The sequence below is a fragment of the Pseudomonas sp. NBRC 111132 genome, assembly GCF_001320565.1.
In the GTDB taxonomy this organism is placed as follows: Bacteria; Pseudomonadota; Gammaproteobacteria; order Pseudomonadales; family Pseudomonadaceae; genus Aquipseudomonas; species Aquipseudomonas putida_P.
On record NZ_BCBI01000003.1, the window covers coordinates 1 to 56,537 of the forward strand.

The 56,537-nt window shown below is 62.3% G+C and carries 52 protein-coding genes (1 of these 52 running past the window's edge); 27 read left to right on the forward strand and 25 right to left on the reverse strand.

Annotation, left to right across the window (positions count from 1 at the left end; genetic code table 11):
* The coding region (locus APH35_RS02055; RefSeq protein ID WP_060514128.1) for a cyclase family protein at positions 1-670 on the forward strand (670 nt) is incomplete at its 5' end.
* A 51-nt stretch (positions 671-721) separates the two neighbouring features.
* Here APH35_RS02055 and APH35_RS02060 read toward each other — a convergent pair.
* The 3 genes from APH35_RS02060 to APH35_RS02070 all read right to left on the reverse strand — a co-directional run bounded on the left by APH35_RS02060 (position 722) and on the right by APH35_RS02070 (position 3,441).
* A complete protein-coding gene (locus APH35_RS02060) occupies positions 722-1,498 on the reverse strand; it encodes an SDR family oxidoreductase (RefSeq protein ID WP_012271676.1) in 777 nt (258 codons plus the stop codon).
* Positions 1,499-1,671: 173 nt separating this feature from the next.
* Positions 1,672-2,592, reverse strand: coding sequence for a LysR family transcriptional regulator (locus APH35_RS02065; protein WP_060514129.1), 921 nt, complete (start codon positions 2,590-2,592; stop codon positions 1,672-1,674).
* 126 nt (positions 2,593-2,718) lie between these two features.
* Positions 2,719-3,441 (reverse strand): hypothetical protein, encoded by a 723-nt coding sequence (locus tag APH35_RS02070; RefSeq protein WP_060492811.1) that lies wholly within the window; start codon positions 3,439-3,441, stop codon positions 2,719-2,721.
* 275 nt (positions 3,442-3,716) lie between these two features.
* On the opposite strand from APH35_RS02070, the gene APH35_RS02075 reads away from it, so the two are divergent.
* On the forward strand, positions 3,717-4,340 hold the full coding sequence (locus tag APH35_RS02075) for a glutathione S-transferase family protein (RefSeq protein ID WP_012271673.1): 624 nt from the start codon (positions 3,717-3,719) through the stop codon (positions 4,338-4,340).
* A gap of 171 nt (positions 4,341-4,511) precedes the next feature.
* On the opposite strand, the gene APH35_RS02080 is transcribed toward APH35_RS02075, so the two are convergent.
* Positions 4,512-5,687, reverse strand: a complete 1,176-nt coding sequence (locus APH35_RS02080) for an MFS transporter (protein ID WP_012271672.1) — start codon at positions 5,685-5,687, stop codon at positions 4,512-4,514.
* A gap of 94 nt (positions 5,688-5,781) precedes the next feature.
* On the opposite strand from APH35_RS02080, the gene APH35_RS02085 reads away from it, so the two are divergent.
* Both APH35_RS02085 and APH35_RS02090 read left to right on the forward strand, forming a co-directional pair.
* Complete coding sequence (locus APH35_RS02085) at positions 5,782-6,672, forward strand: LysR family transcriptional regulator (RefSeq protein WP_012271671.1); 891 nt, start codon at positions 5,782-5,784, stop codon at positions 6,670-6,672.
* 37 nt (positions 6,673-6,709) lie between these two features.
* On the forward strand, positions 6,710-7,201 hold the full coding sequence (locus APH35_RS02090; protein ID WP_012271670.1) for a DUF1543 domain-containing protein: 492 nt from the start codon (positions 6,710-6,712) through the stop codon (positions 7,199-7,201).
* A 49-nt stretch (positions 7,202-7,250) separates the two neighbouring features.
* Here APH35_RS02090 and APH35_RS02095 read toward each other — a convergent pair whose 3' ends face one another.
* Complete coding sequence (locus APH35_RS02095; RefSeq protein WP_060514130.1) at positions 7,251-7,736, reverse strand: hypothetical protein; 486 nt, start codon at positions 7,734-7,736, stop codon at positions 7,251-7,253.
* A 383-nt stretch (positions 7,737-8,119) separates the two neighbouring features.
* Here APH35_RS02095 and APH35_RS02100 point away from each other — a divergent pair, with 383 nt between their 5' ends.
* From APH35_RS02100 to APH35_RS02110, 3 genes are all read left to right on the forward strand, one after another.
* Positions 8,120-8,365, forward strand: a complete 246-nt coding sequence (locus APH35_RS02100) for a hypothetical protein (RefSeq protein WP_041166458.1) — start codon at positions 8,120-8,122, stop codon at positions 8,363-8,365.
* 58 nt (positions 8,366-8,423) lie between these two features.
* On the forward strand, positions 8,424-9,431 hold the full coding sequence (locus APH35_RS02105) for a 5'-nucleotidase (protein WP_012271667.1): 1,008 nt from the start codon (positions 8,424-8,426) through the stop codon (positions 9,429-9,431).
* Positions 9,432-9,506: 75 nt separating this feature from the next.
* Positions 9,507-10,595 (forward strand): hypothetical protein, encoded by a 1,089-nt coding sequence (locus APH35_RS02110; protein WP_060514131.1) that lies wholly within the window; start codon positions 9,507-9,509, stop codon positions 10,593-10,595.
* A 22-nt stretch (positions 10,596-10,617) separates the two neighbouring features.
* Here APH35_RS02110 and APH35_RS28950 read toward each other — a convergent pair whose 3' ends face one another.
* Positions 10,618-10,779 (reverse strand): hypothetical protein, encoded by a 162-nt coding sequence (locus tag APH35_RS28950; protein ID WP_176729454.1) that lies wholly within the window; start codon positions 10,777-10,779, stop codon positions 10,618-10,620.
* Between the two features lie 208 nt (positions 10,780-10,987).
* Between APH35_RS28950 and APH35_RS02115 the strand changes: the two genes are divergently transcribed.
* Both APH35_RS02115 and APH35_RS02120 read left to right on the forward strand, forming a co-directional pair.
* Complete coding sequence (locus tag APH35_RS02115) at positions 10,988-12,265, forward strand: bifunctional O-acetylhomoserine aminocarboxypropyltransferase/cysteine synthase (protein ID WP_012271664.1); 1,278 nt, start codon at positions 10,988-10,990, stop codon at positions 12,263-12,265.
* Between the two features lie 64 nt (positions 12,266-12,329).
* Positions 12,330-13,094 (forward strand): hypothetical protein, encoded by a 765-nt coding sequence (locus tag APH35_RS02120; RefSeq protein WP_012271663.1) that lies wholly within the window; start codon positions 12,330-12,332, stop codon positions 13,092-13,094.
* Positions 13,095-13,111: 17 nt separating this feature from the next.
* Here APH35_RS02120 and APH35_RS02125 read toward each other — a convergent pair whose 3' ends face one another.
* Together APH35_RS02125 and APH35_RS02130 are read right to left on the reverse strand one after the other, a co-directional pair.
* Entirely contained in the window at positions 13,112-13,627 is a 516-nt protein-coding gene (locus APH35_RS02125) for a thioredoxin family protein (protein WP_041166457.1), read from the reverse strand.
* A 10-nt stretch (positions 13,628-13,637) separates the two neighbouring features.
* The gene (locus APH35_RS02130) at positions 13,638-13,913 is read right to left on the reverse strand and encodes a DUF2790 domain-containing protein (RefSeq protein WP_012271661.1); all 276 of its coding nucleotides are present in this window, start codon (positions 13,911-13,913) and stop codon (positions 13,638-13,640) included.
* Between the two features lie 221 nt (positions 13,914-14,134).
* Between APH35_RS02130 and APH35_RS02135 the strand changes: the two genes are divergently transcribed.
* The 3 genes from APH35_RS02135 to APH35_RS02145 all read left to right on the forward strand — a co-directional run bounded on the left by APH35_RS02135 (position 14,135) and on the right by APH35_RS02145 (position 16,749).
* Positions 14,135-14,875, forward strand: coding sequence for a response regulator (locus tag APH35_RS02135; protein ID WP_012271660.1), 741 nt, complete (start codon positions 14,135-14,137; stop codon positions 14,873-14,875).
* On the forward strand, positions 14,872-16,158 hold the full coding sequence (locus tag APH35_RS02140) for a sensor histidine kinase (protein ID WP_012271659.1): 1,287 nt from the start codon (positions 14,872-14,874) through the stop codon (positions 16,156-16,158). The genes APH35_RS02135 and APH35_RS02140 overlap by 4 nt, the downstream gene beginning before the upstream one ends.
* Positions 16,159-16,266: 108 nt before the next feature.
* On the forward strand, positions 16,267-16,749 hold the full coding sequence (locus APH35_RS02145) for an HvfX family Cu-binding RiPP maturation protein (RefSeq protein WP_012271658.1): 483 nt from the start codon (positions 16,267-16,269) through the stop codon (positions 16,747-16,749).
* A 32-nt stretch (positions 16,750-16,781) separates the two neighbouring features.
* Here APH35_RS02145 and APH35_RS02150 read toward each other — a convergent pair whose 3' ends face one another.
* The 7 genes from APH35_RS02150 to APH35_RS02180 all read right to left on the reverse strand — a co-directional run bounded on the left by APH35_RS02150 (position 16,782) and on the right by APH35_RS02180 (position 27,966).
* Positions 16,782-17,477, reverse strand: coding sequence for an HvfC family RiPP maturation protein (locus tag APH35_RS02150; protein WP_060514132.1), 696 nt, complete (start codon positions 17,475-17,477; stop codon positions 16,782-16,784).
* The gene (locus APH35_RS02155) at positions 17,470-18,303 is read right to left on the reverse strand and encodes an HvfB family MNIO-type RiPP peptide maturase (RefSeq protein ID WP_060514133.1); all 834 of its coding nucleotides are present in this window, start codon (positions 18,301-18,303) and stop codon (positions 17,470-17,472) included. Before APH35_RS02155 ends, APH35_RS02150 begins: the two co-directional genes overlap by 8 nt.
* Positions 18,304-18,376: 73 nt before the next feature.
* Positions 18,377-18,817, reverse strand: a complete 441-nt coding sequence (locus APH35_RS02160; RefSeq protein WP_060492817.1) for an HvfA family oxazolone/thioamide-modified RiPP metallophore — start codon at positions 18,815-18,817, stop codon at positions 18,377-18,379.
* A gap of 174 nt (positions 18,818-18,991) precedes the next feature.
* Positions 18,992-19,543: a DUF4174 domain-containing protein gene (locus APH35_RS02165; RefSeq protein ID WP_012271655.1), complete on the reverse strand. Its 552-nt coding sequence runs from the start codon at positions 19,541-19,543 to the stop codon at positions 18,992-18,994.
* 229 nt (positions 19,544-19,772) lie between these two features.
* On the reverse strand, positions 19,773-24,269 hold the full coding sequence (locus tag APH35_RS02170; RefSeq protein WP_060514134.1) for an NEL-type E3 ubiquitin ligase domain-containing protein: 4,497 nt from the start codon (positions 24,267-24,269) through the stop codon (positions 19,773-19,775).
* A 79-nt stretch (positions 24,270-24,348) separates the two neighbouring features.
* Positions 24,349-26,709 carry a DNA polymerase II gene (locus APH35_RS02175; RefSeq protein ID WP_060514135.1) on the reverse strand — a complete coding sequence of 787 codons (2,361 nt, stop codon included), beginning with the start codon at positions 26,707-26,709 and terminating at the stop codon, positions 24,349-24,351.
* A gap of 66 nt (positions 26,710-26,775) precedes the next feature.
* Positions 26,776-27,966 (reverse strand): MFS transporter, encoded by a 1,191-nt coding sequence (locus APH35_RS02180; protein WP_060514136.1) that lies wholly within the window; start codon positions 27,964-27,966, stop codon positions 26,776-26,778.
* Positions 27,967-28,085: 119 nt separating this feature from the next.
* On the opposite strand from APH35_RS02180, the gene APH35_RS02185 reads away from it, so the two are divergent.
* Complete coding sequence (locus APH35_RS02185; RefSeq protein ID WP_060514165.1) at positions 28,086-28,982, forward strand: LysR family transcriptional regulator; 897 nt, start codon at positions 28,086-28,088, stop codon at positions 28,980-28,982.
* On the opposite strand, the gene APH35_RS02190 is transcribed toward APH35_RS02185, so the two are convergent.
* Positions 28,963-29,883 carry a LysR substrate-binding domain-containing protein gene (locus APH35_RS02190; protein ID WP_012271650.1) on the reverse strand — a complete coding sequence of 307 codons (921 nt, stop codon included), beginning with the start codon at positions 29,881-29,883 and terminating at the stop codon, positions 28,963-28,965. The two genes, APH35_RS02185 and APH35_RS02190, sit on opposite strands and share 20 nt — an antisense overlap.
* Positions 29,884-30,043: 160 nt before the next feature.
* On the opposite strand from APH35_RS02190, the gene APH35_RS02195 reads away from it, so the two are divergent.
* The 8 genes from APH35_RS02195 to APH35_RS02230 all read left to right on the forward strand — a co-directional run bounded on the left by APH35_RS02195 (position 30,044) and on the right by APH35_RS02230 (position 35,661).
* Entirely contained in the window at positions 30,044-30,832 is a 789-nt protein-coding gene (locus tag APH35_RS02195; RefSeq protein WP_060492821.1) for a YqcI/YcgG family protein, read from the forward strand.
* A gap of 2 nt (positions 30,833-30,834) precedes the next feature.
* On the forward strand, positions 30,835-31,461 hold the full coding sequence (locus APH35_RS02200; protein ID WP_060492822.1) for a LysE family translocator: 627 nt from the start codon (positions 30,835-30,837) through the stop codon (positions 31,459-31,461).
* 38 nt (positions 31,462-31,499) lie between these two features.
* On the forward strand, positions 31,500-32,582 hold the full coding sequence (locus APH35_RS02205) for a hypothetical protein (RefSeq protein WP_012271647.1): 1,083 nt from the start codon (positions 31,500-31,502) through the stop codon (positions 32,580-32,582).
* A gap of 138 nt (positions 32,583-32,720) precedes the next feature.
* Complete coding sequence (locus APH35_RS02210; RefSeq protein WP_041166456.1) at positions 32,721-33,416, forward strand: hypothetical protein; 696 nt, start codon at positions 32,721-32,723, stop codon at positions 33,414-33,416.
* 111 nt (positions 33,417-33,527) lie between these two features.
* Positions 33,528-34,220, forward strand: a complete 693-nt coding sequence (locus APH35_RS02215; RefSeq protein ID WP_012271645.1) for an AzlC family ABC transporter permease — start codon at positions 33,528-33,530, stop codon at positions 34,218-34,220.
* Complete coding sequence (locus APH35_RS02220) at positions 34,217-34,531, forward strand: AzlD domain-containing protein (RefSeq protein ID WP_012271644.1); 315 nt, start codon at positions 34,217-34,219, stop codon at positions 34,529-34,531. The genes APH35_RS02215 and APH35_RS02220 overlap by 4 nt, the downstream gene beginning before the upstream one ends.
* Positions 34,528-35,361: an AraC family transcriptional regulator gene (locus APH35_RS02225; protein ID WP_060514137.1), complete on the forward strand. Its 834-nt coding sequence runs from the start codon at positions 34,528-34,530 to the stop codon at positions 35,359-35,361. The genes APH35_RS02220 and APH35_RS02225 overlap by 4 nt, the downstream gene beginning before the upstream one ends.
* 72 nt (positions 35,362-35,433) lie before the next feature.
* Positions 35,434-35,661, forward strand: a complete 228-nt coding sequence (locus APH35_RS02230) for a hypothetical protein (protein WP_012271642.1) — start codon at positions 35,434-35,436, stop codon at positions 35,659-35,661.
* 47 nt (positions 35,662-35,708) lie between these two features.
* On the opposite strand, the gene APH35_RS02235 is transcribed toward APH35_RS02230, so the two are convergent.
* The 5 genes from APH35_RS02235 to APH35_RS02255 form a co-directional block, all read right to left on the reverse strand.
* On the reverse strand, positions 35,709-36,191 hold the full coding sequence (locus APH35_RS02235) for a copper chaperone PCu(A)C (protein ID WP_012271641.1): 483 nt from the start codon (positions 36,189-36,191) through the stop codon (positions 35,709-35,711).
* Positions 36,192-36,800, reverse strand: coding sequence for an SCO family protein (locus APH35_RS02240; protein ID WP_003250418.1), 609 nt, complete (start codon positions 36,798-36,800; stop codon positions 36,192-36,194).
* A gap of 207 nt (positions 36,801-37,007) precedes the next feature.
* Positions 37,008-37,592, reverse strand: coding sequence for a Fe-S biogenesis protein NfuA (nfuA, locus tag APH35_RS02245; protein ID WP_012271640.1), 585 nt, complete (start codon positions 37,590-37,592; stop codon positions 37,008-37,010).
* Between the two features lie 58 nt (positions 37,593-37,650).
* Positions 37,651-38,685 (reverse strand): acyltransferase family protein, encoded by a 1,035-nt coding sequence (locus tag APH35_RS02250; protein WP_012271639.1) that lies wholly within the window; start codon positions 38,683-38,685, stop codon positions 37,651-37,653.
* 107 nt (positions 38,686-38,792) lie between these two features.
* Positions 38,793-41,093, reverse strand: a complete 2,301-nt coding sequence (locus APH35_RS02255; protein WP_012271638.1) for a fatty acid cis/trans isomerase — start codon at positions 41,091-41,093, stop codon at positions 38,793-38,795.
* Positions 41,094-41,276: 183 nt separating this feature from the next.
* On the opposite strand from APH35_RS02255, the gene metH reads away from it, so the two are divergent.
* On the forward strand, positions 41,277-44,984 hold the full coding sequence (metH, locus tag APH35_RS02260; RefSeq protein WP_012271637.1) for a methionine synthase: 3,708 nt from the start codon (positions 41,277-41,279) through the stop codon (positions 44,982-44,984).
* Positions 44,985-45,154: 170 nt separating this feature from the next.
* Complete coding sequence (locus APH35_RS02265) at positions 45,155-45,373, forward strand: DUF2970 domain-containing protein (RefSeq protein WP_012271636.1); 219 nt, start codon at positions 45,155-45,157, stop codon at positions 45,371-45,373.
* A gap of 268 nt (positions 45,374-45,641) precedes the next feature.
* On the opposite strand, the gene APH35_RS02270 is transcribed toward APH35_RS02265, so the two are convergent.
* Positions 45,642-46,718, reverse strand: coding sequence for an ABC transporter substrate-binding protein (locus APH35_RS02270; RefSeq protein ID WP_060514138.1), 1,077 nt, complete (start codon positions 46,716-46,718; stop codon positions 45,642-45,644).
* A 213-nt stretch (positions 46,719-46,931) separates the two neighbouring features.
* Here APH35_RS02270 and APH35_RS02275 point away from each other — a divergent pair, with 213 nt between their 5' ends.
* Positions 46,932-48,584: a nitrite/sulfite reductase gene (locus APH35_RS02275; protein ID WP_012271634.1), complete on the forward strand. Its 1,653-nt coding sequence runs from the start codon at positions 46,932-46,934 to the stop codon at positions 48,582-48,584.
* Positions 48,568-49,062: a DUF934 domain-containing protein gene (locus APH35_RS02280; protein WP_012271633.1), complete on the forward strand. Its 495-nt coding sequence runs from the start codon at positions 48,568-48,570 to the stop codon at positions 49,060-49,062. The genes APH35_RS02275 and APH35_RS02280 overlap by 17 nt, the downstream gene beginning before the upstream one ends.
* A 46-nt stretch (positions 49,063-49,108) precedes the next feature.
* On the opposite strand, the gene APH35_RS02285 is transcribed toward APH35_RS02280, so the two are convergent.
* Positions 49,109-53,290: an NEL-type E3 ubiquitin ligase domain-containing protein gene (locus APH35_RS02285; RefSeq protein WP_060514166.1), complete on the reverse strand. Its 4,182-nt coding sequence runs from the start codon at positions 53,288-53,290 to the stop codon at positions 49,109-49,111.
* A 204-nt stretch (positions 53,291-53,494) separates the two neighbouring features.
* Here APH35_RS02285 and dkgB point away from each other — a divergent pair, with 204 nt between their 5' ends.
* A complete protein-coding gene (dkgB, locus tag APH35_RS02290; RefSeq protein WP_060492828.1) occupies positions 53,495-54,298 on the forward strand; it encodes a 2,5-didehydrogluconate reductase DkgB in 804 nt (267 codons plus the stop codon).
* Positions 54,299-54,378: 80 nt separating this feature from the next.
* Here dkgB and APH35_RS02295 read toward each other — a convergent pair whose 3' ends face one another.
* The gene (locus tag APH35_RS02295) at positions 54,379-54,852 is read right to left on the reverse strand and encodes a hypothetical protein (protein ID WP_060514139.1); all 474 of its coding nucleotides are present in this window, start codon (positions 54,850-54,852) and stop codon (positions 54,379-54,381) included.
* A gap of 200 nt (positions 54,853-55,052) precedes the next feature.
* Here APH35_RS02295 and APH35_RS02300 point away from each other — a divergent pair, with 200 nt between their 5' ends.
* Positions 55,053-55,517, forward strand: coding sequence for a nuclear transport factor 2 family protein (locus tag APH35_RS02300; RefSeq protein WP_012271629.1), 465 nt, complete (start codon positions 55,053-55,055; stop codon positions 55,515-55,517).
* Here APH35_RS02300 and APH35_RS02305 read toward each other — a convergent pair whose 3' ends face one another.
* Positions 55,518-56,537, reverse strand: the 3' portion of a protein-coding gene (locus APH35_RS02305; protein WP_060514140.1) for an ATP-binding protein. The gene runs 336 nt beyond the window's last position; only the last 1,020 of its 1,356 coding nucleotides appear in the window; the start codon falls outside the window, past its right edge; the stop codon is at positions 55,518-55,520.

Below are 56,537 nucleotides of genomic sequence, written 5' to 3' on the forward strand. Positions count from 1 at the left end.
CGGCCAGACCCTCGGCCGCAACAAGTTCAGCTTCAACGATGAACTGGTCAACGGCTGGACCGGCGTTGGCACCCAGCTCAACGGCATCGGTCATATCGGCATCGACAACGTCTACTACAACGGCAACAAGGCTGCGGATTTCGTCACCGTCGAAGGCGTGACCAAGCTCGGCGTGGAGAAAGTACCGCCCATGGTCACGCGTGGTGTGGTGCTGGACATGACGGCCTACTTCGGCAAGGCCATCGTACCGGGTGGCACCGCGTTTACCGTCGCAGACATCAAGGCGGTGCTGAAGAAAGAAGGCATTACCCTGCGCAAGGGTGATGTGGTGCTGTTCAACACCGGCTGGCTGGAGTTGGTCGGCAAGGATAACCAGCAGTTCCTCGCCACCGAGCCAGGCATCGACCTACCGGCTGCCGAATGGCTGGCGGATCAGGGCATCGTCGCCTTCGGTGGCGATACCTGGGCCTCCGAGGTATACCCCAACCCGACCGGTGAAGAGTTCCCGGTCAACCAATTCATGCTGGCCAAGCGTGGCATTTACAACCTGGAATTGATCGACACGCGCGCGCTGGTGAAAGACAAGGCGTTCGAGTTCCTGTTCGTGCTGGGCCAGCCGCTGTACAAGGGCTCGACTCAAGTCAATATCAACCCGGTGGCGATTCACTGATCACCGGGCTGATTCAATCTGAATATTGGGGCTGCTTTACAGCCCCAGCTTTCAGAACGTACCCGGATACGCCCCGCCATCAATCAGCAGGTTCTGCCCGGTGATGTATCCGGCCTGCGCGCTGCACAGAAACGCGCAATAAGCACCGAACTCCCCGGCATCACCAAAGCGTGCCGCCGGAATGGCCTTGCGCCGCGCCTGGGCAGTGGCTTGCACATCACCGCCTGCCGCCTTCAACGTCTTTTGCAGACGCGCCGTGTCGAACGCCCCGGGCAGCAGGTTGTTCAGCGTCACGTTGCTGCCCGCCAGGCGCTGCTGCCGGGCCAGTCCGGCGATGAAGCCGGTCAGGCCACTGCGGGCGCCATTGGACAGGCCCAGTATGTCGATCGGTGCCTTCACTGCGCCTGAAGTGATATTCACCACCCGGCCGAACCCCCGCTCGGCCATGCCATCGACCACCGCTTTGATCAGCTCGATGGGGGTGAGCATGTTGGCGTCCAACGCCTTCAGCCAGTCTTCACGCCCCCAGTCACGGAAGTCCCCCGGTGGCGGGCCACCGGCGTTGTTGACCAGAATATCGACCTGCGGGCAGGCCGCCAGCAGCGCCTGACGTACCTCGGCATCGGCTACATCACCGGCTACGGTACGCACCTCGATGCCCGGATTAGCCGCGCGCAACTCATTGGCGGTCTGCTGCAAGGTGGCGTCGGTACGGGCATTGATGACCAGGTTGACGCCCTCTTTGCCAAGCGCCTCGGCGCAGCCTTTGCCCAGGCCCTGGCTGGCCGCGCAGACGATGGCCCAGCGGCCGGTAATACCTAGATCCATTGGGTTGCTCCTAGATGTAATGCAGTTACAGGGTTGCAGGCAGGCCGTGCCGGTACAATCTAGAACGCCGGTCACGGCCACCGATAATGAAAAGAGCTGATCTACCAATAACCATTGCTTATCCCCACCAGCGCTGCAACAACGGGTCGGGGGTGGATAGGCACTGTGGCGCGTCAACCAGCTACCAACTCCTCTACCAGCAACCGCGCCGCTGGCGACAATGGCGCCGCTACCCGGTGCACGATGCCGAACGGCTCGCTCAACGCCCGCAGCTGCACCGCCAGCGACACCAGCAACCCACGCTGTTCGGCGAAGGCCGCCACTGCACTGGGGATGACCGCCACCAGGCTCGGATCATCTTCCAGCAGCATGAAGATGGCGAAGGTGGAGAAGGTTTCCAGCGGATAGCGTGGCACTTGCACTCCGGCCTCGCTCAACTCGCGCTCCAGCGCCTGGCGCATGGGCATGTTGGCCGGGTAGACAACCCAACGGTACTGGCTCAGCTCGCCGATCTCCAGGGCCATCGCCCCAGCCAGTGGGTGTTGTGGGTGCGCGACCACCGCCAGTGGCTCATGAGCCAGTTCGACAAAGGCATATTCCGCAGCGTTACGGCCCAGGCCCGGTCGACAGATGGCCAGGTCGAGCCGCCCCTCATCCAGCTGAGCGAGCAGATTGGCGCTGGTGTTCTCGGCGATCTCCACGGCCAACTGTGGCTGTTTGCGGCGCAAGCGCCCCAAGGCGCTGACCAGCGCCGGCATAGCGCCCATGATGCAGCCCACCGCCAGCCGCCCACCCTGGCCTTGTACGATGCCCAGCACTTCTTCGCGCAAATGCCCCAGGTCGCTATGAATCAGCCGCGCATAGCGCACCACGCAACGGCCCACATCGTTGGCCACCAAACCACTAGGCAAGCGCTGGAACAACGGTACGCCCAGCACTTCTTCCACCTCGCGCAAGGCCTTTGTGGCACCGGGTTGGGAGATGGCCATGGCTTCGGCCGCCTTGTGCAGCGAACCGCAACGGTCCAGCTCGATCAACAGACGCAACTGGCGTAGGCGCAGGCGAGAAAAAATGGAGTCCAGGGAAGGGATCATCAGGCAGGCTCGGCATGGCTCTTGTAATGCCGAGCACTATAAAGGGTGGTCAATGGGGCAGCGTTGCGTTTGCAGCAAATAACCTTTGATTGCAGCACACGCATGCCCGCATTTTTCTGCAGGCGCTTACCGCGTAGTACGTCGTGCCAGGCAGGCGTAGCCCAACCCCAGCACGGTGGCCGCCAGCGCCCCCAGCAACACCATCAGCTCGCGGCTGTAGCGGGCCACCAAGGCCGGGAAGCCGATGACCTCGTGGTACACCTGCACATTGGCGGCACCGTTGGCGTGGCTGATGCTGACCCCGCCCTGGCGGATCTGTGAATAGTCTGCGTCGAAATACACCCACACCTTGCACGTACCGCCTGGCTCTATGGCCGGGATCTCCACCTGGGCGGTTGCGGTTTCCAGCAGCGTGTCGTTGCCGGCAGCATCGCGCACCTGCACCAGGCCCTTGGCTGGCAGGCGGATTTTCACCTGGCGTACCTGCGCGTCACCACTGTTGCGCAGCTCGATGAGCAAGCCGGTGCGGTGGTCGACCAGCCCGGCTTCGAACGGCTTGGCGAACAGTTGGGCATACGGTGCCTGAGCCATTTCGATCAGCCGCTCGACCTGGTCATGGCTCAGTTCGCCCTGTTCGATGTTGTTGATGCGCCCCTGCAATTGTTCGTACTTGAGCTGTTCGCTGGCCTTGCTGATACGCTCGCTGAACTGGCTGGGGTAAGTGAGGTAGGCATAGGTCAGTGACGCCTCCAAGCGCGGGTTGCCCCTGAGCAACGCGTAGGCGGCCAACAGGACCACCAGGCCAATCAGCACGGCGACGAGAAGCTTCCCCACCTTGTCCCAGCTCAATGCATACTTCCTTCTGTCGTGTTACAGACGTTCAAAACCGCCCAAGGGTGCCAACTTCACGCCCCCCAGGCAAGCCTGACCGGGCTTGGTGGGTTGCGGGCGTGCGGAGACTAGGGTGCTCCGGCTACCTCCACAATAGCCAAGGGGGTGAAAAGGGTTACTTTCGGAAATGGACTACAAGAACATTACGAAGGGCGGTTCCGTCGCTGTTCGGCCCCTTGACCACTGCACGGCAGTGGCGGACGATCAACCTCCCCTACACAAGGACGAACACCATGCTACGGATACTGGGCAGAGCCTCTTCCATCAACGTGCGGAAAGTTTTGTGGGCCTGTGCCGAGTTCGAGGTCGCGTTCGAGCGTGAGGATTGGGGGTCAGGCTTTCAGCCCACCGACAACGCCGAGTTCCTGGCACTGAACCCCAATGCCATGGTCCCGGTGATCCAGGATGGCGACTTTACGCTGTGGGAGTCCAACAGCATCATCCGCTACCTGGCCAACCGCTACGGCGCCACCGCGTTCTATCCAAGCGAAGCGCAGGCGCGGGCCCGGATCGACCAGTGGATCGACTGGCAGGCCTCGGACCTGAACCGTTCGTGGAGCTACGCGTTCATGTCGCTGGTCAGGCATTCACCCGCCCACCAAGACCCACAGGCGCTTGCGGCCGGTTGCGCGGAGTGGTCGCGTTACATGCACATCCTCGACCGTCAGCTGGCCGGCACCGGTGCCTATGTGGCCGGCAGCCAGTTCACTCTGGCCGACATCCCTATCGGCCTGTCGGTCAATCGCTGGTTCGAAACGCCATTCGAGCACCCGCACTTGCCGGCAGTGCGCGACTACTACGAACGCCTGAGCGAGCGCCCGGCCTATCACCTGCATGGCCGCAATGGTACGCCGTAACGCCAACAACGACTTTTATCGGCGGGCGGGGTGGGTGTGTACAGGGGCGGTAGCTGCTTTGCAGCCCATCGCGACACAAGGCCGCTTCCACAGAGACCGCGCAGCACCTGGAGCTTGCGCTGCACTTGTGGAAGCGACCTTGTGTCGCGGTAGGGGCGCGAACTCAGCGTGCTACAGCGCCACCTGCCCCGCTGCAGCCACTACTCGCCCACGCCAGGCAAACAGCAGCACCATCACCAACCCCAACGCCGCCATCGCCGCGCCCGCCAGGGAAATCGCCGGGTAACCCAGCCCCGCATTGATCACCGCGCCACCCAGTGCCGCGCCAATCGCGTTACCCAGGTTGAACGCGCCAATGTTGACTGCCGATGCCAGGTTGGGCGCATCTTTGGCCGCTTCCATCACCCGCATCTGCAGGGGTGGAACCAGGGCAAAGCTCGCTGCTCCCCAGACCAGGATCGCCAGAGCCGTCGGCAGCGGCCAGTCCAGCACCAGCGGGAACACCAGCAACACGGCAATCAAAACGGCCAACGACAGGATCAACGTGCGATCGATCGAGCGATCCGCCGCCTTGCCGCCCCACACGTTGCCCAGGGTCAGGCCGACACCGAACAACACCAGCATGGCCGTCACGAAGGTGGTGGACGCCGCCGCTTCGCTTTGCAGGATCGGCGCAATGTAGGTGAACACCGTGAACATCGCACTGGAACCCACCACGGTCAGCAACAACGCCGCCAGCACCGGCCCACGGCCTAGCACGCGGATTTCGGCCAGGGCCCCATCCCCCTTGGGCGCGGCCACATTGGGCAGCGCGTACCAGAGCGTGGTCATCGCCACCAGGCCAAGCCCGGCTATACCCCAGAACGCCGTGCGCCAGCCCAGCATTTCACCAAACCAGGTCGCCAACGGCACTCCGCCGATGGTAGCCAGGGTCAAGCCCATGAACATGGCTGCCACGGCCCCAGCGCGCTTCTCGGGCGGCACCACGCTGGCCGCGACGATCGAGCCGATGCCGAAGAAAGCACCGTGGTTGAGCGAGGTGACCACGCGGGCCACCAGCAAGCTGGCGTAGTCACTGGCCAGGGCCGACATCAAATTACCCAGGGTGAAAATGGCCATCAGCCCGATCAACAGGTAACGCCGTGGGATCTTCACCGTGGCCAGGGTCATCAAAGGCGCGCCGATCAGCACGCCAATGGCATAGGCACTGACCAGCAGCCCGGCAGCAGGAATGGAAACACCAAGGTCGGTGGCGATACTGGGCAACATGCCCATGGGGGCGAACTCCGTGACACCGATGCCAAAGGCACCGATGGCGAGTGCGACGAGAGGTGGATTGATACGCATGGCAAGCTCCTTATCTATGCCGCGAATGCTACGATCTGTTTCAAAGTCGCACTAGACTGCTTTTTTGCGAACCACCTTTGCTTGTGAGGCACAAATGGACTTCAGTGGCAGATCTGGAGAGATGGAGGTTTTTGCCAGGGTGGCACACGAGGGCAGCCTATCGGCTGCCGCGCGGGCACTGAACCTGACGCCTTCCGCGGTCAGCCGCATCCTCGCCCGCACCGAACAGCGCCTGGGCACTCGCCTGCTGCTGCGCACCACCCGGGCGATCACCCTCACCCCCGAGGGTGAGGCGTACTTGCGCGGCGCGCGGCGGGTGCTGGCGGACATGCTCGAAGTCGAAGAGGCCATCACTGACCAGGGCGTGCCACGCGGGCGCTTGCGGGTCAGCGCTGCGCTGGGCCATGCCCGGCTGACCGTCGTGCCGCTATTGGCAGCCTTCAGCGCGCGCTACCCGCAGGTGCTGGTCGACCTGACCCTCAGCGACGAGGTAGCCGACATTCTCGGCGGCCAGGCCGACGTGGCGCTGCGTTTCGGGCACCTTCCGGACAGCTCGTTGAGCGCCCGTACCATTGGCGAAACCGGCCAGGTGGTAGTTGCCTCACCTGACTACCTGCAACGCTGCGGCACCCCGCTTGAGCCTGAAGACCTGGCCCGGCACAACTGCCTGCGCTTCAACTTCCGCCGCGCCGCCCCCGACTGGCCGTTTCGTCGCGACGGGCAAACGTTCTCGTTGAGGGTGGCGGGAAATATCGAATGCAGCAGCGGTGAAGCCTTGGCGCAACTGGCCAGGCTGGGTGCCGGCATCGCGCGGATCGGCACCTTCACCGTGGTCGATGACCTGGCCAGCGGGCGGCTGGTGCCGTTGCTCGAGGCATACAACCCTGACGACCGCGAGCCGATCCATGCAGTGTTCGTCGGTGGCCCGGCGATGCCCGCGCGAGTGCGGGTTTTTGTGGACTTTCTGATACAGCACCTGTCCTAATGCCGCACGCTTACATCAACCCTGCAAAGGATCGCCCATGCTTTACGTCGTCATGCTCGGAGGCCGCCACCCCGGCGCCAAGATTGAAGTCCACGACGTGGTATTCGCCCAGGCCGATACCTTCGAACAGGCCTACCCGCAGCTGCGCAAGGCGTGGTTCGGTAGCCCGCAAGGCTTGCACATCGATTCGTGGTTGGAAGTGCACGGCGTAGACGGCCAGCGCATTGAACTGCGCCCGGGCTCACCCGCACGCGGCGCTCTGCGCCTGTATTTCATCAACCTCGGCGGGTATGAACGCGATGTGTTCGGCGAGGCGCACCGCTTCCTGCTGGTTGCCGCCCACAACAAGGCTGCAGCCAAGGCCCTGGGCAAGCAGCGGATGCAAGCGCATTGGCTGAAGCCGCACACCGATGCCCTGCTCGATGTCGATGACTGCCTGGCGATCGATCAGGTGGACGGGCAGTTTGTGCACCTGGTCGAAGGGCCGCATGAGCCGCTGGTGGTACGCAGCGACTACATCCTGATCTGACGGCAATAGAACGCCAGGGCCAAGCCACCCTGCGCGATGCCGGTCCGCGTTAACCGAGCAGGTGCAGCCCCAGCGTAAAGACCGCCACGGCCAAGGCCAGCAACGACACGGCGTGCCGTTCCAGATACGCTGGCCATCCAGGCGCTGACTGCTGTTCGCATTCACATTGACGCTCAGCCAGGCTTGCTAGCCGTGACTCCACGCTGTCCACACGGTCTGCCTGAGCGCTGGTTGCCAGTGCGAGCTTCTTCAACGCAGTGGTCATTGTGGTGGACAGGCCTTCCCGGGCCAGGTTGCTGGCTGCCAGTTGCTGCTGATGCTGCTCAAGGCTCTTGCGAATCGCCCCTTCCTTCTGCACCCGGGCCAGGGTACTTGCCACCAGCTTCTTGTTCAGCACCTCGATACTGGCCAGCAACGCGCCTTGCTCGGTGGCCTGCCGGGTCAAAGCGTCTGCCTCAATAGTGTTCTCGATCACCCTGTCCACATCCGCCTCGCTGGAAGGCGTCAGAGTGCTGTGTTCGTGTGGCTGGTTCATCAATCTATCCGGATACTGCGATAAAGCGGGGGAAGCTATCAAAATGGCATCACCGGATCCACTGATGAGTTATGGAATTGAGAAATTGGCCAGGTATCTGACAAGGCTGACCAAGCCAGATATGTAAAGTAGCCAGTCACATCTTGGTGAAGGCGTGCACCGTCTGCTCACGGCACCCTCAATGCTGGCAAAGCCTTGTCCACCGTGGCATCGCTTGCACTGAGTGATATCAAATTGCCTGCCGCTGCGTCATGACGCGCCAGGGCGAGTCCCGCTGAACCTGCACCATTCTCTTACCTGTATAAGTCATCACTATCGACATGTAATTATTGGCGACATATCTTTTTGCTTACCAGCTGATGATCACTCCCGAGGAACGTTACATGGAAGCAATCGAAATCGCCCTGCTGGGTGTCTGCGGCATTACTCTGCTGCTGGTGTGTCTCCAACTTGTCCGCCAAGGCGAGATATGGAGCCTGCTGCAAAGCGACCGTGAACTGGAACACACCGCACGTATCCACAGGCAGGAGAACAGCACGCTGCACGCGGCTCTGCGCACGGAGCGCGAACATGTGAGCCAGCTGCAACACCAGATTCAAGTACTGCTCGGGCTGGCGCCGGAGGCCTGAGGGCTTTCGACGCAGCGTGCGCGTACACTCGCTTTCAGGCCACTTGCAGGAGCAACTCATGCCCTACCCTATTGAAGAAAAACTGGTCATCGGCGTTGCCTCGAGTGCGCTGTTCGACCTCACTGTCTCGGACGACATCTACAAGTCCGAAGGTGTCGAGGCCTATCGCCAACACCAGGAGCAAAACCTGGACGAGCCGTTTCCCCGAGGTGTGGCGTTCCCTTTCATTCGCCGCTTCCTGAGCATCAATCAAGCCTTCCCCGAGCAATTGCCAGTGGAGGTGGTACTGCTCTCGCGCAACTCGCCCGAAACCGGCCTGCGGGTGTTTCGCTCGATCAACCATTATCAGCTGGACATCACCCGCGCGGCGTTCATGTCGGGCCGCTCGCCTTACGAATACATCCCGGCATTCAATGCCTCGCTGTTCCTCAGTGCCAATGAGGAAGACGTGCAAAAAGCCATCGACGCCAACTACCCGGCCGGGCGCGTGCTGCCTACACGCATCTACGACGATGAAATCGACACAGAGCTGCGAGTGGCCTTCGACTTCGATGGCGTGATCGCCGACGACGAGGCCGAGAGCGTGTACAAGCGCAACGACAACCTGGACGACTTTCAGGAACATGAGCGCGTGCACAAGGGCACCCCGCATTCGCCTGGGCCGTTGGCGGACCTGTACCGCAAGCTTTCGCTGATACGCATGCTCGAAGATCGCAAGCTGGCCGAGGACCCGACGTACAAGCGAATTTTGCGCATTGCCATCGTCACGGCGCGCAATGCACCTTCCCATGAGCGGGTGGTGACCACCTTGAAGGATTGGGGCGTGTCGCCAGATGAGTGCTTCTTTCTGGGTGGGATGGAGAAACCCAGGGTGCTGTCGATCCTCAAACCGCATGTGTTCTTCGACGACCAGCGCACGCATTTGCAATCGCCAGCGGGGAATCTGCCGATGGTGCATGTGCCGTTCGGCGTGGCGAACAAGAACGCTACGCTGCAGCGTTCCCAGGCTGCCGTGCCACCCGCCGAAACGGTGCAAGCTGAACACCTACAGCACGATAGCCAGTAGCCATCAATTTACCGGCAACGTAAACTGCCCGTGCTGTGCTGCGCAGCCCTCTCTACCGCCACGGAGCCCCTAGGCATGGATCGCGACGCCCTCGTTCAACAGGTTCAGTTGAACATCCTGAAACGCTACGACGTCTTGCTTGATTGCAGCGAATTCGACGACAGCACACTGAACAAGTTAAGCAAACGCTTGCCCAAGGCGAATGGCGAGCACGCGACCTTCGCACGCTGGTGCGAACATGTGTTGGGAGACTATCGGCCAGCAGTGGCACGCTTCGAGTACGCAGTTGCAGGGCAGACGCGTATCGACACACTGCGCCTGGGCATGCGTGAAGGCCTGTCGACCCAGGAAAGGGCACTGACAGCACAGGTTGAAGAACTGAAGAAACAGATCAACGCGCTGCAGGCCAAACAATCGGCGCTACCCACTCACGTTCAACCTGCCGTGGACATCGAACAGGTGCGTTGGGAGCACGCCTGGCAGTATTTCTATGCAGGCCGGCGTGACGTATTGCGCAACTTGCTGGCTGATGTGCGGGATGTCGAAGGGCACATTTTCAACGCTCAAGGTGAGCGCAACCGCAATTATCGCGAAGTGCTCGACGAAGGCATCCGTTACATGCTTGAGGGTCTGCAACGCCTGGGTTTCATCATCGACGTCACATTGACCACCGCCAGGGAACATGGCTTCATGCCTCAGTACTTCGATTACTACCGTACGCCTGAGCGCGACGATCGATTCGACCATTTGCTCAGCTTCGAAATACCGGAGATGCCGACCGATATCCTGGTTCCGCTACCCGAGGAGGTCAGCGACAAGTCGATCTGCCACGTCTCGCTGTACCGTGGCAGTGCAGCACGGGCTACACCTGAAGAAGTAGAGCACTTGGGGGCATTTCTGCACAGGATGTTCGCTGCGCTCGCCAAGTCGGCCGACCACGTACCACGCGCAGGGCTGCGAGAGCATCTGCTGCTCGCCCTGATGCTGTCCTGGAGCGCCCCCGGGGTAAGCCTGGACGATATGCACTACAGCTCGGTGTACTCACACTCTGACGAGGCGTGGGTAACGCCGAATGCGCAGCCGGCCGACCAGCCCATCGAAATGAGCCCACTGAAGGTTTTCAAGCTGCTGGCCAACGCGGTGGCAGCGCACAGCAATAATTGACCGCTCTGTGCAGGGGGGCAGCTTAGCGTGGGCCGCCGCCTTGGTGGCCGCCAAAGCCACCGCCACCGCCGTGGCCACCACCATGCCCCCCACCACCACCCGGCGGCATGAACATCCAGCAACCCGACAAGGCGGATACCAGCGCCGCCACCAGGGCTGCGCGGAAAAGGTGTTTCAACTTCATAGCAACGCTCCACTAGGCTAGATCCGCTGCCCGCCGTTGGCCGGCTTGGCAGCGGGCGGATTCTAGAGCGGCGGCATGATGGCCCGGGGAAACTTTGCCTATCTTTACAGTCGGCGCAGGCGCACGGGCACAACCACGACGTCCTTGACCCACGCCCGCCCGCCGACGCATGCTCGAACGCTTCCACCCACGCTCAAGGAACGATTGCATGAAGCTGGAAACGCTTGCCATCCATGCGGGCTTCAGCCCCGACCCGACCACCCGGGCGGTGGCCGTACCGATCTACCAGACCACCTCCTTCGCCTTCGACGACACCCAGCACGGCGCCGACCTGTTCGACCTGAAGGTGGCCGGCAATATCTACTCGCGCATCATGAACCCGACCAACGATGTGCTGGAGCAGCGCATGGCTGCCCTCGAAGGCGGGGTGGGCGCGCTGGCGGTGGCGTCGGGTATGGCGGCCATCACCTACGCCATCCAGACCGTCGCCGAAGCCGGTGACAATATCGTCTCGGTGGCCAAGCTGTACGGCGGTACCTACAACCTGCTGGCCCACACCCTGCCACGCATGGGCATCCACACCCGTTTCGCCGCCCATGACGACATCGCCGCCCTCGAAGCGTTGATCGACGCACGCACCAAGGCGGTGTTCTGCGAGTCCATTGGCAACCCCGCTGGCAACATTGTCGATATTGCCGCGCTGGCCGAGGCCGCCCACCGTCACGGTGTGCCGCTGATCGTCGACAACACCGTGGCCACCCCAGTCCTGTGCCGACCGTTCGAGCACGGCGCGGACATCGTCGTGCACTCGCTGACCAAGTACATTGGCGGCCACGGCACCAGTATCGGCGGCATCGTCATCGACGCTGGCAAGTTCCCCTGGGCCGACAACAAAGAACGGTTCGCCTTGCTCAACACCCCCGATCCGTCCTACCACGGCGTCACCTACACCGAAGCCTTCGGCCCTGCCGCTTTCATCGGCCGCTGCCGCGTGGTGCCGTTGCGCAACACGGGCGCCGCGCTGTCACCGTTCAACGCCTTCCTGATCCTGCAAGGCCTGGAAACCCTGGCCCTGCGCATGGAACGCCACACCGAAAATGCGCTGAAGGTCGCCCAGTACCTTCAGGCCCACGAACAGGTGGCCTGGGTGAAATACGCCGGGCTACCCGACCACCCCGAGCATGAACTGGCCCGGCGCTATACCGGCGGCAAACCGGCATCAATCCTGTCGTTCGGCATCAAGGGCGGGCAGGCGGCCGGCGCACGCTTCATCGATGCGCTGCAGTTGGTGGTGCGCCTGGTGAACATCGGCGACGCCAAGTCTCTGGCCTGCCACCCCGCCTCCACCACCCACCGCCAGCTCAACGACGAGGAGCTGGAGAAGGCCGGCGTGCCACGGGACATGGTGCGCCTGTCGATCGGCATCGAGCACAGCGACGACATCATCGCCGACCTGGCCCAGGCCCTGGAGGCCAGCCGCGCCTGACGCATCCGCGCCCCACCCAATGCCGACGGCGGGCGCGCCTTCAATTAGCCTGGATACACCCGCAATGACCCTGTTTTACCTGAAACTGACGGTCACTCCTTTGTTGATGTGGGCCATCTCGCTTGCTTCCCGGCGCTGGGGCGGCCTGCTGGGTGGGCTGCTGTCCGGCCTGCCGATCACCTCGGCGTTGGTGATCACCTTTCTCTGCCTGGAACAGGGCCCGGCCTTTGCCTTGGGGGCGATACCCGGTGCACTGGGTGGCCTGGCAGCGGTGCAGACCACCTACACCTTCTATTTGTTGGCCACCCGCCGCCTCGGCATCGCTGCGTCCGTCCTGCTGGCGTTGCTGTGCTATGGCCTGGCCGCCTATGCGTTTACCCACTGGGGCAGCCTGTACCTGTCGATTGCCGTGGCGCTGGCGCTGATCTGCGTGTTGATCGACGCCAGCGGCCGCGAGCCCACGCCGGATACCCTGGCCCGCCCCCGGCACCGCTACTGGGAGATCCCCCTGCGCATGGTGTCTGCCACTTGCCTGCTGATGGTCATCACCCGCCTGGCCAGTTGGCTGGGCCCGGCGACCAGCGGCATGCTGGCGCCGATCCCGGTGATTGCCTGGCCGCTGGTGGTGTTCGCCCATGTGCAGGGCGGGCGGGCCGCAATGGCGGCGATGGTGCGGGGCAATGCGATCGGCGCAGTGGGGGTCATTGCGTTTTATCTGGTGTTGGCGGGGCTGCTCGAAACCTTGGGCATGGCCATCACGATCAGCCTGGCCATGCTCTGCGCCGTGGTGCTGACTGTCGGGTTGGCCACTGTGCTGCGGCGGCGCTGACTGGCCATGCAGGCCGATCACCCTTTTTCATCCAGCAAAGCCTGTATCACCTGTTCCTGCCCGCCATAATCCCCTTCGCCAAAGTGCACATGGCGCACCTGCCCCTTGCGGTCGACAAAGTAATGGGCCGGCCAGAACTGGTTGCCCCAGGCATTCCACACGTTGTAGTCGTTATCCACCGCCACCGGGTAGGCAATCCCCAGGCTGGCCACCTTGCCCCGCAAGGTGGCGACATCATGCTCGTAGTCGTACTCTGGCGTGTGCACCCCAACCACCACCAGCCCCTGGTCGGCATAGCGCCGCGCCCATTCGTTGACATGCGGCAGGCTGCGCTGGCAGTTGATGCAGTCCCAGGTCCAGAAATCCACCAGCACTACCTTACCCTTGAGCGCCGGGCCATCCAGTGGCACCGAGTTGATCCACTGGCTGGCGCCCGACAGCGACGGCATGGCGCCGTAGCTGTCGCGTGCCATCAGGTGCCCGGCCAGGCCCAGCCCCGTCAGCGCCAGGGCAACACCACCCACCTTCAACATCAGGCGGCGATCAATTGTCATGGCAACCGCCGGTGGCGTAGGTACGGTACTGCACGCTCTGCGGCTGACCATGGGAGTCAAGGTAGTCCATGCGGGTGTTCACCAGCCCACAGGCATTGCTCTGATCATCCTGCACCGACAGCACTTTCTTCACATCCAGGTGCTCGCCGTAGCGGTACTGCATGGCCCCGCCATCGTGCATCGGGGTAGCGGCGGCCTGGGCAGCGATGGCACCGAAGCTGAGCACGGCGAACAGGCTGGCGCTGGCGAAAGTCTTGACGTTCATGGCATCTCTCCTGAGTAACACTTGGGTGTGGGGAGTGTTGTTCCCCGGTCGAGAGCCATTTCACGCCTGCCAGGTATCCCGTATGTGTCGCCCAACACGGTGATGTGCTTTCTGCTGTATCTGTACCCATGCCAGATACACTGCAATACAAACCCCCGCAGGCAAGCGCGAACGCGCTCGGTACACTGCGCCCATCCCCTCTTTGCACAGGAACGCAGCGCATGGAACACGTCGATCACATCCTGATCGTCGACGACGACCGCGAAATCCGCGAACTGGTCGGCAACTACCTGAAGAAGAACGGCCTGCGTACCAGCATCGTCGCCGACGGCCGGCAGATGCGCGCCTTTCTCGAAGCCAACAGCGTCGACCTGATCGTGCTCGACATCATGATGCCCGGCGACGATGGCCTGCTGCTGTGCCGTGAACTGCGTGCCGGCAAGCACCGCAACACCCCGGTATTGATGCTGACCGCCCGCAACGACGAAACCGACCGGATCATCGGCCTGGAAATGGGCGCCGACGATTACCTGACCAAGCCGTTCTCGGCCCGCGAACTGCTCGCCCGTATCAACGCCGTGCTACGCCGCACGCGCATGCTGCCGCCCAACCTGACCATCAGCGAAAGCAGCCGCCTGCTTGCTTTCGGCCAGTGGCGCCTGGACACCACCGCCCGCCACCTGCTCGACAGCGAAGGTACCCTGGTGGCCCTGAGCGGCGCCGAATACCGCCTGTTGCGGGTGTTCCTCGACCACCCGCAGCGGGTGCTCAGCCGTGAACAACTGCTTAACCTGACCCAAGGCCGCGAGGCCGACATCTTTGACCGCTCCATCGACTTGCTGGTCAGCCGCCTGCGCCAACGACTGGGCGACGATGCCCGCGAGCCCAGCTGTATCAAGACCGTGCGCAGCGAGGGCTATGTGTTCTCGCTGCCGGTGCAATTGCTCGAGTCGCTGTCATGAAATGGCCTCGTACCCTGGCCTCGCGCCTGGCACTGATCTTCTTCACCGGCCTGGTGCTGGCCTACGGCCTGTCGTTCGGCCTGCAGGCCTACGAGCGCTATATCAGTAGCCGCTCGATGATGCTCAACAACCTGGAGCAGGACGTGGCCACTTCGGTCGCCATCCTCGACCGCCTTCCCGCAGCCGAACGTGCTGCCTGGCTGCCACGCCTGGAACGGCGCACCTATCGCTACCGCCTCGACCAGGGCCAGACAGGCGAAGCAATGACCAGCAGCGACCCGCCGATGGCCGCCGAGTCGATCGTCAAGGCCATTGGCAGCGACTATCGCCTGACCTTCCAGGAAATCCCCGGACCGAATGCGCACTTCCAGGCACACCTGAACCTGGCCGACGGTGCGCCACTGACCATCGACGTGACCCCGTCGCCGGTGCCGGTGGCACGCTGGCTACCCGTGGTACTGCTGATTCAGCTGGCTGTGCTGTTGCTGTGTACCTGGCTGGCAGTGCACCTGGCCATCGGCCCGCTCACCCGACTGGCCCGGGCGGTGGACAACCTCGACCCGGACCGCCCCGGTGTGCAACTGGATGAAAGCGGCCCCCGCGAGGTGCGCTACGCGGCGGTGGCCTTCAACGCCCTGCAGGCGCGCATCGCTGCCCACCTCAAGGAACGCATGCAGTTGCTGGCGGCCATTTCCCACGACCTGCAAACGCCGATCACCCGCATGAAGCTGCGCGTCGAGGTGATGGACGAGGGGGTGGAAAAGGACAAGTTGTGGAGCGACCTAGGCGAAATGGAGCACCTGGTGCGCGAAGGCGTGGCGTATGCCCGCAGCATGGATACCAGCACCGAAGCCCCTTGCAGGGTCAACCTTGATGCCTTCCTCGACAGCCTGGTATTCGACTATCAGGACAGCGGCGCCCAGGTGGCGCGCCACGGCAGCACCGGCAGCCTGCTGGAAACCCGCCCGCATGCCCTGCGCCGAGTGCTGGTGAACCTGGTGGATAACGCGCTCAAGTTTGCCGGTGCTGCCGAACTGGAAGTGTGCCGCGAGGGCGGCATGACCGTGATCCGTGTGCTCGACAACGGGCCTGGGATACCCAGTGGCGAACTGGATGAAGTGCTAAAGCCGTTCTACCGGGTGGAGGGTTCGCGTAATCGCAGCACGGGTGGCACCGGTTTGGGGCTGGCCATTGCCCACCAGCTGATCCAGGCCATGGGGGGGCGACTGACCCTAAGCAACCGCGAAAGTGGCGGGCTGTGCGCACGGATCGAGCTCAACTGAAAGGCGCGCACCTACAATCCGATACACAACCCCCGCACCGCCGACACACTGCAGACACCCCACAACCACACACTCCCGGTCACACAACTAGCCCCGGGAGCCACCTTGATGAAAGCCATTACCCTGACCACCTTCGACCACATCGGCAGCTGGAGCGCCGACCTGCCGTTACGGCTGTTCCTGGCTTGGGAGTTTTTTGAATCCGGCTGGGAGAAGTTCAATGGCAGCAACTGGTTCGCCGACCTGCAAACCCGCTTCCCATTCCCCTTCAACCTGCTACCAGTCGAGCTGAACTGGCAGCTGTCGATGTGGGCGGAGCTGGTGCTGCCGTTGCTGCTGTTGTTGGGCCTGGGTACCCGGCTGGCTTCCTTTGGCTTGATGGTCGTGACCGTAGTAGCGATTGCGGCGGTGCATTGGCCGGCGCACTGGTCAGGTTTGGCTGAGCTGGCGCAGGGGTATGCGATTACCGACCAGGGCTTTGGCAATTACAAATTGCCGCTGATCTACTTGGTTGCATTGCTGCCTCTGCTGCTCAAGGGCGCCGGGCGCTTGAGCCTGGATCATTGGCTCAGGATGCGGTTCAGCAAGTAGTATCGCGGGGGCGTTTTGCGCCCCCAATGCCGTCAAACCGTGCCGACAATGATGCCCGCTTCGCGCATCCCCTGGAGCAACGCCAGCCCCTGCTCCAGATCCCCACCCAACGCCTGCAACCGCTCCCGTCCACGCCCCTGCTCCACCAGCAACCGATACGCCATCGGTGCCAACCGCGCAAAGCGCACCTGCAACCCCGCATCGCGATAAACCAGCAGCAAGGTCGGCGCCTCTGGCGCAACCGTTGGCTGGTAATCGGCGCTGATGCGCTCAACCGGCCACCGGTAGGCCAGCACCCGCGCCACGCAAGACAACAGCGGCTCGCCATCCAGCAGGTCACCCGCAGGATCATGCAGCGGGTCCTCGGCATCGCTCAGGTACAGCTGCGTCTCGATCCACTCGTAATGCGCCAGTTCCAACTGCCAGGGCGCATCCGGCTGCACGCCTTGCAAGTAATCGACGAACGCCTCTGCAATCTCGGTGAACAACGGTGTCTGGCTACGGTAGTTGGCATAGAAATCACGCACCCACACATGCCAACGTTGCTCGCCCAGGGCCTGGCGCATGACAGGAAAGCTGCCGGCCAGCAAGCCTTCGATGGCGCCATAGAATAACTCCCGGTAAATCTTCAGGCGCCGTGCTTGCGCGCCAGGTGGCGGAGCATTGCGCAGCGGGTCGCGCAGGTGGCGAGCCAAGGCGTATTGCTGTTCGCGCAAGGTCTCATTCATGCCTCTGCCCTCCCCAGCTACGCTGCAGGTCACGGATACGTGCTGTCTCCTCCAGCAGCTGTGCCAGTGGGGGGAGGTTGAAGTCACGTTCGAGCACGGTCGGCTGCACCCCAAAGCGTTCACAGGCGAACGCGTACAGTGCCCAGACATCTTCCTTGACCGGCGCCCCATGGGTGTCGACCTTGAGGTCCGGGGCCTCATCGTAATGACCGGCAATGTGCATGCAGGTCACCCGCGCCCGGGGCAAGCCTTCAAGGAATTCCCGGGCGTCATAGCCGTGATTGCAGGCATTGACGAATACATTGTTGACGTCCAGCAGCAGGTCACAGTCGGCTTCATCGAGTACTGCACGAATAAATTCAAGTTCACTCATCGCAGCGTAAGGGGCGGCGTAGTAGCTGATGTTCTCGACAGCTATACGCCGTTCCAGGTGCGTCTGCGCCCGGCGTATGCGCGCCGCCACATGGTGCACCGCTTCATCGGTGAACGGGATGGGCATCAAGTCGTACAGGTGCCCGTCATCACTGCAGTAGCTCAGGTGTTCGCTATACAAGCGCACTTGGTGGCGATCGAGAAACTGCCGGATCTGGTCGAGGAACTGCCAGTCCAGCGGCGCACTCCCCCCCAACGACAACGACAACCCATGGCAGGTGATGGGAAAACGCTCCGCCAACTCGGCCAACCCCTTACCGTAGGCACCGCCCACGGCAATCCAGTTTTCCGGCGCGCATTCGAGAAAGTCCACTGCACCCGGCGCCATGGCGAGCAGTTCCGGCAACAGGCCACGGCGCAAGCCCAACCCAGTATTCAACAGTGCGGGAAGCATAAACAGGTCTCCAACAGGCACAACGCCCCGCCTGACCAGCAGGAGGGGCGTTGCATCACATCAAGGGATAAGGTCAGGACTTATTGTTCAAGTGGCTGAACAGCCCTTCAGGCATGGCCTTGCCGTTGGCCTGGTAAATCGCCTTCAGGTGATCCGCTGCTTCCTGTTCGGAGATGAAGCCATCATGGTTACTGTCGATCTTGTCGAAGTCGCCCGCACGGTCCTTGGCCACCGCCACGAACTCTTCGCGCGAGACCTTGCCATCGTGGTCCCTGTCGGTCTTGGCGAACGAGGCGTCACCGCACTTGCCTTCGCCGCATTTGCCTTCGCTCTGGGTGACCTTGCCGCTGGCGCCGCATTTGCCTTCACCACACTTGCCCTCGCCGGCCACCTTGGCCGATGCCAGCTGGTAACCCTGGGCCAACGGTTCGACGGCAAACGCGCTGCTGCTCAGTGCCATGCTGCCGATCAGGGCGGCGCCGAGCAGGCCGAGGGTAGTTTTTGCTTGAGTCATGATGTAGCTCCACAGTGGTTGGAAAGTGGAGCCATTAGGCCGTTGCGGTTTGTCGTGGATGTATCGTGTGGGGCGCGCTTTTGTATGGCAGTAGGTCTGCCGTGCGCGCAGATACAGTGGGATACACAACACCTGGCAGCTGGCCCCAACGTGCCTTGGGGCCATGATGCGTGTTCAGTCTTCCAGCGGTTTGGGCGGGGCCGCCGGTTTGGCTGGCTTGGCCGGCTTGGTGTCCTTGGCCTTGGCTTCCGGTGCCGCTGCTACGGGCTCGGGCGCCGCCACCGCCTTTTCGCTGGCAGGCAGTTCATCGACTGCCTTGAAGATCACCTGCGGGTCGATGGCCTCGCCAGTGTCGTCGTCCTTGAGCATGTGCCGCTCGCCATCCTTGCCGACCAGGATCACCTTGGTGCCCTTGCTCGCCCCCAGCTTCAGTTCACGAATCAGGGCCATGGTAGTCTGCTGTTCGAGGTTCTTGTCCTCGCGCTTGCCCATCATGTTGGCGACGCTGTACAGCACAAGGTTGCGCTCCTTGAAGGCTGCCTGGGTGGCCGGATCCTCGAGCGCCTTGTTCAACCCGCGCAAGGTCGGGTCGGCACTGCTCGGGGCGATAACCACCAACGGCCTGGCCTTACCCAGTTCCTTGGCTAAAGGCGCATCACTGTCTGCGGCAAACAGGGGGCCGGCAACAGCAAGCAAGGTTGCGAGGGTCAGTGACCGGACGAGCATGCGTATCTCCTTATTGTCTCGATATACCAATGACTACAGATCACGGAGAAAAATCCGACAAGGAGCCTAAACCACTTCACACAAGAACGGGGGGTGCAAAAGTAACTGTCGATTTCCGAGCTACCTGAAGCCAGGGCAACGGCGTTGGCACAATCCACCGTCACCCAGACTGAGCATAGCCCAAAGCCGCCTTGGTCAGGGCCAGGTAAACCCTTACCCTGAGTTGTGGTCAACGCACCGGTATGCCTAGCTCCTCGGGCCCCGCTTCCATCGCACGAATCGTCATGTCCAGCATCAGCCCCCTGCGTGCAGCACGCTGCGCATCTCGAATGGCATCCGCCTGCTCGATCTTTGCGCCCTCCAGGAGCGCTTCATCGTCAAGTACCGTTTCAAGCTGTCGCCTGAAGGGCAAGTCGACCGCAGCGAATTGGTCAGGATGGGTACGCTCCAGGTGCGCCTGCCAAAATTCACGATCAACCATCGAACGTGCGATCTCATCCGGGGTTTCCGCGTTCCGCACAGCGGCTTCTGCCTCTGCCAGGTCCGCGTCCAAAACGCCTGAAACAGCCTGGAAGCTCATTTCCCCCACCTGCAGGGGCAAGTCAAGCCGCTCCCTTAGCCCGATCCTGAAGGCCAACCCCACTTCGCTGCCTTCCAGCGCCCTGGCGTGTTGGATTGCCCATCGGCTGGCGAACCTGTCGACTGCATCCTGGCGCCATAGGCGTCTTCCCAGGCCAAGCAAGGCGCCTTCGCTATGTTCTCCAGCGGCATGTTCTACCTGCCAGACAAGCATGTTCAGTTCGAGGTTGCTCAAGCACCAGGTTGCACCGTCCTGGCACCCCCACTCATCATTGGCCACGGACAGCAAGTTCTGGCGCAATTCCGGCGTCATGGCCATCGCCTGCACTAACGCCATTACCCGATTGCCCAATGCCCGCGCGTTGACACGAAAGTCCTCGGACAGCAAAAGCTGCCCAAGGACACGGAAAAAGCGCCCGGCATCTTGCCGTTCATCCAGCGAGTCCCAGGCCGCAAGCATCAAGCCGCGATGCTCCGGGGCCACCGCATCGCCCCAGACTTCACGCGCGTGCTGCAGGCGCAGAAACACTTGCTCCTCGTCGACCACAGGAACGTCGCTCCTCAGCGAGGCTCGCAAACGCCCCATCTGGGCCTCGCCCAACGGGTTCGCGCTCAGGCGGATCCGCCGCCGACGCCATACGGGCATCTGGAAAAACTGCTCCGGAATATGCCTGATGCGGTTCTCCCGCAAGTCAACGGATACCAGCTGAGCACGCTCGAACACGCCTGCGGGGAATTGCGTGATGTGTGTGTCGCGCAAGTTCAGCCATCGCAGTTCGGTCAAACCGGCCAGCGGAAACGGGCGCCCCAGTGGATTGTGGGACAGGTCGAGAGACTCCAGGCTCGTACAACTGGCCAACGTGGCGGTTTGCTCCATGTTCAGACGAATCCGGTTATGGGTCAGACTCAGATGCCGTAGTTGCGGTATTTGCAGCAGCGGTTGTGGTAGGCGCGTCAACAGGTTGCCGCCCAGGTCAAGGGTTTGCAGGTTGGGGAAAGCCAGCAGGAAACTGTTGGGTACTTCCAGGAGATTCAGGTGCAACATCGATAGGCTGGTAACGCCTCTGAAGCTGACTTGCGCAGGCATGCTGGGCAAGCCGTCCAATCTGAAATTGCAGAAGATGGCATGCAGGTTTTGTTGCGCATCGATTTGCAACGCCCCAACACCGACCGACCGTCTCCAGCAATTGAACAAGGTCTGGCGCAAGGCATCTCGATCCTCCCTGGCTTCGCCCTGTCCCTGTGCCACCCAGGTATCCAGCGTGTTGCGCAGTACCGTGAGCTCATTGCTCAGGTCGCTCAGTACCCGTTCAAGTTGATGCCCTGAACGCCTGGCCTCATCGACGAGGGTCTCGATCTGCACATCACTCAACCAAGGAAAGAGATCCCGCAGCGTTGCTCTCAGGGCTCTGCCTCTCGATGCGAAACCACTCACGCCAGCGCCACCCAGCGGGTAGCCCAAACGCCCATCTGCCAAGCGCAGGGGCATTCGAACAGCGCCCGGGCGTACCGCGCCGAGCAGACGAGCGATCTCATCACGGCGGCTGACTGCTTCGCGCCCCAGCAGCACCCTGAGGTTGTGCGAGAACGGCTCGCCGACCCTCATCGCCTCACGTTGCTCATCGGTATAGGCTAGCGCCATGACGTCGAACAACTCTCCCGGCGCCCCGAGCGCCGTGCCTTGGTCATCAAGCAACTGGAAACTGCCATTCAAGTGCACCAGATCGAACGCCCGCTGCCCCTGTTCGGTTTGCGCCAGCTTCGGCCCATCCAGGTAACCTTCGTACAAGCGCCAGCGCACACCTTGTTCGCTTCCAGGCAGGTACCGCAAGAGGCCCAGGGCCACCCGAGCCAGGTCTGCATTCTGTGGCGTATCCAGGTACAGCGCTTCAAGTACCCGGACCTGACGCATAGCCGACAGGCTGCCCCTGGCCGCTTCGGCCAGCCCCAGCGCAACCCTGCCGCTAGAGAGCAGACGCTTGCGCTCGACACCATTGGCGGCTTTTACCAACGCTTGTGCAGCGCGCACGTGCAACCCTGGAAAAACCCGGCGTAGGGCTGCGCTGCCAGGGCTGTCGGTAGGCTGCAGCGCTTCGTACAGGTGATGCAATAGTGTTCGGCGCTGCGTCCATGCCAACTCAGCCAGTGCCTGATCTGGCAGGCCATCCGCACCTGGCAACCGCCGCGCATGTTCAAGCACGGTTACATCCTCTACCGGCATGCCACTGCGCAGACAACCAATCATGCTGCGAATGCGCTGATCGAGCTTGACCCGCAGCACACTGTCAAGCATGCCTGGGCTTGGCGCCTGGGCATGTACATGCAAGCTACGCACATCGTCACCATCAAGGTCATGAAGCAGCAGGACCTGGTCGATCTCTTCGTCACCCAGCCTGCTGAATGCCCCGCCAAAGCGCCGGAACATGCGGTATCTATCGGCCCACTGACTCGGTTGCTCGCTCCACAATCGCCAAGCGCCAGCACCATTGTGACGTAGCATCGGCCCGTGGCCGTCGACGGGGCACAGTTGCCACTGACCGTCGCCAGCCGGCGCCGTCACGCGGTAGTCATACCCGTCCATTTCGATCCAGGCCTGCCCATCCAGGCGCCGAATGCCCAATGCGTCCTGGCCGGTGGCCGCAACGGGGGCCTGGCTTTGAAACGGCGTCAAATCGAGTTGCCAGAGTTTGACAGTGCCGTCCTCCAGCCGAGCCGGCAACATGGCATCAACGCACGCGGAGCGCGCCCAAATCCGTCGTGCCACGGCAACCCCCGCAACCGTGGTCGCAAGCACGACAAGGTCAGTGGCGACATGGGTCAAATGATCGAGTGCCGCTTGGCGATCCCCTTCCTGCCATGCCTCGAAGCCATGGTAGACCTCGCCCAGCAGCTCCCAAGCCGTCACGGCAAGCAGCGCCACGCCAAGGCCCGGCACAAAGAAGCTGGCCAGGTTGAGCAGTGCCCACCCCTCGGCCTCCAGGCGCTCGTCATGCTGGCGCTGAACCTCACGATCAAGCCGTGCCACAGGTACCGCGATCATCGCTGCATCTTCCTTGATCTGGCGTATACGTGCCTGTGCCAGGCTGTTGAACAACGGTTGCGGGTAAGGGTGCAAACGCGGCTCGAGATCACGGAATGCCCAAACCGCCAGATCATCGAATAGCGCCATGACCTGAGCGAAAAACGCCTGGCTGTCACGGCGCAGCACGAAGCGGCTGAAGAAACGCTGATAGGCCTTGTCTCGAAAGCGGCGACCCAGTTCCCGGTTCAATTTGTCGATGCTGTCGAATACGCTCCAAGGTGACACCGGATCCCCAGGCACATAGAGCAATACCCGGCGCGTGGTATTGAAAAGAACGCCCTGGTCAATTACCTCGAACACGATCACCTGCTCGATAAGGCAACCCAGCAGCTTCAGTTGCCTGGCTTCAACACGGTCCCCCGCCAGACGCAGCAGCTTGCCATCCGCGCACACAGTCACCATCAGTTTGAGCTCGCTGTCATCCAGCTTTCCCTCCTGCCTGGCTTTATAGGCGTCCACCAGCATGGCGTAGCGGCTGGTATCCCCAAGCTGAGACTCCACGCGCCTGGCATCACCCGCGGGCTTCAGAATGGAATCCAGGTGACGTTGATAACACGCCCCCAAATCCAGCTCACGGCACAGCGTGGCAAGTTCGATGCTGGTGGGCGGTGCACCCCTGCCCTGACGCGAAACCAGTAGGCGATTACCACGCGGCTGGCCACCCGCCTGGGCCTGCTCGGCAGTGAAGTTGCGCAGGACCACCTCGAGCAGCGGCTTTTCTTCGTAGACCACTTCGGTAAGGTGCGCGCCAACCGGCTGACTGTTGATCACAGGTTCCCGACGGCCCTCCAGAAACCTGAGCGCGCGCGCGTTACGAACAATCCCGTAACGCTCGCCAAGGGCCTTTTCCAGGCCCGCTGCAACGAAACTGTCGATGCTTTCGATGCCCCGCAGCAGCGCATTCACTTGCTCACGACAGCGCAGGCTATTTGCCAATGCCATGCTGATCTCTGGCAGTTGCTCGGCGGGTGCCTGACGCAACCAGAGTGGCAGGCGCTTGCCGATGATGCCGTCCTGGAAAGCATCGATGGCTGCCTGTGCGCTTGATAGCGGAGTAGTGTCCATTGCCTGAGGCCTCTTCATGAAAAGAGGCAAGGCTAAGCAGCATGCTTTACGTCGGGCGCTAGATAACTAACGCCTGCGGTCAGAACAGTTGTAACTGGCGACCGGTCAAGGTGGCGAAGTCATCGCCAACGAACGGCAGGATGGCATCGGCCACCGGCTGCAACTGCCGGCTGAGGTAGTGTTCGTAGTCGATCGGCGATTGCAGGTTCTCCATCGGCTCGGGGCCGGCGGTGGTAATGACGTAACTGATCCAGCCACCGCGCTGGTACTGACGGGGGCGGCCGAGGCGGCTGTTGTACTCATCGGCCTGGCGTGCGGCACGCACATGAGGTGGCACGTTGCGCTGGTAGTCAGCCAGCGGCCGGCGCAGGCGCTTGCGATACACCAGCAGGTCGTCCAGTTCGCCCGCCAGGGTCTGCTGCACGTAAAGGCGCACATAGTCGCGGTACGGCTGGCCGCGAAAGATTCGCCCATACAGCGCCTGCTGAAACTGCTGCGCCAGTGGCGACCAGTCGGTGCGCACCGACTCCAGGCCCTTGTAGACCACATCCTCGCTGCCGTCGGCACGCTGCACCAAGCCGGCATAACGCTTCTTGCTACCCTCATCGGCGCCACGAATGGTAGGCATCAGAAACCGCCGATAATGCACCTCGAACTGCAGCTCCAGCGCGCTTTGCAGGTTCATCTGCTGGCGCAGGTGCTCACGCCACCACTGGTTGACCTGAGCCACCAGTTCGCGGCCGATCTGCGCCGCGGCTGCTTCGTCATGGGCACCTTTGAGCCAGACGAAGGTGGAGTCGGTGTCACCATAGATGACCTCATAACCCCTGGCCTCGATCAGCGTGCGAGTCTGGCGCATGATCTGGTGACCGCGCATGGTGATCGACGAGGCCAGGCGCGGGTCGAAGAAACGGCAACCGCTCGACCCCAACACCCCATAAAAGGCATTCATGATGATCTTCAGTGCCTGCGACAGCGGCGCATTGCCCTCACGCTTGGCCGCTTCCCGGCCCTGCCAGACACGCTCGACAATGGCCGGCAGGCAATGCTGGCTGCGCGAGAAACGCCCACCGCGAAAGCCCTCCACCGAATGCTCTTCGTCGGGCAAGCGCAGGCCCTCGACCAGCCCAACCGGGTCGATCAGAAAAGTACGGATGATCGACGGGTAGAGGCTCTTGTAGTCCAGCACCAGCACCGAGTCGTACAGGCCTGGACGCGAATCCATGACAAAGCCACCGGGGCTGGCTTCATCGGGGCGGCTGCCGAGGTTGGGGGCGACAAAGCCCAAACGGTGCATCTGCGGGATGTACAGGTGACAGAAAGCGGCCACCGAACCACCGCTGCGGTCTACCGCCAGCCCGGTGACCGAAGCACGCTCCAGCAGGAACTCGAGCAGGCGGGTATGGGCGAAGATGCGGGTGACCAGCTCGCAGTCCTTGAGGTTGTAGCGTGCCAGTGCCGGTTTGTCTTCGGCGAAACGGCGGTTGATTTCATCCATGCGCTGGTACGGCGTGTCGATGGCCTTGCCTTCTCCGAGCAGGGTCTGCGCAACACTTTCCAGGCTGAACGACGGAAAGCTCCAGGTCGCCGAGCGCAGTGCTTCGATGCCATCGATCAACAGCCGCCCCGGTGCGTCGGCGAATACATGGCCGCCCCCGGCGTGGCTGCGCAAGGTCATGGGGGCACCGTTGCGGCCTAATGCCAGCGGTACCTGCAACAGTTTGGCGTGTTCATGCAAAAGGCGCAGGTCGAACTGGATCAGGTTCCAGCCGATGATCGCATCCGGATCGTGCGTGGCCATCCATTGGTTGAGGCAGTCGAGCAACGCGGCACGGTCATCGCAATAGTGCAGAGCGAAGTCGACGCCATCAGCGTCGCCGTTGGCCGGGCCAAGCATGTACACCTGACGCTGGCCACACCCTTCCAGGGCAATGCTGTACAACTCTCCCCGTTCGCTGGTCTCGATATCCAGCGACACCAGACGCAGCGGTGGGCGATAGCCGGGCAAAGGCTTGAGCTGGGCGTCGCAATAAACACCCTGGGCATTCGGCTGACCGGTGAACTGCACAGGGGCGGTGATGAAGCGCTCCATCAGATAGCGCTCGGGCGGGCGGATATCGGCCTCGTACACCTCGATACCCGCGCTGCGCAGGCGTTGCTCCAGCTGCATCAGTTGCCGGTGTTGGCGGCAATACAGGCCAAGCACCGGGCGCTGGTCGAAGCCCTTCAGCCGCAGCGGCTTGAGCTGAACGCCAGGCTCCTTGGACAGCAGAACACGGGCATGCTCAGCCTGCGCCTGGGGGATGAACGCCACCGACTCCTGGGGCGCCAGGCGCAGCTGCCGCGGCCCCTGATCGGTGGCCAGCCAGAACTCCACGCAAGTGCCTTCGGGCGTGTCATGCCAATGCCGGGTCAGGACAAAGCCCTGCTGCAACTCCACTGCGTCGACCTCTGAATCATCTGTAGATGAGATGATTCTACCTTTGTCGTGCCTGGGGTGAGTGTTTTAGCGCCTTCCTGGCACAAACCCGCTGCGCCGCCCGGCCCAGCTCAACAGCCAGGCCAGCGCGATCAGGCCCAGTACCACCGCGCCAAACCCTTCCACTCCTGGGCCGCTCAACAGCAAGCCGCCAATGATCCCGCCCAGGGCAATGGCGCTGTTCCACACCGTCACCAGCATCGACTGCGCCACATCCCCGCCTTCGCCCGCCGCATCGGCGCAAGCGGTCTGCAACAGAGTCGGCGCACCGCCGTAGGTCACGCCCCACAAAGCGATGCTCAGGTACATCAGCCACGACGACGCCTGCCCCAAAGCCAACGTAGCCAGGGCAAAACCCGCCAGGCTCAATAGCACCAGCGTGCGCAGATGCCGGTCGACCAGCAACCCCACCAGGCCAATCCCGGCCAGGGCCGACAGGCCAAACACCATCAACACTGGGCCAATTTCCGTCACCATGCCAGCCGCCGCCAGTAGTGGCACGATATAGGTGTAGAGAATGTTATGGCCAAGGATCCAGCTGAGGATCACCAGCAGCACGAGCATCACCCCCGGTGTGCGCAGCACCTGCATGGCCGCTGGACGCTTGCCGGCGGTGTGCCCAGGGTAGTCCGGCACCGACCGCAATACCCACACCACCAACAGCAACGCCACCAGCGTGACCACCACGAACGTCGCGCGCCAGCCCAGCCCCGCACCTAGCCAGGTGGCAATCGGCAAGCCAAGCGACAGGGCAATCGGCTGGCCGAGCATGGCCAAAGCCATGGCCCGCCCCTGCTGTGCCACCGGCACCATGCGCCGCGCGTGACCGGCGATCAAACCCCAAGCCAGCCCGGCTGCAGCGCCGGTAAAAAAGCGCAGCACCAAGGTCAGGCTGTTGGAATTCGACACGGCCGTCAGCCCGTTGAACAGTACGAAACCGACGATCGCCAGCAACAACGCCCGGCGCCGATACCAGCCTTGGGTCAAGGTCACCAGTGGAATGGCGGTCAGCAACGAGCCCAGGGCATAGGCCGTCACCCATTGCCCGGCCATGGCCTGGCTGATGTGCATACCCTCGGCGATCTGGTCGAGCAGGCCAGCCGGCAGGGTTTCGCTGAGGATGGCGATGAAGCCGGTCATGGCCAGCGCCAGCAGCCCGCTGAGCGGCAAGCGTTCGTTACTGGTTGCCAGCAACGATGCGGAAGGTGTTTGGGACATGTGCTTTTGCCTTGCGTAGGAAAACGAGAGGAACAGTCTGCAAGACCCACGCATTACGGAAAAAGACGGTTACAATGCCACTCACCCAGGACACCAATGTCCGCAATCAGGTATGCAGCATGGACAGCCTCAGCGGCTTCGTGGTCTTCAATCGAGTGGCCGAAACCCGCAGCTTTGTCGCCGCGGGCCAGTCACTGGGGATCAGTGCCTCGGCAGTCGGCAAGCGCGTGGCGCGCCTGGAAAACCGCTTGGGCGTACGCCTGTTCCACCGCAGCACACGCAGCATCACCCTCACCGCCGAGGGCACGTTGTTCCTTGACCGCAGCCGGCGCATCCTCGCCGAAATCGAGGCGACCGAGCAGGAACTGTCGCAAGCCAGCGAAACCCCGCGCGGGCGCCTGCGGGTGAGCATGCCGCAGGTGACCGGGCTGGTGATGCCGGCACTGGCCGAGTTCATGGCGCTGTACCCGCAAGTGGAACTGGACCTGGACTTCTCCGACCGTATGGTGGATATCGTCGGCGAAGGCTTCGATGTGGTCATGCGCGGCGGGCAGCCGGTGGATTCACGGCTCAATGCCAAGTTCCTGGGGCACTTCCAGCACCGCCTGGTGGCCTCGCCCGACTACCTGCGCGAACGCGGCACACCCCTGCACCCACGCGAGCTGGCCACGCACACCTGCCTGCACTACCGCTTCCCCAGCAACGGCAAACTGGAAACCTGGCCGCTGCGCCAGGAGCACCCCGAGCACGCCTACGACATTCCCATTTCGATGGTTTGCAACCATGTCGAGACACGCGTCTGCTTTGCCGTGAACCACCGCGGCATCACCTGCCTGCCGGACTTCACCGTAGGCCGTGAACTGGGCAACGGTTCGCTGGTCAGCGTACTCGACGATTTCATGGAACAGCGCGGCAGCTTCTACCTGCTGTGGCCGTCCGGGCGGCATATGCCGCCGAAGCTGCGGGTGTTCATCGATTTCATCCTCGAGCGGGTGTTCAACCGTACAGGTAGTTGATGTCCTTGTAGGCCAGCGGCGCTACTTGGCCGAGCAGGAAGTCGCGCAGCTTGTGCATCTGCCGCGCTTTTGGGCTGGCCTTGAGCCAGGTCATGTAATAACCGTCGCCCGTGGCCACCGCATGCTTGAATGGTGTGACCAAGCGCCCGGCCGCCAGGTCGGCACTGGCCAGCACCAGGTCGACCACTGAAATGCCCAGGCCCTGCTGAGCGGCCGAAATGCCCTGGTCGAGGGTATCGAACACCTGCCCCTGGTCAATGCTGATGTCCAGCGCATCCATGCGCGCCAACCAACGCCGCCAGTCACGGCGGTCGGGGGACGGGTGGAGGAACTCGCATCGGGTCAGGTCGGACAGTTGCGGTTGTGCCTGCGCCATGTAATTGGGGTGGCATACCGGAATCAGCCATTCATCGAACAGCTTGAAGCTCTCGATATCGGCGGGAAAGCGCCCATTGGCCAGAAGAATGGCGCAGTCGTAGGGCTCGGAATAGAAGTCCACGCTGTCGATGTCCATCCACACGCTGGATAGCTGCACACTGCAGTTGTCCTCGATTTTCTTGAACGCATCCAGCGCCCGCAGCAGCCAGCGCACGGTGAGCGTGGATGGGGCCTTGAGGCGCAAGCCATAGCGGTCCTGGCGCAGCAACGCGCAGGCATTTTCGATGATCTTGAAACCCACTTTCAGCTCTTGCGCCAGCAGGCGGCCGTGCTCGGTCAGGCTCAGTTTAGGGCCGCGACGTTCGAACAGGTCACAGCCGAACATGGCTTCGAGCGTCTTGATGTGGTGGCTGACCGCACCCTGGGTCAGGGCCAGCTCTTCAGCTGCACGGGTGAAGGAGCCATAGCGAGAGGCCACCTCGAAGGCACGCAGCGCGTGCAAGGCCTGAATCCGTTCCGACATGGCGACGTCCCGAGCATGAGTGAGACTAATAGTAGGTCATAGTTCCACGCGTTTTACAACGTCAGAAGCGTCTCGGAAAATGCAGGTAAATAACAAACATAACCAAGATCCTGCCTGCATGTGACTGGAACGTTCACTTAAATCAACGCCTGGGGAAATCATGTTTACGGGATATGGAAATTGCTATCGCCTGGATGCGCTAGAGCTAGCCGCGGAACATGGTCCTAACATGCAACACTGGACGTACAAAACCATAGAACACTTTCGCAGTGTTCTCGCCAACCCCGAATTCCCCTGCTTGTTCGGCCGCAAGGCGGTAAACGGCGAAACCTGTCACATTCTGTTCGCCCGCGCCGAGCAACTCGCCGATGACATCGCGCAGGGCCTGGCCGACTATGTGCGCACCGTCGCACAAATCACCGCCAAGCAGCGCATCGGCAGCCCTTTGGTGGTGTTTCTCGAAACGCCAGCCGGCAGCAACCTCGCCGAGCAGCAAGCGTTGGCCTGGAAGGTGCTGCGCGGGGTGCATGCACGCGACCCACACCCTTGGCCACAGGGCATTCCGACCGACCCTGACGATTCGGGCTGGTCGTTCTGCTATGCCGGCATGCCGCTGTTCATCAACATGAACTTCCCCGGCCATCAGCAAATGAAAAGCCGCAACCTCGGCCAGCACGTCACGTTCGTCATCAACCCACGGGCGAACTTCGACGAAGTGGCCAACGCCAATACCGAGAGTGGCAAGCGAATCCGCGAGCGCATTCGTGAGCGCGTGCACCATTACAACGACGGCGTCGTCCCCGACACCCTTGGCGCTTTCGGCGACGCCGACAACTACGAGTGGAAGCAGTATCAACTGCAGGAGGCAGGCTCGCTCAATCCAGCGCGCTGCCCGTTCCACGCCCATGCCGCACACCTGGCGACACCCGACATACTGATCGAGAACTGACCGTGAATACCGCACTCACCGCCACTTATGCCCTCACCGTCCTGCTCCTTATCGCCACCCCCGGGCCGGTGGTGGCACTGATCGTCAACACGGCCGCTGCTTCCGGCTCACGCAAGGCCATGTTCACCGCTGTCGGCACCAACTGGGCGTCACTGGTGCTGATCGGCGCCGCCGCCTGGATCATCCTCACCAGCGCCGCCATCGACAAGGCATGGCTCAGTACCATGAGCCTGCTGGGCTGCCTGTTCATTGGCTACATCGCCGTGGGCACGCTGAGGGACGCCCTGCAGGCACCAACCCAGGAGGCGGCGAGCGAGGCCCCAAAGGCCGGGCGTGGCGGGCTGCTACAAGGTTTCATGGTGGGTATCTCCAACCCCAAGGACATCATTTTCTTCATCGCTTTCTTCCCCCAGTTCATCCAGATCACCGAGTCGTTCGGCAAGAGCATGGTGGTGCTGTCATTGCTGTGGGTGGCCATCGATTTCGCCGTGCTCAGCCTGTACATCTTCGCCATCGGCAAGATCGCCTCGCAGCGCAGCAACCGCGTCATCAGCCTGGCCTCGGGCGTCGCCCTGCTGCTGATCGCCGCCGGTGGCCTGCTGTACAACCTCAAGGAGCTGGCGGCCTGAACGTGAAACGCAGCACCCGAACAACCGGAGGAGAGAGCATGACCGCGACTGACACGAGCCCGTCTCCTTCGCCGTTGCAGCAGGACTACCAGCGTTTTCTGCTGCTGGGCAGTCGGCGTGCCCCACACACCGTGCATGTGCACGAAACCGGCTACCGCTCCGGCACCATCAACACCGACGCACTCGGCCTGCGCTACAGCCATTGCGCCGGCAAGCGCTTTTCGCCGGCCGAGCGCGGCGGTGCTTCGCGCATCAACCTGCTGGTCGGTGGCTCCACGGCGCTGGGCATTGGCGCCAGTTCCGACGAACACACGGTGGCTTCGCACCTGTCGATGCTCACCGGCGAAGTCTGGCTGAGCCTGGCTGGCTGCGGGCTCAATGCCAGCCAGGAGCTGCTGATGTTCCTGACCCACCAGCACCGCCTTGGCCAGCTCGGCCACGTGGTGGTGCTCAGCGGCCTCAACAGCCTGGCCCACGAAGCCCTGTGCGAAGTTCTCGCCAGCCCCAACGATCCACAACACGCCAAGGCCTACCAGGCCTTTCTCAACAGTTTCAGCGAAGGCATGCAGGCCACCGCACCGTTGCGTCGGCAGTCGCTGTGGCGGCGCATTGGCCAGGCCTTGGCCACGCCTGCGGTCGCAGCCCCGGTCAGCTGGCCGCTGTCGCCCCCGGAAAAGCGCCTGGCCCGTGCCGCCGACAACATTGGCCGTACCTTGCGCCAATGGGACCGGCTGCTGGCAGACAGCCACGCCACCCTCACTTTCATCCTGCAACCGTTACTCCCCTGGTGCCGGGATACCCTGCCCGCTGGCGAGCAGGCCATGCTGGCCGCGCTGCAGCAACAACCGGCAAACTTCGACCGGCTGCTGGAAGGCGCCTTCGACAGCCAACTGCACTCGGCGTTTTTCCGCCGCATCAAGAGCCAGGCCGACCCGGTGCCCTGCTACGACATGAACTGCATGCTCAACAGCTCGCCCGTGTTCGGCGCAGACCTGTTCATCGATCGCCTGCACCTGAACGATCTGGGCAACAACGCACTGGCCAAGGTAATCACCGCCAAGCTTGGCTTGGCCCAGGAAAAACACGCCCAGCGCAAGGTTACGCCAATCAAGCTCGTCTGACAGATGCCGAGTGGTCTTCCGGCCAGCCCCCTTGGGTGGCTAGAATATGCCGTCGTTCCGATTTGCCTGAGGCGTACGCTTGACCGCCATGAACATCGAAGCCGTCCATCCTTGTCTGGCCGCCCCTGGGGTTCGCCTGTGAGCCGCATGCGTCGCTTGCCCCCGCTGTTGATCGCGCTGTTACCGCTGGCTGGGCACGCGCTGGAAGTGCACATCGACCCTCATGCCGACCTGCTCTACCGCCAGGCCTTACCCCTGCTGGAGCAAGCCGACAACCAGGATGACGGTGCCAGCACGCTGCGGACCGCCGTGGGCGACGACCCCGAGCTTAGCCGCCAGGGCCAGGCCATGGCCCACACCTTGCCGACAGCGGTCGCCCTGCTGAAAAAGTCGGTGGAGCTGGGCCACCCGGTCGCGCAGTACCGCCTGGCGCTGTACTACATGACCTACCTGCCCGCCGCGCAAATTGCAGATGCCGCCTGCCCGTTGCTCGAGGCCAGCCTCCAGCAGGGTTTTGCCGCACCCGCGCCAGCCATCGCCACCTGGTGCCGGCCCTACAACGCCAGTAACGAATACCGCGCAGCACTGGAGGCCATCCCCAACATGGCCACCGTGTACGCCCCCTACTACCCGCAACCGGCCACCCGCCTGGCCTGCAACCGCAGCCGGCCACAAGGCCTGGAAATGCTGTGGGGGCGCCAGCGCGACTACCAGGCCGAGGTGTACCGCCTGCTTGGCGACCTCGACCCACAGCACCGCCTGAGCCTGTTGCAGAAGGCCGTGGACATCAACGGCTGCGTGACGGCGCAACAGCACCTGACCAGCCACCCATAGCCCTCGGCCGGCCGCGATCCTTGTAGGAGCCGCGTCGACCAGCAAGATCGTTCAAGCCATCCCCTGCTCCGTCTGGCATGCTGGCCTGCCAAGTACAGCATTGCAGCCATCATGCCCCACATCGCTCGCCAAGCTTTTCTCCACGGCGCCATCGCCATTCTCCCGTTGTCCCTGGCTGTCGCCCCCTGGGGCCTGCTGGCCGGTTCCATGGCCATCGAGGCCAACCTCAGCGCCTGGCAGGGGCAAGGGCTGTCGGCCATCGTCTTCGCTGGTGCCGCGCAACTGGTGGCTATCGGCATGCTCAAGGGCGGCGCGAACCTGGCGTCGATCCTGCTCACCACCCTGCTGCTGACCTCTCAGCACCTGCTGTATGGCCTGTCGATGCGCCCGGTACTGTCCAGCCAGCCGCTGCGCTGGCGCTTGGGCCTGGGCTTTCTGCTGACCGACGAGTTCTTCGCCCTGACCAGCCAGTACGACCAGCAGCAGTTCAACCGCTGGTATGCCCTTGGAGTGGGCCTGACCTTCTACATCGCCTGGAACCTGTTCACCCTGGCCGGCATCCTGCTGGGCCAGAGCATTCCCCACCTGGACCAGTTCGGCCTGGATTTCTCCATCGTCGCCACCTTCGTCGCCCTGATCGCACCGCTGGTGCGCAACCTGGCCACGGTGGTGTGCGTCGCCGTGTCGCTGTTCTGCTCGGTGCTGTTCAGCTACTGGCATTGGGAAACCGCCCTGGTCGCCGCAGGCCTGCTGGGCATGAGCGCCGGGTTCATCTGTCAGAAATTCACCGGAGCCCGCGCATGACCTGGATCCTGATTTTCGCCATGGGCGCCATCGTGTTCCTCAACCGCTATGCATTCCTGGAGCCGCGCCTGCCCTTGCGCCTGAGCTCCAATGCCCGGCAGTTCCTCGGTTTTGCCGTGCCGGGTATGCTCACCGCCATTTGCGGCCCGATCATTTTCATGCCCGAGCACCAGCTCAACCTGAGCCTGACCAACCCCTACCTGCTGGGCTCACTGGTGGCCATCGCCCTGGTGTTATTGACCCGCAGCGTATTGCTCAGCATGCTGGTGAGCATGTTGATCTTCTTCCTCCTGCGCAGCTGGCTGGCATGAACACGCCCCTGCGCGAGCAGACACACCTCTGGCAGGCGCCGGCCCTGGGCGACGTCGAAATGCTGCACGCGCGCTATTTCCAGCAGCGCTTTGCCCCGCATGTGCACGAAGGCTATGTGTTCACCGTGATCGAGTCCGGCGCCCAGCGTTTCTGGCACCGTGGCAGCGAGCACTTGGCGCCGGTCGGCAGCATGGTGCTGATCAACCCCGACGAGCTGCATACCGGCGCCACAGCCCACGAAGCGGGGTGGCGCTACCGCGGCTTCTACCCCGAGCACGCGCGGGTCACGGGCGTGCTCGACGAATTGGAGCTGGGCCGCCATGGCATGCCGAGCTTCAAGGACAGCGTGATCCATGACCCGGCCCTGGCAATCGCCTTCAGCCAGCTGCATCAGCTGTCCGAAACTGGCGCCAGTGCCCTGCAACAGCAGACCGCCTGGCGTCAGGCGGTGCTGGCCTTGGTGCAACGACACGGGCAATGCGCTGAACCCTCTGCCCCCGGCCACGAGCCACTGGCCGTGGCCCGCGCCCGCGAACTGCTGGAAAGCCAACTGGCCGACCCACCCTCGCTCGAAGCGCTGGCGGCGGCGGTCAACCTGTCGCCGTTCCATTTCGCCCGGGTGTTTCGCCAGGCCACCGGCCTGCCGCCGCACGCCTGGCTGAAGCAGCGGCGCCTGGCCCGCGCGCGGGAAATGTTGAAGTGCGGCTTTGCTGCTTCGCAGGTGGCGTTCGACCTGGGGTTTGCCGACCAGAGCCATTTGAGCCGGCAATTCAAGCAGGCATACGGGGTGACACCCGGGGCCTATCGCAGCGCTTGCCTGCCAGGCTGAGCTGCGACATCCAGCCTCAGGCAAGCCGGCCAGCCGCTGCTACACTGACAAGGCTGAATGGAGGATCCTGCCATGTCTGAAAGAGATCTCACCACCCTGCTGTCACTGATGAACCAGCGCCAAGCCTGCCTGAGCAGTGCCTGCAAGGAGATTGCCGACTGGATCGACCGGCAGGGCGATGTGCCCGCTGCCGGCAAGATCCGCGCCAGTCTCAAGGCCCTGGAGGCCGACGAAGCCCAGGTCCGCAAGACCTTGACCTCGCTGACCCTCGACAGGCCGCTGCCACGCTTTCGTAGCTGAAAGGCGCAGCTAAAAAAAAGGGCCGCTGAACGCGGCCCTTTGATCTGTCAGTGCTTCATGTGCATGTGATCATGCCCACCGCCCGCCTCGGCGTTGAGCGCACGCACCTCAGCCTGTACGTCCAGGGTTTCCTTGCCACCCTTGGCATCTTCGATGGTCAGGGTCAGCGGTACTTTTTCGCCTTCCTTCACCTGATTGTTCAGGCCCATCAGCATCACATGCAGGCCATTCGGGTCCAGGGTCACTGCCTTGCCGGCCGGCAGTTCGACGGCCTTGACCTCACGCATGCCCATCACGTCGCCGTTCATGGTCATCTCGTGCACCTGCACGGTCTTGGCCACGGGCGATGCCACGCTCACCAGCTTGCTGTCGCTGCTGGCGGTCAGGGTCATGAAAGCACCGGTGGACTGCTGGTGCGGCACGCTGGCGCGGACCCAGGCATCGCTCACGGTGGTCTGGGCCAGTGCCGGCAAGGCCAGGCCCATCAGTGCCAGGGCAGCCAGGCCGCGTTTGATCGGTTGCATCGACATTCAGCAGATCTCCATCAGGGTAACCAGGTCTTCGGCGCATTCCTTGGCGTTCAGGGAATGGCCCAGGCTCAGGCGCAGGGTGCCACGTGTATCGTAGACGTAGCTGGTGGACGAATGAGAGATGGTGTAGGTGTCCCCGGCCGGGACCTTTTCGTAAAACACCTTGAATTCCTTGGCCACCGCGGCGATTTCTTCGGGGGTGCCGGTCAGCGCGGTGAACGTAGGGTCGAAGGCCTTGACATAGGCATCGAGCACCTCGGGGGTGTCGCGCTCAGGGTCCAGGGTGATGAACACCACCTGGAACAGGTCGCGATCACGGCCGCGCAGCAACTTGCGGATTTGTGCCGCACGCGCCAGCGTGGTCGGGCAGACAGCCGGGCACTGGGTGAAGCCGAAGAACACCATCGGCATGCTGCCGTAGAAGCTCGACAGGGTGCGCACGTTACCTTGCGGGTCTTTGAGGCTGAACTTGCGCCCAAGGATTTCGTTGCTCATGTTCTTGCCGTACTTGAACTCGAGCCCCCGGGCCGGGCTGCAGCCTGCGAGCAGACCAAGCCCGAGAACGCCCATGCCGGCGACAACCGCACGCCGGGTCAAAAGATCATTCATGAAACCATCCTTTACAGGGAAGGTGCCGGCCCTCGGGACGGGCCGGTCGAAAAACCGGGGCATTCTGGCATGACACCCAGAGGGGTTCTACCCGACCAAGGCGCTGATGGCCCGCAGCCCTTTGAATACGGGCTGCGGCCTGTTGTCGCAGGGGTTGAAACCGTAACACTTTGTTGCTAAGAGAGCCGCCCCGCAGGCGCGTAAGCCTTAGTAGTAGGCGTTCTCTTTCTGCGTGTGGTCAGTCACGTCACGTACGCCTTTGAGCTCCGGAATACGCTCGAGCAAGGTGCGTTCGATGCCTTCTTTCAGGGTGACGTCGGCCTGGCCACAGCCCTGGCAGCCACCACCGAATTGCAGCACGGCAATGCCGTCGTCAACCACGTCCACCAGGCTCACCTGGCCGCCATGGCTGGCCAGGCCGGGGTTGATCTCGGTCTGCAGGTAATAGTTGATGCGCTCGTTGATCGGGCTGTCTTCGTTGACCATCGGCACCTTGGCGTTCGGCGCCTTGATGGTCAGCTGACCACCCATGCGATCGGTGGCGTAGTCGACCAGCGCGTCTTCCAGGAATGGCACGCTGACTGCGTCCAGGTAAGCAGTGAAGCTCTTCAGACCCACGGCGGTGTCGTCAGGCTTCTCTTCGCCCGGCTTGCAGTAGGCAATGCACGTCTCTGCGTACTGGGTGCCCGGCTGGGTGATGAAAATGCGAATGCCGATGCCAGGCGTATTCTGCTTGGAAAGCAGATCGGCCAGGTAGTCATGGGCGGCGTCGGTAATGGTTATAGCGCTCATGTAGGTTCCTCACAGACTTGCCGCCAAGTGTACGCCAACCCAGCCTTCGAACAAAGTCCTAGTATTTGACTCGGGAAAGCGCATATTCAGGCGCCCGCTCCCGTGGCGCCGCCAGCCAGGCCTGCATGCGCCGGTACAGGCCGCGCTCCAGCCACTGGTAGCTGAACCACGACATTAGTCCAATGGACGGCACGCACAGGGCGAACACCAGGTACGGGTTCAAATGCAGGCGCTGGCTGGCGAACCAGCCGGCGTACAGCACCAGTACATGAACCAGGTACACCGAGTACGAACAGTCGCCCAGCGCCTTGAGCAACCGGTTGCCCTGGAACACGGGCTCCAAGGCAATGAAAGCCAGCACGATCATCGCGCTTGGCAGGCCCCAGTGCAGCAACCGCTGTGACGCATCCAAGTGATAGATGGCCAGGCCTGCCACCCCCAGCACCACCAGCGGCAGCCACCGCCCTTGGCGAATCAGGCCACGGCGATGAAGCACACCCAGGCCAATGCCGAGCAGGAACTCGTAGATGATGTCGTTGTTGTAGAAATGGCTGAGCACACCCACACGGCCCAGCACCTCGCTGACCAGCAACAGTGCAGCGCTCACCAGCAGCAGGTGGTGCCGTTGCCGCACCAGGAACGCCAGGCCGAACAGCAGGTAGAAGAACATCTCGAAGTTCAGCGTCCAGCCCACGTTCAGGGTCGGGTACAGGCCATAACCCCCGGGGTTTTCCGCCGGGATGAACAGCAGCGACAGGAACAGGTGATGCCAGGCGAATTCCTGATGTGGCATCCATTGGCTGAAGGCCAGCAGCAACATGGCCATCAGTGCTGTGTAGAACCAGTAGGCAGGGACGATACGCATAACCCGATTGAGCAGGAACTGGCGCGGCTCGATGGATTTGTCGCGGGTCGACAGGTAGATGACCAGCCCGCTGATGACGAAGAAGATGTCGACGCCTATGGCGCCACGGTCGGTGAGCAGTTGGCCGATGGGACCTGTGGCATGGAAGTCGAAGAAGATCTGCATGAAATGGTGGCAGACCACCACCCAGGCGGCGAACGCCCGCAGTGCCTGAAGCGAATACAGCATGAAATACCCTGCGATTGCCGGTGCATTGAGGCCTTCGGGCTGCATAGCAGCCCCGGACCACCCACCGATTCCGACCGCAGGGTATTCGGAAAGATCAGCTGACCCGATCAGAGGTTCTCATAGCGGTTCATGTCCAGTACCCCGGCTTCGACCGGTTCGGTCTCCTTGATGAAGCTGTTCAAGTCATGGAAATAGCGCCAGAACTCGGGGTGACTGCGGCGCACGCCCCAGCGCATGACAATGCGCTCGAACTTCGCCGCATCATCTTTGGCATATTCCATATCCTCGACGAACTCCGGCACATCCTTGGTCGGGATATTGAAGATGAAGTTCGGGTAGCTGCTGAGCACCCCAGGGTACAGGGTCAGCGTGTCCAGCCCTGGCTGGTAGCGGTACGCCTCGCCCAACAGGAACGCCACATTGCTATGCGCGCGGTTGCGCAGCAGGCTGTAAACCTGGCGCTGCCCGCCCTGCCCTTCGATGCGCAACATGGTCGCCTCGGGCAACTGGTTGATCACCTTCAGCCCGGCAGCCGGGCGCGACACCAGGCGGCTGAGCGACTGCTCGGCATTGCGGAACTCCTCGCTCACCTGCGCCCGCGAGCAGAACGCACCCTGGCAGCGGTTGATCGGGTCCGGCGCGGCATTCAGGCTGCCGGTGCGCTGCAGCAGCTTCAGGCCAAAGTCACGCTTGGGGTTGTGCGCGTCAAGCTTGATACCGCTCGGGGTATCGGTGTCGATGTCCTCGTAATCCATCCACATCTTCACCTTGCCGCTGTTCTGGTACCAGTCGCCGAGGATCGCCTTGCGCTGGTCGGCAGGCATCAGGCGCAGGAAGTTGACCTCGGCGCCGTTGCGGATCAGGTCGAAGTACAGGCGTGTCTGCAACTGGTGAGAAACGTTGCCGTACACATCGAAGTTGACCGCCAACTGATAATAAGTGCGCTCGAACAACGGGTAGTCGAACAGCCACACGGTCAGCGGCACATCACCGATCAGGCCCTTGGTCACCGAGGCGCTGTCGAAGTGGCGGAAGATGCTCAGCAACGCGTTGTCGTTACCGGCCCACAAGGTCGACCAACCGGGTGCTGGCATGTCGGCATAGGCTTCACGGCGCAGTTTCTCGTACTCGTTGCGCTTGTCGCGGTAGGCGTGCCACAGGCTCAGCACACTGCCCACATCATCGATCTGCCCCGGCATGGCCAGCAATGGCGTAGCCTCGCCCCGGTACTTGGCATCGGTGATGTAGCGATCGAAGGCCGGCTCTTGGAACAACGCCCAGAAATTGTCGCGGATCACGTCGGTGGCAATCTGCCCGCGGCACACCGGGCCACGGATGAAGGTGCGCACGAAGTATTCGGCGTTATCCAGCATGAACTGGTAGCGCGCCACCGCCGGGATCGCCTCGAAGGTTTCGAACGGGTTGGCCCGGTGGCGCGGGCCGTAGCCTGGCAACGCGGCGGCATGCCAGTCACCGGCGTAGAACAACTGCTTCACCCGCTTGAGCTTCTGCGGCCCCATCGGGTAGGTGATGTGCGTTTTGTGCACGATCACGCCCTGTACCGGGATCAGCCGGTAGTAGAAGTCGGTGCCCGGCGGGTCGTTGGGGCGACGGGTCGCAATGATGTCGACGGGCTTGCCACTTGGCGTGCGCGAGCGCACCCACTGGAAGAAGTGGCCCTGCTCGCCGCCAACGAAATAGATGTGCGCCAGGAACAGGTGCTCGTATAGCCAGCGGCCAACCAGCGCCTCGGTGGAACCGGGGCGGTTGAGCAGTTCTTCCCAATCGCTGATCTGCCTGGCTTCGGCAGCGCTCGGCTGGATCGGCTGGTACTCCACCGGCGCACCGGCCGCCAGCCATCGACGCATGGTGTCGTATTCCTTGTCGGTCAGCCCGGTTACCGCCAGCGGCATGCCCTCCTTGGGGTGGGCGCCGGCATAGGCGTCGAACTCATGGGGCAACGGGCACATGTTGTTGCGGCTCAGGCCCAGGACGATCTCCTCGGGCAGCTTGGCGTTGGGCGTGAGCGGGGTCTTGTGGCCCAGCTCCAGCATGCGCGCCATCAGCGCGGCCTGGCTGCCCTGGTTGTCGAGCACCGAGTAGAAGCCCTTCTTGCGCCATTGCTCTTCGCTGTGGGCGTCATAGAACAGCCGGGTGGGGGGTACCGCCTTGCTGCGCTCGCCTTGGTACACCGGCACCTTGCTGGCCCCGCGCACCGCGCCTTCGGGGCTTTCCAGCTTCAGCTGGCAAGCGGCGTCGTTGCAGGCGTGGCAGGCCACGCACTTCTCGGTGAAGATCGGTTGAATGTCCCGGGTGTAGGAAATAGCCGGGCTCGACTGGGGGGCTTGCCCGAACACCGCGCCGCTGATGAGCAGGGCGAAGGCGCCGGCAAGGATACGATGCACCATGTGCGGAAAGTCCTGGTTCTTGAAAGCCATCACGATTTGTTGCCTGGTCGTCCTTGGGTGCTCTGCGTTACCGACACCCGCCCAACATGAGCACTTTTCATGCAAATGGGCGATGCGCCTAAAAACCGCGCAGGTTTGTTATGATTCCGCACCTTCTGATATTTGCCCGACCAGGTAGTTCCTATGTCCGACCGCAGCGCTCGTCTCCAAGCACTCCAGAACGCCCTCAAAGAGCGCATCCTGATCCTCGACGGCGGCATGGGTACTATGATCCAAAGCTACCGTCTCGAGGAACACGACTATCGTGGCACGCGTTTCGCCGATTGGCCAAGCGATGTCAAAGGTAACAACGACCTGCTGCTGCTCAGCCGCCCGGACGTGATCGCCGCCATCGAGAAAGCCTACCTGGATGCCGGCGCCGATATTCTCGAAACCAACACCTTCAACGCCACGCAGATTTCCCAGGCCGACTACGGCATGGAGTCGCTGGTTTACGAGCTGAACGTAGAAGGTGCGCGCATCGCGCGCCAGGTGGCCGATGCCAAGACCCTGGAGACGCCCAACAAGCCGCGCTTCGTCGCCGGCGTGCTTGGCCCCACCAGCCGTACCTGCTCGATTTCCCCGGACGTCAACGACCCCGGCTACCGCAACGTCACCTTCGACGAACTGGTAGAAAACTACATCGAGGCCACCCGTGGCCTGATCGAGGGCGGCGCCGACCTGATCCTGATCGAAACCATCTTCGACACCCTCAACGCCAAGGCGGCGATCTTCGCCGTGCAGCAAGTGTTCGAAGACGACAACGTCGAACTGCCGATCATGATCTCCGGCACCATCACCGACGCCTCCGGCCGTACCCTTTCGGGCCAGACCACCGAAGCGTTCTGGAACTCGGTGCGCCACGCCAAGCCGATTTCCGTGGGCCTGAACTGCGCCCTCGGCGCCAAGGACCTGCGCCCGTACCTGGAAGAACTGTCGACCAAAGCCGATACCCATGTATCCGCCCACCCCAACGCCGGCCTGCCCAACGCCTTTGGTGAATACGACGAAACCCCGGCCGAGATGGCCGAAGTCGTCGAAGAATTCGCCGCCAGCGGCTTCCTCAACATCATCGGCGGTTGCTGCGGCACCACCCCGGGGCACATCCAGGCCATCGCCGAAGCCGTGGCCAAGTACAAGCCGCGCGAGATCCCGGAAATCGCCAAGGCCTGCCGCCTGTCGGGCCTGGAACCGTTCACCATCGACCGCCAGTCGTTGTTCGTCAACGTGGGCGAGCGCACCAACATCACTGGCTCCGCCAAGTTCGCCCGGCTGATCCGAGAAGAGAACTACACCGAAGCCCTGGAAGTCGCCCTGCAGCAGGTCGAAGCCGGCGCCCAGGTGATCGACATCAACATGGACGAAGGGATGCTCGATTCCCAGGCCGCCATGGTCCGCTTCCTCAACATGATCGCTGGCGAGCCGGATATCTCGCGCGTACCGATCATGATCGACTCCTCCAAGTGGGACGTGATCGAAGCGGGCCTCAAGTGCATCCAGGGCAAGGGCATCGTCAACTCCATTTCCATGAAGGAAGGTGTCGAGCAGTTCAAGCACCACGCCCGCTTGTGCAAGCGCTACGGCGCTGCCGTGGTGGTGATGGCATTCGACGAGGTCGGCCAGGCCGACACCGCTGCGCGCAAGAAGGAAATCTGCAAGCGCAGCTACGACATCCTGGTCAACGAAGTGGGCTTCCCGCCGGAAGACATCATCTTCGACCCGAACATCTTCGCCGTCGCCACCGGTATCGAAGAGCACAACAACTATGCCGTCGACTTCATCGAGGCCTGTGCCTACATCCGTGACCACCTGCCTCATGCGCTGAGCTCGGGCGGGGTGTCCAACGTGTCGTTCTCGTTCCGCGGCAACAACCCGGTGCGCGAGGCGATTCACTCGGTGTTCTTGTTCCACGCCATCCGCAACGGCCTGACCATGGGTATCGTCAACGCCGGCCAATTGGAGATCTACGACGAGATCCCGGCCGAGCTGCGCGAAAAAGTCGAGGACGTGGTGCTTAACCGCACGCCGGAAGGCACCGATGCACTGCTGGCCATCGCCGACGACTACAAAGGCGGCGGCGCCACCAAGGAAGTCGAGAACGAAGCCTGGCGTTCGCTGCCGGTCGACAAACGCCTGGAGCATGCCTTGGTCAAGGGCATCACCGCGCACATCGTCGAGGACACCGAGGAGTGCCGCCAGCAATGCGCACGCCCGATCGAGGTCATCGAAGGCCCGCTGATGAGCGGCATGAACGTGGTCGGCGACCTGTTCGGCGCAGGCAAGATGTTCCTGCCCCAAGTGGTCAAGTCAGCTCGCGTGATGAAGCAGGCGGTGGCGCACCTGATCCCGTTCATCGAGGCCGAAAAAGGCGACAAGCCCGAAGCCAAGGGCAAGATTCTGATGGCCACGGTCAAAGGCGACGTGCACGACATCGGCAAGAACATCGTCGGCGTGGTGCTGGGCTGCAACGGCTACGACATCGTCGACCTTGGCGTGATGGTGCCGGCCGAGAAGATTCTGCAAACCGCTCGCGACGAGAAGTGCGACATCATCGGTTTGTCTGGCCTGATCACCCCGTCGCTGGACGAAATGGTCCATGTCGCCCGCGAAATGCAGCGCCAGGGCTTCGAGCTACCGCTGATGATTGGCGGCGCCACCACCTCCAAGGCGCACACTGCGGTGAAGATCGAGCCCAAGTACAGCAACGATGCGGTCATCTACGTCACCGACGCCTCGCGCGCGGTCGGCGTGGCGACCCAACTGCTGTCCAAAGAGCTCAAGCCGGGCTTCGTCGAAAAAACCCGCCTGGAATACGTGGACGTGCGCGAGCGCACCGCCAACCGCAGCGCCCGCACCGAACGCCTCAGCTACACCCAGGCCATCGCCGCCAAACCGCAGTACGACTGGGCCGGCTACCAGCCGGTAGAGCCCACCTTCACCGGCGTCAAGGTGCTGGAAAACATCGACTTGCGCACCCTGGCTGAATACATCGACTGGACCCCGTTCTTCATTTCCTGGGACTTGGCCGGCAAGTTCCCGCGTATCCTCACCGACGAAGTGGTCGGCGAGGCGGCCACCGCGCTTTACCAGGATGCCCGCGAGATGCTCGACAAGCTGATCGACGAGAAGCTGATCAGCGCCCGCGCGGTGTTCGGCTTCTGGCCGGCCAACCAGGTGGCCGATGACGACATCGAAGTGTACGGCGAGGACGGCCAGACGCTGGCCACCCTGCACCACCTGCGCCAGCAGACCATCAAGCCGGACGGCAAGCCCAACTGGTCGCTGGCCGACTTCGTCGCGCCAAAAGCCAGCGGCGTCACCGACTATGTGGGTGGCTTCATCACCACCGCCGGCATCGGTGCCGAGGAAGTGGCCAAGGCCTACCAGGACAAGGGCGACGACTACAGCTCGATCATGGTCAAGGCCCTGGCCGACCGCCTGGCCGAAGCCTGTGCCGAGTGGCTGCACGAGCAGGTGCGTAAAGAGCACTGGGGTTATGCCCGCGACGAGCACCTGGACAACGAGGCGCTGATCAAGGAACAGTACAGCGGTATCCGGCCTGCCCCGGGCTACCCGGCCTGCCCGGACCACACCGAGAAGGAGACCTTGTTCCGCTTGCTCGATGGCACTGCCATTGGTGAAACCGGGCCAAGCGGCGTGTTCCTCACCGAACACTTCGCGATGTTCCCCGCGGCGGCGGTCAGCGGCTGGTACTTCGCCCACCCACAGGCGCAGTATTTTGCCGTGGGCAAGGTCGACAAGGACCAGATCGAGCGCTACAGCGCGCGCAAAGGCCAGGATGTGAGCGTCAGCGAGCGCTGGTTGGCGCCAAACCTCGGGTACGACAGCTAAGGCCGCGCTGGCCTCTTCGCGGGCAAGCCCGCTCCCACAGGGGCCGCACCGTTTTTGAAACGTGTGCAGTACTTGTAGGAGCGGGCTTGCCCGCGAAGAGGCCAGTCCAGGCAGTTCCTTTTTCATTGCCTACACTGTCCCTGATTGCCTCTGATCTCCCAGGAGCCAACATGGACGATTCCAGCCAGGGCAAACCCCCGACCTTCTGGCAGATGCTGCACAGCATCCTCGCCGCTGCCTTTGGCGTGCAAAGCGGCAAGAACCGCGCCCGCGACTTCACCCACGGCAAGGCCAGCCATTTCATTGCGCTGGGGACGTTGTTCACCCTGGTGTTCATCGCGGTATTGATCGGCCTGGTGCAACTGGCCCTGCACCTTACCGCCCGTTAGAAGTGAAAACGCCTGCGGGGATTCCGTCCCCGCAGGCGCGCTTGCTGCATCACGGTCTAGAAGACAAGTCTACTGGTGGCTGACCCAATACACGGCAGTGACCACCACCAAAACGATCAGGCAGAGGATCGCCCAGGCATCGACGCTGCTGTCAGCTTTGCGGACCTTGGTTGAGTTTCCCATTGCATTGCCTCTTGTAGTGGTTATGGGAATGCACTTCACCACCAGCAGTTAAGACGAGCAATGCCCTTCACTCAAGCAGGGTCTTTCAATATTCGACCGGTGACGTAAGAAATGGGTAGCGGTAGCCCGGCGGCCGCCCTTCAGCGCTGTACCGCTGGAAATCGACGCCGTAATCGTCCCGTTCCAGCAGTTTCAGCCAGCGCTTGGCTTTGGCCTGATCGATCGCCTGCAATACCGGGGCACTGTGCTCGCGCAGCCCGTCGCGGTTCAACGCCAGCCCTTGGGCGTCATCGTGCAGCATAACCATCGCCCAACCGCCCAGGGTGAAATGCCCACCCATCAGCACGCTCAGGCGCCCATCGATACGCGCCCGCAAGGCCTCGGGCGAACTGTTGACGGCGCCGAACAGCACGTCGCGCCCCGGTGTGTGTCCAGCTTCCTCGAACGCCTGCATGGCACCAAAGGCCATCTCGTCATTGGCCGACCACACCAGCCGGGTGGCCGGGTAGCGCTCCAGCAACTGCTGGGCCTGTTCATAGGCGCGCTGGCGGTTCCAACCGCCGTACACCACCTGACGCAGGCGCACCTGGGGGAAGTCGGCCAGCGCACGGCGCATGCCCTCCTCACGCAACTGCGAGGCCGGGGTGGTCTTGACCCCGGCAAAGGCCACCAGGTCCACCGGAAAGCTGTCGCGAGGCAACTGTGCGACCATCTGGTGCAGCATTTGGAAGCCCGCCTGCTCGTCGTTACTCATCAAGGTCCCCAGAGGCTCGGCGTACTTGTCGGGCTGGGCCTCGATGCTGCGGACCTGGCTGGCGGTCAGGCCATTGTTGACCAGCAGCAGCTTCACACCCGTGCCACGTGACAGGCGCAGGATTTCCGGTGCCACGTACTGCTCGTTGACCAGCACCAGGTAGTCCGGCCGCTGCGCCCCACCCAGAATTGCCCGGGCCTGGCTCAGCGCCAGGTCGGCGCGGCGCTCGCTGTACTCCACCCGCAGGGTCATGCCCAGCTCATCCGCGGCGGCCTGCATGAAGCGGGTATAGCTGGTCCAGAACGTCTCGGTGGACAGCCCAGGGTTGAGGAACACCACCGAAGCCGGCTGCGCACTTGCCGCCAGTGGCAGGGCAAGACACAAGCTTTGGCACAGGGCCTTGAGCATGGGGTCACATCTCTGCGAAGCAAACGCCGGATTATAAACGCCTGGCTACGCTCAGCGCACAAATGGCAGTCAGTCTCACATAGTCCATTTGGTTCTTTTCATATGCAAAAACATCACTTTAGCGCATAACTGCAACCTGATATCGTTCCCCGGCTCCGTACCGGAGTGCGCGGCCGTGCGCGCGAATAGCTGCATGCCTGAGACAGGACTTTTATGTACGTATACGACGAGTACGATCAGCGGATCATCGAGGACCGCGTCAAGCAGTTCCGTGATCAGACCCGCCGCTACCTGGCCGGTGAGCTGAGCGAAGAAGAATTCCGCCCTCTGCGCCTGCAGAACGGCCTTTATATCCAACGTTTCGCGCCGATGCTGCGTGTCGCCGTGCCGTACGGCCAGCTGAACGCCACCCAGGTCCGCACCCTGGCCAAGATCGCTCGCGACTACGACAAGGGCTATGCCCACATTTCCACCCGCCAGAACGTGCAGTACAACTGGCCGGCGCTGGAAGACATCCCGGACATCCTCGCCGAGCTGGCCACCGTGCAGATGCACGCGATCCAGACCAGCGGCAACTGCCTGCGTAACACCACCACCGACCAGTTCGCCGGTGTGGCCGCAGACGAAATCATCGACCCGCGCCCATGGTGCGAAATCGTCCGCCAGTGGACCACCTTCCACCCGGAATTCGCCTACCTGCCGCGCAAGTTCAAGATCGCCATCAACGGCTCGCAGGAAGACCGCGCCGCCATCGAAGTGCACGACATCGGCCTGGAGCCTGTGCGCAACGCTGCCGGCGAGCTGGGCTTCCGTGTGCTGGTCGGCGGTGGCCTGGGCCGTACCCCAGTGGTGGGCTCGTTCATCAACGAGTTCCTGCCGTGGCAGGACCTGATCAGCTACCTGGACGCCATCCTGCGCGTGTACAACCGTTACGGGCGCCGTGACAACAAGTACAAGGCGCGGATCAAGATCCTGGTCAAGGCCCTTACGCCGGAAGTGTTCGCCGAAAAGGTCGAGGCCGAAATGGTCCACCTGCGTGGCGGCAGCACCACCTTGACCGAAGATGAAGTGCAGCGTGTGTCGCGCCATTTCGTCGACCCGCAGTACCTGGCCCTCGACAATGTCGACTACGCCGCCCAGGACGCCGAATACCCAGGTTTCGCCCGCTGGCGCTCGCGCAACACCCGCGCCCACAAGCGCCCTGGCTATGTGGCCGTGACCCTGTCGCTCAAGCCCACCGGCGTTGCCCCTGGCGACCTGACCGACAAGCAGCTGGACGCCGTGGCCGACCTGGCCGAGCGCTACAGCTTCGGCTTCCTGCGTACCTCGCACGAGCAGAACATCATCCTCGCCGACGTCGAGCAGCGCCAGTTGCACGCGCTGTGGCTGGAGCTGCGCGAGGGCGGCTTCGCTACCCCGAACATCGGCCTGCTGACCGACATCATCTGCTGCCCAGGCGGTGACTACTGCTCGCTGGCCAACGCCAAGTCGATCCCGATCGCCGAATCCATCCAGCGCCGCTTCGACGACCTGGACTACTTGTTCGACATCGGCGAAATCGACCTGAACATCTCCGGCTGCATGAACGCCTGCGGCCACCACCACGTGGGCCACATCGGCATCCTCGGTGTGGACAAGAAGGGTGAGGAGTTCTACCAGGTGTCGCTGGGCGGCAATGCCGCGCGTGGCGCGAGCCTGGGCAAGATCCTCGGCCCGTCCTTCGCCCAGGATGCCATGGCCGATGTGATCGAGAAGCTGATCGCCGTGTACGTCGAACAACGTACCGAGGAAGAGCGTTTCATCGACACCTACCAGCGTATTGGCATCGACCCCTTCAAGGAACGCGTCTATGCAGCGAATCATTAAGAACAACCAGATCGTCGACGAAACCTGGCACCTGCTGCCCAAGGAAACGTCCTTTGACGAGCTGACCAACTGCGACGACTACATCGTCCCGCTGCAGATGTGGCGCGACCATGCCCACGTGCTCAAGGCCCGCGATGGCGGGCTGGGTGTGTGGCTGGACAGCGACCAGGAAGCGGAAGAGATCGGCGAAGACGTGCAGCACTTCCAGGTCATCGCCCTGAACTTCCCGGCATTCACCGACGGGCGCAGCTACTCCAATGCGCGCCTGCTGCGCGACCGCTACAAGTTCAAGGGCGAGCTGCGCGCCATCGGCGATGTGCTGCGTGACCAGCTGTTCTTCATGGCCCGTTGCGGCTTCGATGCGTTCGCCATCCGTGCCGACAAGGACCCGGAAGACGCGCTGCAAAGCCTGAAAGACTTCTCGGTGACCTACCAGGCCGCCACTGACGAGCCGCTGCCGCTGTTCCGCCGCCGCTGATCGTCCAGCCCCAGCGAACAGCCCGCCTTTCAGCGGGCTGTTTCGTTCATAGGCCCTGGCGCTCAATGGCCTCGCGGCTCAACTCAAGAAAAAGCTGGCGTTGCGCTGCCTCACGCTCTGCACTGATCTGCTCGGTTTGCATGAGGTAGTCATGATCGCTTAGCGCTTCCGATTGCTCGAGCAATGTATCCAGCCGCTGCTGGAACGGCTCGTTCATGCGGCTGAAACGCGCCGATTGGTGACTGCTTAAGTAATCTTGCCAAAAGGATCGATCGGCAAGCGCTTGAGCCAAGGATTGTGGCGTCTCCTCCCGCAGTACCTCGCTGCGGGCCGACTCCAGGTCTTTATGGCTAACCCCGCTTACACTCTCGTACGCCATATGTTCAGGCTGCGCCGGGAGGTCGAGGCTTTCAGCCAGTTTGACACGATAGGCCAGGTAAACTTCGACGGGATCGTCCGAGTAATAGTGGGCGATATGCCGTGCCGCTATCGCGTTTACCTTGTCCAGACGAGACAACGAACGCCCCAGCATCACCAGCGCCCGCTCCCTTTGCAAACCACTACTGGCCGATGCAGCCCTGGAGGCCATCGCGCCAACCTCCAGCTCGCTCAGCGTCAGCAGCAACTCGTCACTGCAACTGCGCGGCCGGCTAGCTTGCTCGAAAAGGCTGGCACGCACTTCGGCGTGCTGCTCGCACGCTTCGAGGATATGCCACACGCGCGCTTGAAGGTCACGGGGGCGTGCGTGGTATTCACGCAAATCCTGCAAATCAGCGATAAATTGGAACAGATCACTCGCCCCGTCCTCTTGGCGCAACAGGTTCCAACGCGCCAATCGAACTTCGCGTTGTGCCGCAGTAAACCCTGACAACCATGGGGTTGCGTCGCTGGCGTCAATCGATAGGTGAGTCGCTTGCCTACGCTCAGATGCCCCCGCTGCGGCCCTGGCCAATTGCAAGCGTTGGAGGGTTTCATCCGAGAGTGGATTGTCGTGCAGCTCCAGCCCCCCTAGCAAACGTAGCGGCAACATGGACAGCGCTTCAGGCAACGTCTGGATCTGGTTGCCACGCATGTCCAGCAACTCCAGATTTCCGTGCCTGGCCAATTCAGCTGGCAAGTTGCCCAGCCCTGTGTTGCGCAAGGACAAACGGCGCAGCAAGGGGAATGATGTCAAGGGTGGCAGCAGGCCCACAGGGTTGCCGTTGAGCTCCAGACGGCGCAGCCCCACAAGCTGGCTCAAGCGAAGATTATCGTCGCTGGAAAGAACGATCCGATTGCCACCAAGGCGTAGGTTCCTCAATTCGGCCAGTTGCTCGATACCTGCAGGAAGGCGTGTAAGCTGGTTGCCACGCAAATCCAGGTTACGCACCTTGCTAAAGCGAGCAAGGAAACCCGCGTCAAGGGCCGCCATCCGCATATCACGTAGGGTCAGGTGCGTGATATGGTCAAAAGCCACGTTCTCGGGCAAGGACGGCAAGTCACCCACTCTGTCACCCGCGATCGTCAGGTGATAATCACCCGTCAACTCCCCAGGGTTCATGCGCTGCCAACTCGCCATAATGCGCCTGGCAACCTTGATGCGACGCAACCGGCGAATAATGTTCAGCCCCGTTTCATTCCGCCAGCTTTGCAATGCCTGCTTGAGACTAAACTTGGCCCGTAACAGCTGGCTGACATGGTTCCACGGGTCAATCCCCCGTTGAGCCAGGTCTTGCAGATACGCCTCCAATTGTTCGTTGCTCATCAGCGGGTACACGTGATTCAACGTGCGCTTTAGTGCCTGGCGCGTCCCCGACAGGTGGCCGCTGAGCGGATAGCCCAAACGCCCATCGTATAAACGCACAGGAGGGCGTATACCCTGCCCCACCTGGGCCAGCCCAATCAAACGGGCCGCCGCTTCACGGTCAGCAAGCGCTTCACGCCCAAGCCGCTCGCCCAGCGCGCTTTCCGTCATTTGGCTACCGCCGAGCAGTTGTAGCTGGCGGCTGTCCAGCTGCCGCATTAACGCTTGCAATAACCCACCCTGGTCAGCGGTAGGCAGTTCAACCTCGACCCCAGCCGGCCAGGGTGCGATGGCATCGATCAGCCCCCGCGCGAGCCTTGCGCTGTCGTCATTTGCGGCAGAGGCCTGGCGCAAACCTGCGCAGGCACGGTCTATCCGGCTGTCGCGCACCGCCCAGCGCGCCCGCTCCGCCAAAGCCAACGGTACCCGCCCTGCGCTGGTCAGGCTTTCCAGTTCGTCGCTATTTGCCCCTTCAACGATTTCCCATGCGCAGCGGTGGGAAAGGCTTGGGAAGTTCCGCATCAATAGGTGGTCCGCTGCCTGCGGATTGACCTGCCGCTCATTGAACAATTCCTCGAAAGCACCGCCCCGTAATGCCGGGTAATCATGGTGCAATTGCTGACGTTCAAGGGCGTCGAGCAAGCGTGCCGGGGGTGGCGCATTTTCCAGTAACAAACGGCGCAGGCAATCTGCATCGAAACCGGTGACCTGTAGCGCAACAGACGCCGCCTCGTCGGACACTTGGGCCGTGCGGCTGGCAAGGCGGCGCACCATGTAAGCGGCGTCCTGCCAGCACTGCGGCTGCTCAAACTCATGCACCCATCCTCCGGCACCATTGTGTTCAAGGGCTGGTACATAGGCCCCCGGCCGCGTGGGGTGATGAATACGCAATGTGCCATCGCTGTGTTCGCTTACCTCATAGGTAGCATCGTGCAGGCGCCTCAGCGTTCGGCCATTTTCAGTGGCCGCCTGCCCAACGATCAAATTGACGCCATCATGCTGATACGCCGACAGCGCTGGATCGCACAAGCGTAACTGGCCATCCTCCAAACTCACCGGCACCATGGCATCTACGCGTGCCACTCGCTGGGCCAGCTTGCCGAGTGCCGCCGTGCCGGCGGCCGTCACCGCCCCCAGCGCCACCGTCTCGGCCACGTTGAACAGGTGCCCCAATGCGGCGTTGCGGTCGCCCAGTTGCCAATCCTGGTAGCCTTCGTACACCTCGTCCGCCAATTGCACTGCCGTCAGCCCAAGCAAGGCCTGACCCAACACCGGCACGAACAGCGCGGCCAGGCCTGCAATGCTAAGCCCCAAGTTCAGATAACCTTGTAAGCGTGCGTGGCGGTCGGCGATATCCTCATCCTCTGTCGACACCGCCAAAACCCGAGCGTCATCCAGTATTTTGTGGAGACGGGCTTTGCGCAGTGCGACGAACACGCCCCCCTCGACCACAAAGCAGCGGCCATCCAGCTCAAGCGGTGAACCTGTATCGTCTTGCGTGAGCTGCAAGTTCAGGGCCGTATGGAAGGCGACCCGATCACGCTCTGCGATAAAACGCTGGAAGTACTTGCGATACGCTTCGCTGCGCAAACGTACGCCAAGCGCCGTGTACAGCAGCTCCCAGGTTGCATACCCGCTCACCGGGGCATAGGGGTCCTCGGGAAACCACGCGATAACCCCTAGTAGTTCAGCGTGCTGACGCACTTCGATCACAAGTGCACCAATGACCTGCTTGCCCAGCAGCCTCAAGGTATGGCACTTCAACACAGTATTGTCGGCGGGCGACAAAGGTGCTGCGTTCACAATGCGAGCAATACGTTGATACGTCTGCTCGTCGATCTCACCCTTGGTCCTGGCGAGGATGGCCGCAGCGTCCAGGTTGGCGCTTGACGCCTCCTCCATGACTTCGGTGATCACCTCGCCTTCAAGGTGCAATTTCAAGTGGTTTTGATACTGCCGCCCGATATCGAGCCGTCGGCAGAGCTCGACGAATGCCTTCACGCTCAGCGGTAGCACCTGCCCACTCGCATCGACCAACTGTGACCCTGTAGCGAACCAGCCAGGCTGCGTTTCATTTTCGTGAAAGTTATGCAGCGCCGCTGAAAGAAGCACCTGGGTGCTGACAATTTGCGACCAATACAGTGGCAAGGAGGGCGCTATCGGCGGGTTCAGTCGCCGGGTCACCAGGGTGACCTGGGCCAAGCGCAGGTCTAGCTGCGTGATCGAGTGCTCCGCGAGCGCGCTTGCAAGCAACGACTCGGCAAAGGTTTCCAGGGGGCTGATGGCTTGCAGCCGGGCGTTGAGGGCGTCCTGGGCTTTTTGTTGACGCAGCAACGCCACACGCAATAAAGCCAGGTGTTCGGCTGAAGCACCTTTGAGCCAACCTGGCAGTCGGCTGGCAATCAGCGCATCGATGGAGTCAGCAGGTATTACAGAAGTAGCCATCGGCAGTGTGTCCGCTTGATAAAAGCGGTAGCTGACCAAGTTATCGACCTGTTCAGGCCATACTTATGTAATGGAGACACAGCTTGACGGGCGATTCGTGCCTCCCGATCAAATGACTTTGACGCAGCGGCCGCTTATTCACTGCCTGCCAAACCTGCACACTGGCCATCACACGAACTTCCCCAACTTTCCAGGAGTAACCCCATGAGCGTTCCTTCATTCGGCCTCGGTACCTTCCGCCTGACCGGCCAAGCCGTCATCGATTCGGTCAAATCGGCACTGGCGCTGGGCTACCGCGTCATCGACACCGCACAGATCTACAAGAACGAAGCCGATGTTGGCCAGGCTATCGCCGAAAGCGGTGTACCGCGCAGCGAGCTGTTCATCACCACCAAGATCTGGGTCGACAACTATGCCGCCGACAAGCTGATACCCAGCCTGCGCGAAAGCCTGGAAAAACTGCGCACCGACTACGTCGACCTGCTGCTGATCCACTGGCCAGCGCCGGGCAACGGCGTTGAACTTACCGAATACATGACGGCCTTGGCCGACGCCAAGAAACTAGGCCTGACCCGCCAGATCGGTGTCTCCAACTTCAACATCGAACTCACCCGCCAGGCGATTGAAGTAGTCGGCAAAGGCGAAATCGCCACCAACCAGATCGAACTCAGCCCATACCTGCAGAACAGAAAGCTGACCGCGTTCCTGAAGGAACAGGGCATCACCGTGACCTCTTACATGACCCTGGCCTACGGCAAAGTGCTGAAAGACCCGGCCCTGGCCGAGATCGCCGCCAAGCACAAAGCCACCGTCGCCCAAGTAGCCCTCGCCTGGGCACTGCAACTGGGCTACGCCGTGATCCCATCGTCGACCAAGCGTGAGAACCTGGCCAGCAACCTGCTAGCCCGCGACCTGAAGCTGGACGCCGACGACATGGCACGAATCGCCACCCTCGAGCGTAATGGACGCGAAGTCAGCCCTGACGGACTGGCGCCGATCTGGGACTGACAACAGCACGGGGGCGAGCACCGCGCGGGTGCTCGCCCTGTGGGTTTTGCGCTGATCAGTTGCTGGCAGTGGCTGGCCAGTCAAAAACGCACCCCCACATTGACCATCCCCGCCGCTGCCCCCAGCACCACGAATTCCGCCCCCAGCGGCCCCCAGTGCACGCCAAACGACGGAATGATCACCGGCGCAATACCAAAATGGTTCAACGGGATCTTGTCGTCGTACTCACCCTTGTAGCCTTCTATCAGCCCCCCGCTCAACTTCACGTACACGGGATAACGGTCGTTTTCCCAGACCTTGCCCAGGTAGGCATAGTACGAACGCTGGTAGAACGAGTTCTTGAACGTTGCCGCGCCCCACAGCAAACCGTCCGTATAGACTCGTTCGATGCCGACCAGCTCCTGGTGGTTGTTGTGATCCGGGTCATGGCTCCAGTGCTTGGTGTAGGCGCTGGTCTGCACGTACCAGTAATCTCCTTCACGCTCGCCATCCTCGGCGTTTGCAGCCAGACTCATGATCAGCAGCCCTACCGCTGCAAATGACGTCCTGTTCATGTTCAACGCCTCATGGGTCAATCCAAAGACCCTAGCCAAGCCCAAACCATCACGCCAATGCAATGGCTTCGGGAAAGAACTGTGCACCTAAATCACCGTTGCACCTGGCGAAATTATGAAGTCCCCAGCCCAGGCATTCTCGCCACGGCGTTGAACCACTACGCTCCTACGTGCCCCTTCAACCCTTGGGAGTTACCCTGATGCCCCGCCCCCCCGTTCCCCCCTTCACCCAGGAAAGTGCCATCGAAAAGGTTCGCCTTGCCGAAGATGGCTGGAATGGCCGCGACCCAGCCAAGGTCGCGCTCGCCTACACCCCCGACACGGTCTGGCGTAATCGCGTCGAGTTCCCCCGTGGCCGTGCCGAGGTCCAGGCGTTTCTGACCCGCAAGTGGAACCATGAACTGGAATACCGCCTGATCAAGGAACTGTGGGCATTCACCGGCAACCGCATTGCCGTGCGCTATGCCTACGAGTACCACGACGATAGCGGCCAGTGGTTCCGCGCGTATGGCAACGAAAACTGGGAGTTTGCCGACGACGGCCTGATGTGCAACCGCCATTCGAGCATCAACGAGCACCCCATCAGCGAAGCCGAGCGCAAGTTCCACTGGCCATTGGGGCGGCGCCCGGATGACCACCCCGGGCTGAGCGAACTGGGCCTCTGATCACCCCAGCGGCAGTGTGACCTTGGCTTGCAGACCGCCATCGGGGCGGTTGCTCAATGTCAGGCTGCCGCCTTGCTCCAGCACGATGGCCCGTGCTGCGGGCAGGCCCAGCCCCACACCGCCAGTGTCGCGGTTGCGTGAGCCTTCGATCCGGTAAAACGGCGCGAATACCTGCTCATGCAGTTCGGGCGCGATGCCCGGTCCGCGATCCTGCACGGTTATTTCTATCTGCCTGGCGGTTACCATCAACATCACCGTTGGCTCGCACCCGTACTTCGCGGCATTGTCGATCAGGTTGACCAGCACCCGTTTGATACCCACCGGCCTGCCGGTGTACACACAGCGGCGTGGCCCGCTGAGGCCAACTTCTACGCCCGCATCCTTGAAATCATCCACCACGGTCAACAGCAGTTCGCCTAGGTCGAATGCCGTGGTGGGCTCCAGCCGAGCGTCATCACGGAAGAACGCCAATGCGGCGTCGACCATTGCCTGCATTTCATCGACGTCCTTGAACAACTTGGCCTGCAGTTGGGCATCCTCGATGAACTCGGCACGCAAACGCATGCGCGTCAGCGGTGCACGCAGGTCGTGAGAGATGGCCGCCAGCATCTGGGTACGGTCGTTGAGGTAATGCCTGAGCTGCGCCTGGGTGGCATTGAACGCCAGAATGGCCTGGCGCAGGTCGTGCGGGCCGACCACCGGGATGGGTGGGGCGTTGAAGTCCTTGCCAAACCTGCGCGCCCCTTCGGTAAAGCGCTCCAGGGGTTTGGCCAGAAAGCGCGTTGCCAAGAACGCGACGGCAAAACTGGACGCCAGCATCAAGCCGAGGATGATCAGGTTGCGCGGCAGTTCATCCAGGCCCCAACTTCGGCTGGTAGCGCGAAACAGCACCCAGGACTTGTCGCTCAACTCGACCATCAGGGCATAGCCACGCTCAGGGGCGTATTCCGGCATGTCGGAAGGCTCGAATGCCTCAACCCTGGCATCCGGCCGCTTGAGCAAGGCGCGCAGAATAGGCGT

What these genes read in the sequence shown, in the direction of transcription:
- APH35_RS02060 (WP_012271676.1), bottom strand. Translation starts at nt 1,498, where the DNA reads ATGGATCTAGGTATTACCGGCCGCTGGGCCATCGTCTGCGCGGCCAGC.
- APH35_RS02065 (WP_060514129.1), bottom strand. Translation starts at nt 2,592, where the DNA reads ATGATCCCTTCCCTGGACTCCATTTTTTCTCGCCTGCGCCTACGCCAG.
- APH35_RS02075 (WP_012271673.1), top strand. Translation starts at nt 3,717, where the DNA reads ATGCTACGGATACTGGGCAGAGCCTCTTCCATCAACGTGCGGAAAGTT.
- APH35_RS02080 (WP_012271672.1), bottom strand. Translation starts at nt 5,687, where the DNA reads ATGCGTATCAATCCACCTCTCGTCGCACTCGCCATCGGTGCCTTTGGC.
- APH35_RS02085 (WP_012271671.1), top strand. Translation starts at nt 5,782, where the DNA reads ATGGACTTCAGTGGCAGATCTGGAGAGATGGAGGTTTTTGCCAGGGTG.
- APH35_RS02090 (WP_012271670.1), top strand. Translation starts at nt 6,710, where the DNA reads ATGCTTTACGTCGTCATGCTCGGAGGCCGCCACCCCGGCGCCAAGATT.
- APH35_RS02095 (WP_060514130.1), bottom strand. Translation starts at nt 7,736, where the DNA reads ATGAACCAGCCACACGAACACAGCACTCTGACGCCTTCCAGCGAGGCG.
- APH35_RS02100 (WP_041166458.1), top strand. Translation starts at nt 8,120, where the DNA reads ATGGAAGCAATCGAAATCGCCCTGCTGGGTGTCTGCGGCATTACTCTG.
- APH35_RS02105 (WP_012271667.1), top strand. Translation starts at nt 8,424, where the DNA reads ATGCCCTACCCTATTGAAGAAAAACTGGTCATCGGCGTTGCCTCGAGT.
- APH35_RS02110 (WP_060514131.1), top strand. Translation starts at nt 9,507, where the DNA reads ATGGATCGCGACGCCCTCGTTCAACAGGTTCAGTTGAACATCCTGAAA.
- APH35_RS28950 (WP_176729454.1), bottom strand. Translation starts at nt 10,779, where the DNA reads ATGAAGTTGAAACACCTTTTCCGCGCAGCCCTGGTGGCGGCGCTGGTA.
- APH35_RS02115 (WP_012271664.1), top strand. Translation starts at nt 10,988, where the DNA reads ATGAAGCTGGAAACGCTTGCCATCCATGCGGGCTTCAGCCCCGACCCG.
- APH35_RS02120 (WP_012271663.1), top strand. Translation starts at nt 12,330, where the DNA reads ATGACCCTGTTTTACCTGAAACTGACGGTCACTCCTTTGTTGATGTGG.
- APH35_RS02125 (WP_041166457.1), bottom strand. Translation starts at nt 13,627, where the DNA reads ATGTTGAAGGTGGGTGGTGTTGCCCTGGCGCTGACGGGGCTGGGCCTG.
- APH35_RS02130 (WP_012271661.1), bottom strand. Translation starts at nt 13,913, where the DNA reads ATGAACGTCAAGACTTTCGCCAGCGCCAGCCTGTTCGCCGTGCTCAGC.
- APH35_RS02135 (WP_012271660.1), top strand. Translation starts at nt 14,135, where the DNA reads ATGGAACACGTCGATCACATCCTGATCGTCGACGACGACCGCGAAATC.
- APH35_RS02140 (WP_012271659.1), top strand. Translation starts at nt 14,872, where the DNA reads ATGAAATGGCCTCGTACCCTGGCCTCGCGCCTGGCACTGATCTTCTTC.
- APH35_RS02145 (WP_012271658.1), top strand. Translation starts at nt 16,267, where the DNA reads ATGAAAGCCATTACCCTGACCACCTTCGACCACATCGGCAGCTGGAGC.
- APH35_RS02150 (WP_060514132.1), bottom strand. Translation starts at nt 17,477, where the DNA reads ATGAATGAGACCTTGCGCGAACAGCAATACGCCTTGGCTCGCCACCTG.
- APH35_RS02155 (WP_060514133.1), bottom strand. Translation starts at nt 18,303, where the DNA reads ATGCTTCCCGCACTGTTGAATACTGGGTTGGGCTTGCGCCGTGGCCTG.
- APH35_RS02160 (WP_060492817.1), bottom strand. Translation starts at nt 18,817, where the DNA reads ATGACTCAAGCAAAAACTACCCTCGGCCTGCTCGGCGCCGCCCTGATC.
- APH35_RS02165 (WP_012271655.1), bottom strand. Translation starts at nt 19,543, where the DNA reads ATGCTCGTCCGGTCACTGACCCTCGCAACCTTGCTTGCTGTTGCCGGC.
- APH35_RS02170 (WP_060514134.1), bottom strand. Translation starts at nt 24,269, where the DNA reads ATGGACACTACTCCGCTATCAAGCGCACAGGCAGCCATCGATGCTTTC.
- APH35_RS02180 (WP_060514136.1), bottom strand. Translation starts at nt 27,966, where the DNA reads ATGTCCCAAACACCTTCCGCATCGTTGCTGGCAACCAGTAACGAACGC.
- APH35_RS02185 (WP_060514165.1), top strand. Translation starts at nt 28,086, where the DNA reads ATGGACAGCCTCAGCGGCTTCGTGGTCTTCAATCGAGTGGCCGAAACC.
- APH35_RS02190 (WP_012271650.1), bottom strand. Translation starts at nt 29,883, where the DNA reads ATGTCGGAACGGATTCAGGCCTTGCACGCGCTGCGTGCCTTCGAGGTG.
- APH35_RS02195 (WP_060492821.1), top strand. Translation starts at nt 30,044, where the DNA reads ATGTTTACGGGATATGGAAATTGCTATCGCCTGGATGCGCTAGAGCTA.
- APH35_RS02205 (WP_012271647.1), top strand. Translation starts at nt 31,500, where the DNA reads ATGACCGCGACTGACACGAGCCCGTCTCCTTCGCCGTTGCAGCAGGAC.
- APH35_RS02215 (WP_012271645.1), top strand. Translation starts at nt 33,528, where the DNA reads ATGCCCCACATCGCTCGCCAAGCTTTTCTCCACGGCGCCATCGCCATT.
- APH35_RS02220 (WP_012271644.1), top strand. Translation starts at nt 34,217, where the DNA reads ATGACCTGGATCCTGATTTTCGCCATGGGCGCCATCGTGTTCCTCAAC.
- APH35_RS02225 (WP_060514137.1), top strand. Translation starts at nt 34,528, where the DNA reads ATGAACACGCCCCTGCGCGAGCAGACACACCTCTGGCAGGCGCCGGCC.
- APH35_RS02230 (WP_012271642.1), top strand. Translation starts at nt 35,434, where the DNA reads ATGTCTGAAAGAGATCTCACCACCCTGCTGTCACTGATGAACCAGCGC.
- APH35_RS02235 (WP_012271641.1), bottom strand. Translation starts at nt 36,191, where the DNA reads ATGTCGATGCAACCGATCAAACGCGGCCTGGCTGCCCTGGCACTGATG.
- APH35_RS02240 (WP_003250418.1), bottom strand. Translation starts at nt 36,800, where the DNA reads ATGAATGATCTTTTGACCCGGCGTGCGGTTGTCGCCGGCATGGGCGTT.
- nfuA (WP_012271640.1), bottom strand. Translation starts at nt 37,592, where the DNA reads ATGAGCGCTATAACCATTACCGACGCCGCCCATGACTACCTGGCCGAT.
- APH35_RS02250 (WP_012271639.1), bottom strand. Translation starts at nt 38,685, where the DNA reads ATGCTGTATTCGCTTCAGGCACTGCGGGCGTTCGCCGCCTGGGTGGTG.
- APH35_RS02255 (WP_012271638.1), bottom strand. Translation starts at nt 41,093, where the DNA reads ATGGTGCATCGTATCCTTGCCGGCGCCTTCGCCCTGCTCATCAGCGGC.
- metH (WP_012271637.1), top strand. Translation starts at nt 41,277, where the DNA reads ATGTCCGACCGCAGCGCTCGTCTCCAAGCACTCCAGAACGCCCTCAAA.
- APH35_RS02265 (WP_012271636.1), top strand. Translation starts at nt 45,155, where the DNA reads ATGGACGATTCCAGCCAGGGCAAACCCCCGACCTTCTGGCAGATGCTG.
- APH35_RS02270 (WP_060514138.1), bottom strand. Translation starts at nt 46,718, where the DNA reads ATGCTCAAGGCCCTGTGCCAAAGCTTGTGTCTTGCCCTGCCACTGGCG.
- APH35_RS02275 (WP_012271634.1), top strand. Translation starts at nt 46,932, where the DNA reads ATGTACGTATACGACGAGTACGATCAGCGGATCATCGAGGACCGCGTC.
- APH35_RS02280 (WP_012271633.1), top strand. Translation starts at nt 48,568, where the DNA reads ATGCAGCGAATCATTAAGAACAACCAGATCGTCGACGAAACCTGGCAC.
- APH35_RS02285 (WP_060514166.1), bottom strand. Translation starts at nt 53,290, where the DNA reads ATGGCTACTTCTGTAATACCTGCTGACTCCATCGATGCGCTGATTGCC.
- dkgB (WP_060492828.1), top strand. Translation starts at nt 53,495, where the DNA reads ATGAGCGTTCCTTCATTCGGCCTCGGTACCTTCCGCCTGACCGGCCAA.
- APH35_RS02295 (WP_060514139.1), bottom strand. Translation starts at nt 54,852, where the DNA reads ATGAACAGGACGTCATTTGCAGCGGTAGGGCTGCTGATCATGAGTCTG.
- APH35_RS02300 (WP_012271629.1), top strand. Translation starts at nt 55,053, where the DNA reads ATGCCCCGCCCCCCCGTTCCCCCCTTCACCCAGGAAAGTGCCATCGAA.